The 57,671-nt window shown below is 60.3% G+C and carries 39 protein-coding genes (2 of these 39 only partly in view); 15 read left to right on the top strand and 24 right to left on the bottom strand.

Annotated features, from left to right (window positions below):
- The 11 genes from FYK55_RS11670 to FYK55_RS11625 form a co-directional block, all read right to left on the bottom strand.
- On the bottom strand, positions 1 to 894 hold the 5' portion of the coding sequence (locus FYK55_RS11670) for a glycosyltransferase (protein ID WP_161604449.1). 384 nt of this gene lie to the left of the window's left edge; 894 of the gene's 1,278 nt are visible here — the first part of the coding sequence; its start codon is at positions 892 to 894; its stop codon lies off the left edge, out of view.
- Positions 895 to 905: 11 nt separating this feature from the next.
- Positions 906 to 2,177: a glycosyltransferase family 4 protein gene (locus tag FYK55_RS29005; RefSeq protein WP_161604448.1), complete on the bottom strand. Its 1,272-nt coding sequence runs from the start codon at positions 2,175 to 2,177 to the stop codon at positions 906 to 908.
- Entirely contained in the window at positions 2,174 to 2,971 is a 798-nt protein-coding gene (locus FYK55_RS11665) for an FkbM family methyltransferase (RefSeq protein WP_150076566.1), read from the bottom strand. The genes FYK55_RS29005 and FYK55_RS11665 overlap by 4 nt, the downstream gene beginning before the upstream one ends.
- 122 nt (positions 2,972 to 3,093) lie before the next feature.
- Positions 3,094 to 4,080 carry a class I SAM-dependent methyltransferase gene (locus tag FYK55_RS11660; RefSeq protein WP_150076565.1) on the bottom strand — a complete coding sequence of 329 codons (987 nt, stop codon included), beginning with the start codon at positions 4,078 to 4,080 and terminating at the stop codon, positions 3,094 to 3,096.
- Positions 4,081 to 4,212: 132 nt separating this feature from the next.
- On the bottom strand, positions 4,213 to 5,469 hold the full coding sequence (locus FYK55_RS11655) for an ABC transporter ATP-binding protein (protein ID WP_201743690.1): 1,257 nt from the start codon (positions 5,467 to 5,469) through the stop codon (positions 4,213 to 4,215).
- A gap of 61 nt (positions 5,470 to 5,530) precedes the next feature.
- Positions 5,531 to 6,355, bottom strand: a complete 825-nt coding sequence (locus tag FYK55_RS11650) for an ABC transporter permease (RefSeq protein WP_235908624.1) — start codon at positions 6,353 to 6,355, stop codon at positions 5,531 to 5,533.
- A gap of 82 nt (positions 6,356 to 6,437) precedes the next feature.
- Positions 6,438 to 7,517 carry a non-hydrolyzing UDP-N-acetylglucosamine 2-epimerase gene (gene wecB / locus FYK55_RS11645; RefSeq protein WP_201743689.1) on the bottom strand — a complete coding sequence of 360 codons (1,080 nt, stop codon included), beginning with the start codon at positions 7,515 to 7,517 and terminating at the stop codon, positions 6,438 to 6,440.
- Between the two features lie 26 nt (positions 7,518 to 7,543).
- Positions 7,544 to 10,018: an O-antigen ligase family protein gene (locus FYK55_RS11640; RefSeq protein WP_150076563.1), complete on the bottom strand. Its 2,475-nt coding sequence runs from the start codon at positions 10,016 to 10,018 to the stop codon at positions 7,544 to 7,546.
- 59 nt (positions 10,019 to 10,077) lie between these two features.
- Positions 10,078 to 11,073, bottom strand: a complete 996-nt coding sequence (locus FYK55_RS11635) for a GDP-mannose 4,6-dehydratase (RefSeq protein ID WP_150076562.1) — start codon at positions 11,071 to 11,073, stop codon at positions 10,078 to 10,080.
- 38 nt (positions 11,074 to 11,111) lie between these two features.
- A complete protein-coding gene (locus tag FYK55_RS11630) occupies positions 11,112 to 12,464 on the bottom strand; it encodes a glycosyltransferase family 4 protein (protein WP_150076561.1) in 1,353 nt (450 codons plus the stop codon).
- Between the two features lie 35 nt (positions 12,465 to 12,499).
- A complete protein-coding gene (locus FYK55_RS11625; protein ID WP_150076560.1) occupies positions 12,500 to 13,492 on the bottom strand; it encodes an NAD-dependent epimerase/dehydratase family protein in 993 nt (330 codons plus the stop codon).
- Positions 13,493 to 14,256: 764 nt separating this feature from the next.
- On the opposite strand from FYK55_RS11625, the gene FYK55_RS11620 reads away from it, so the two are divergent.
- Positions 14,257 to 14,982 (top strand): Bax inhibitor-1/YccA family protein, encoded by a 726-nt coding sequence (locus tag FYK55_RS11620; RefSeq protein WP_150076559.1) that lies wholly within the window; start codon positions 14,257 to 14,259, stop codon positions 14,980 to 14,982.
- A 15-nt stretch (positions 14,983 to 14,997) separates the two neighbouring features.
- The gene (locus FYK55_RS11615; RefSeq protein WP_150076558.1) at positions 14,998 to 15,738 is read left to right on the top strand and encodes an LON peptidase substrate-binding domain-containing protein; all 741 of its coding nucleotides are present in this window, start codon (positions 14,998 to 15,000) and stop codon (positions 15,736 to 15,738) included.
- A 79-nt stretch (positions 15,739 to 15,817) separates the two neighbouring features.
- Here the strand turns inward: FYK55_RS11615 and FYK55_RS30095 are convergent, their stop codons facing one another.
- The 3 genes from FYK55_RS30095 to FYK55_RS11595 all read right to left on the bottom strand — a co-directional run bounded on the left by FYK55_RS30095 (position 15,818) and on the right by FYK55_RS11595 (position 22,276).
- Positions 15,818 to 17,962, bottom strand: coding sequence for an ABC transporter permease (locus FYK55_RS30095; protein WP_390621722.1), 2,145 nt, complete (start codon positions 17,960 to 17,962; stop codon positions 15,818 to 15,820).
- A gap of 63 nt (positions 17,963 to 18,025) precedes the next feature.
- Entirely contained in the window at positions 18,026 to 19,522 is a 1,497-nt protein-coding gene (locus FYK55_RS11600) for an efflux RND transporter periplasmic adaptor subunit (protein ID WP_161604447.1), read from the bottom strand.
- Positions 19,523 to 19,696: 174 nt separating this feature from the next.
- Positions 19,697 to 22,276, bottom strand: coding sequence for a TolC family protein (locus tag FYK55_RS11595; RefSeq protein ID WP_150076556.1), 2,580 nt, complete (start codon positions 22,274 to 22,276; stop codon positions 19,697 to 19,699).
- A 945-nt stretch (positions 22,277 to 23,221) separates the two neighbouring features.
- Between FYK55_RS11595 and FYK55_RS11590 the strand changes: the two genes are divergently transcribed.
- The 6 genes from FYK55_RS11590 (at position 23,222) to FYK55_RS11565 (ending at position 30,412) form a co-directional block, all read left to right on the top strand.
- Positions 23,222 to 24,028: a hypothetical protein gene (locus FYK55_RS11590; protein WP_150076555.1), complete on the top strand. Its 807-nt coding sequence runs from the start codon at positions 23,222 to 23,224 to the stop codon at positions 24,026 to 24,028.
- Between the two features lie 123 nt (positions 24,029 to 24,151).
- Positions 24,152 to 24,784, top strand: coding sequence for a hypothetical protein (locus FYK55_RS11585; protein WP_150076554.1), 633 nt, complete (start codon positions 24,152 to 24,154; stop codon positions 24,782 to 24,784).
- A complete protein-coding gene (locus FYK55_RS11580) occupies positions 24,781 to 27,144 on the top strand; it encodes a serine/threonine-protein kinase (RefSeq protein ID WP_235908622.1) in 2,364 nt (787 codons plus the stop codon). Before FYK55_RS11585 ends, FYK55_RS11580 begins: the two co-directional genes overlap by 4 nt.
- Complete coding sequence (locus FYK55_RS11575; RefSeq protein ID WP_150076553.1) at positions 27,141 to 27,773, top strand: hypothetical protein; 633 nt, start codon at positions 27,141 to 27,143, stop codon at positions 27,771 to 27,773. The genes FYK55_RS11580 and FYK55_RS11575 overlap by 4 nt, the downstream gene beginning before the upstream one ends.
- Before the next feature lie 162 nt (positions 27,774 to 27,935).
- Positions 27,936 to 29,501, top strand: coding sequence for a cryptochrome/photolyase family protein (locus FYK55_RS11570; RefSeq protein ID WP_150076552.1), 1,566 nt, complete (start codon positions 27,936 to 27,938; stop codon positions 29,499 to 29,501).
- Positions 29,502 to 29,794: 293 nt separating this feature from the next.
- Positions 29,795 to 30,412 carry a response regulator transcription factor gene (locus FYK55_RS11565; protein WP_150076551.1) on the top strand — a complete coding sequence of 206 codons (618 nt, stop codon included), beginning with the start codon at positions 29,795 to 29,797 and terminating at the stop codon, positions 30,410 to 30,412.
- 31 nt (positions 30,413 to 30,443) lie between these two features.
- Here the strand turns inward: FYK55_RS11565 and FYK55_RS11560 are convergent, their stop codons facing one another.
- The 5 genes from FYK55_RS11560 to FYK55_RS11540 form a co-directional block, all read right to left on the bottom strand.
- On the bottom strand, positions 30,444 to 33,548 hold the full coding sequence (locus FYK55_RS11560) for a hypothetical protein (protein ID WP_150076550.1): 3,105 nt from the start codon (positions 33,546 to 33,548) through the stop codon (positions 30,444 to 30,446).
- A gap of 9 nt (positions 33,549 to 33,557) precedes the next feature.
- Positions 33,558 to 34,082, bottom strand: coding sequence for a KdsC family phosphatase (locus FYK55_RS11555; protein ID WP_150076549.1), 525 nt, complete (start codon positions 34,080 to 34,082; stop codon positions 33,558 to 33,560).
- Positions 34,083 to 34,108: 26 nt separating this feature from the next.
- Positions 34,109 to 35,203 (bottom strand): KpsF/GutQ family sugar-phosphate isomerase, encoded by a 1,095-nt coding sequence (locus tag FYK55_RS11550; RefSeq protein ID WP_235908620.1) that lies wholly within the window; start codon positions 35,201 to 35,203, stop codon positions 34,109 to 34,111.
- 806 nt (positions 35,204 to 36,009) lie between these two features.
- On the bottom strand, positions 36,010 to 37,122 hold the full coding sequence (locus FYK55_RS11545) for a redoxin domain-containing protein (RefSeq protein WP_150076548.1): 1,113 nt from the start codon (positions 37,120 to 37,122) through the stop codon (positions 36,010 to 36,012).
- 174 nt (positions 37,123 to 37,296) lie between these two features.
- Positions 37,297 to 38,538: an NAD(P)/FAD-dependent oxidoreductase gene (locus FYK55_RS11540; protein ID WP_150076547.1), complete on the bottom strand. Its 1,242-nt coding sequence runs from the start codon at positions 38,536 to 38,538 to the stop codon at positions 37,297 to 37,299.
- Positions 38,539 to 39,087: 549 nt separating this feature from the next.
- On the opposite strand from FYK55_RS11540, the gene FYK55_RS11535 reads away from it, so the two are divergent.
- The 5 genes from FYK55_RS11535 (at position 39,088) to FYK55_RS11515 (ending at position 46,972) form a co-directional block, all read left to right on the top strand.
- On the top strand, positions 39,088 to 41,520 hold the full coding sequence (locus FYK55_RS11535) for an efflux RND transporter permease subunit (protein WP_150076546.1): 2,433 nt from the start codon (positions 39,088 to 39,090) through the stop codon (positions 41,518 to 41,520).
- Positions 41,521 to 41,830: 310 nt separating this feature from the next.
- Positions 41,831 to 43,147, top strand: a complete 1,317-nt coding sequence (locus tag FYK55_RS11530) for a coproporphyrinogen-III oxidase family protein (RefSeq protein WP_150076545.1) — start codon at positions 41,831 to 41,833, stop codon at positions 43,145 to 43,147.
- A 30-nt stretch (positions 43,148 to 43,177) separates the two neighbouring features.
- Complete coding sequence (locus FYK55_RS11525; protein WP_150076544.1) at positions 43,178 to 43,708, top strand: glycine cleavage system protein H; 531 nt, start codon at positions 43,178 to 43,180, stop codon at positions 43,706 to 43,708.
- 70 nt (positions 43,709 to 43,778) lie between these two features.
- Entirely contained in the window at positions 43,779 to 45,962 is a 2,184-nt protein-coding gene (gene recG, locus FYK55_RS11520) for an ATP-dependent DNA helicase RecG (RefSeq protein ID WP_150076543.1), read from the top strand.
- Between the two features lie 83 nt (positions 45,963 to 46,045).
- The gene (locus FYK55_RS11515) at positions 46,046 to 46,972 is read left to right on the top strand and encodes a putative 2-dehydropantoate 2-reductase (protein ID WP_150076542.1); all 927 of its coding nucleotides are present in this window, start codon (positions 46,046 to 46,048) and stop codon (positions 46,970 to 46,972) included.
- A 291-nt stretch (positions 46,973 to 47,263) separates the two neighbouring features.
- Here the strand turns inward: FYK55_RS11515 and FYK55_RS11510 are convergent, their stop codons facing one another.
- Both FYK55_RS11510 and FYK55_RS11505 read right to left on the bottom strand, forming a co-directional pair.
- Positions 47,264 to 51,457, bottom strand: a complete 4,194-nt coding sequence (locus tag FYK55_RS11510; RefSeq protein WP_150076541.1) for a COG1361 S-layer family protein — start codon at positions 51,455 to 51,457, stop codon at positions 47,264 to 47,266.
- A gap of 163 nt (positions 51,458 to 51,620) precedes the next feature.
- On the bottom strand, positions 51,621 to 53,321 hold the full coding sequence (locus FYK55_RS11505; protein WP_150076540.1) for a BBP7 family outer membrane beta-barrel protein: 1,701 nt from the start codon (positions 53,319 to 53,321) through the stop codon (positions 51,621 to 51,623).
- An 867-nt stretch (positions 53,322 to 54,188) separates the two neighbouring features.
- Between FYK55_RS11505 and FYK55_RS11500 the strand changes: the two genes are divergently transcribed.
- Positions 54,189 to 55,397 (top strand): hypothetical protein, encoded by a 1,209-nt coding sequence (locus FYK55_RS11500; protein WP_161604446.1) that lies wholly within the window; start codon positions 54,189 to 54,191, stop codon positions 55,395 to 55,397.
- A gap of 12 nt (positions 55,398 to 55,409) precedes the next feature.
- On the opposite strand, the gene FYK55_RS11495 is transcribed toward FYK55_RS11500, so the two are convergent.
- Positions 55,410 to 55,805, bottom strand: coding sequence for an acyl-CoA thioesterase (locus FYK55_RS11495; protein ID WP_150076538.1), 396 nt, complete (start codon positions 55,803 to 55,805; stop codon positions 55,410 to 55,412).
- A gap of 89 nt (positions 55,806 to 55,894) precedes the next feature.
- Here FYK55_RS11495 and FYK55_RS11490 point away from each other — a divergent pair, with 89 nt between their 5' ends.
- Positions 55,895 to 56,893, top strand: coding sequence for a SelL-related redox protein (locus tag FYK55_RS11490; protein ID WP_150076537.1), 999 nt, complete (start codon positions 55,895 to 55,897; stop codon positions 56,891 to 56,893).
- A 12-nt stretch (positions 56,894 to 56,905) separates the two neighbouring features.
- On the opposite strand, the gene FYK55_RS29000 is transcribed toward FYK55_RS11490, so the two are convergent.
- Complete coding sequence (locus tag FYK55_RS29000) at positions 56,906 to 57,115, bottom strand: hypothetical protein (protein ID WP_161604445.1); 210 nt, start codon at positions 57,113 to 57,115, stop codon at positions 56,906 to 56,908.
- Between the two features lie 432 nt (positions 57,116 to 57,547).
- A protein-coding gene (rnpA, locus tag FYK55_RS11485; protein WP_150076536.1) for a ribonuclease P protein component crosses the window boundary here: on the bottom strand, positions 57,548 to 57,671 show its 3' portion. The gene runs 251 nt beyond the window's last position; only the last 124 of its 375 coding nucleotides appear in the window; the start codon falls outside the window, past its right edge; the stop codon is at positions 57,548 to 57,550.

Raw genomic sequence — 57,671 nt, 5'->3', positions numbered from 1 at the left:
CAGGTCGGTTGTCGAAGTGGTGTAGGGAAGGGCGACCGAGGGAACTTTCAGCCGTTTGGACACCTCGTCGGCCGAGTTGCCGACGATGACGACCTTGATCTTGGTGTCGGAAACCCGGTTGAGCGCTGCGATGCCATCATCCATTCCCTTGTAGGGATTGTTCAGATGGTTGGCGATCAGCATCACCGCGGTTTCGTCTTCTCCGATTCCGAACCGGGCACGATCTGGATTCTGCACTGCCGGCGAGAACGTATCGACGTCGACCGGGTTGGTAACGACGGAGATCGGGCAGTCGCGAAGAATGGGGCTGCGCCGTGCTTGGTTCAACAGCCAAGCCGAGGGAACGACCAGCTGGATGTCACGATTTTTGAATAGCTTGCGTTTTCTCGCAAAATTCCAACGCGTGGCATCGTGTTCGATGGCCGGGTACCGGGTCAGGTCCGGGCATTTTCCGCACCCGGTCAACCATCGTGGACATTCCAGCGGGTATCCGCAGTGACCGGTCATCAACCAAAAATCGTGCAGGGTGACGACCGTCGGATACCGCCGACTTAAACGTCGTACGACCGCCAATTCCGCGTAGCTGTCGGCTCCGTGGAGGGAATGAAAGTGCAACACGTCGGGTTCGAAGGCGAAGGATTGCTCAATCGCTCGAAATCCCGGTGCGTACAGATTTTGGAGGCCGGTGTTGCGCTGGATCCATCGCGCCGTCCGCAGCGCGCCCTTGGGACCGGTTCGCAGCGGGATGACGGTTGTGTTTCGCTCGCCACCCTTTTTCCGACCCACCAGAAGCTGTGTCTGATGTCCCTGGCGGGATAGCTCCCGGTGGTGTTGTCGAACCACCGTTTCGACTCCCCCGCCAAAATCCGCGGCACTGATTTGAATGATCTTCAATGCGGTTTCTCTCAGGTGAGCACTGCGGCGGGCGATTCGACAACGGTGGCGGTTGGGGCGGGACCGGGAACCTGCAGGCCCTCGGCAACCGCAATCGCGCCGGGTTGGGAGCCGAATGCGGTTCGCGCGCATTCAGTCGCTCGTTCACAACCTTCACCGTAGAACGTTGCATCGGATGCGATTCTTGCGATCAGCTTGGCGATCGCCTTTGAATCATCCGAAGTACATTCGAATCCCAACCGACCGGTTCCATCATCGGTCGAATCGTTGTCAGAAAACCTGGGAAGCGATGCCCACGCGGGCGCATTGACCAGGATCGGCGCACCGGAAGCAAGGTACGTACTCGTTTTGGTCGGGAACGAGTATTCCGCGAACCAGCGTCGGTCCGACCCGAATGGTTGTGGCAAAAAGCACAACTGGCAGTGGGAAAGTTTTTCGATCACGTCTCGCTGCGAGGGAAGGAAGCCGTGATAGCGCACATTTCTGCCCGTGCTGGAAACCAGCTTGTAACGCTTTCCGAACAAGCTGAGCTCGATCTCGCAACCGTTGACCCTCCAGCTAAGCCGATCGAGCGCAGCTTGCAGACGTTCAAGTTCATCGGGGGCGGTGACGCTACCCGCAAATCCGATCTCGAATTTGGAGCCGGAAGGTAAACGTCGTGGTGTTTCGTGATAGCCCAACGTGACCGGACTGCGGAACAGGCGAACGGTCAGTCCGGGATTGATTTCCTGCAGCCATTCACCCAGCGACGGAGCCACCGTGATGGCACCGCGTGAGGCGAGTACCGATCGATGAAACGCCTTCATCAGGAACGACCGATTCAAACCGTCTTGGCCGTACAGGGAAAGCACATGTTCCGGATGATCCCAAACCAGGATCGAAAGACGATCACGGAAGATCTCGCCGAGTGCTTCGGCTAGCAGGATCATCTGAGGCGATTCCATCACGACCAGGATCCGATCGATCCCTCGGTCGCGGAATTCGTCAATCAATTGGGCGGCGACTTCCTTGGCGTGGGGAACGGCCACGCCGCGAAAGGTCAGGTGTCCGCTCCAATTGGCAATCGGTCCTCGCCCGAATCGTCGGGGGGATTCAAATTGCTGTTTCAGGATCAATCGCCGAGCTTCATCGGGCCGGTCGCCGGTTCTCCAGTCCGCGTCGTTGCGCAGAAACGCGGCGACAAAAACCTCGTGTCCCGGGAGGGCCGAGACGAGGGCGCTCAAATAGTTCTGCCCCACCCCGTTCTCACCCGGAGGCGAGGTTGTGACGATGGCAATTTTCATGGACAGGAACTCCGATTTCGTGACGCGGAGACGTTGGCCGGTTGGTCGACAAGAGCCGAATTCTCGAACAGGGCGTCAAACTGCAGGATGCGGCCATCGCGCGGGCTGTGCATTTGGTCGACCACGCCGCGGAAGACAAAGCCAAATGCCGCCATCTGGTTTTGAACGCTTTCGAACGTCGACTGATCTCGGTACAGGGGATACGACGTCAATTCGATCACCGCTGCTGTGGTCCGCTGCAGCGTTTGAGGAGCACCCGCGATGACGTCGTTCTCAAATCCCTGGACATCGACTTTCATCACCAATGGAGACGTCAATGGCAGCTTCTCCACGGCGTCATCCAAACGTTTGATCTGGATCGTTTGTTCGTAAGTCTTCGCGGTTGCCGGAAACTCCGCCGCGTGAAGCTCTCCCATTTCCAACAGCGAACTGCTGGGCGAAAACTCCGATCGATGAATGGTTGCCTGACCGTTCTCCGCGCCCAGTGCGAACGGAAATGCTTGACCCGGTCCCGATGATTGCAGAAACGATTCCAGTTTTTGGAAACAGTCATCTAGCGGTTCAAACGAATAGATCGGTACGCCGGGTAGAATCTCTCGGACGATCTTGGCGAATTGCCCTTCGTTCGCGCCCAGGTCCAGCACGCATTTCGGATCGTAGCGTTGAAGCAGCTTCCATCGGTCGATGACGGCCTGGCGTTTCGCGGCGACATGAGCCGCATTCACGTTGCGTGTCAGACGAAGCTCCAGTCCGCAGGTTGCCAGCAGGCTTCGCAGAGCGGTTTTTAACACCATCGGTTCAGGGTTCCTGGGGAGACGGCTGGTTGTGATTGAGACGTGCAGGACGAACGCGGCGTTGTAGGAAGTCGCGCCGCGTCAACGCGTGGCTGCGGCTATCAGTTTTCGGCTGAACGCAGTCACGCGGGAACTTCGAAAACGATCAGCAAGTGATCGCGAAGGCTGCGTGTGTAGGGAGGGTGAGCTTTGTGTTTCAACCGGCCGATCGGCGGGATCGCGTGCAGCAATCGACGTGAGACTCTTGCGCCCAACGTGTTCCGTTGCCGGCCGGCGAAGTACAGCGTCGACAGGGACTGGATCAAGACTTGCTTCGCTGAGCGCTGACCGTGGGGGATCGTTTCCAAGTGCGTCACGCGAAGCCCATTTCGTTGGGCCCAGTCGCGAAAAAAGGATTCACTCCCGAAGCAAAGATGCTGGGCGGGGTCCAGGTACCAGTGCTCGCCCCGCAGCATGTGCCACGTCCAGTGATCCATGTTTCCGGTGCTGAGAATCAAACGTCCGCCGGGACGGACCATTTCCTGCAGCCAGCGCATCGATTCGATCGGGGCATGGAGATGTTCGAAGACGTCAAACAGGGTGACGATGTCGAACGCGGCACGCAGTTCCGGGGACGGGGACGCGAGCAACTCACCGACCACATCGATGCCGTGTTTTCGAAGGATTTGTCTTGCCTGGCTGGACGGTTCGATGGCGGCGCGGTCCCAGGAGCGAGGGATTTGCTCTAGAAACCCGCCCGTGAAGGCACCGACGTCCAGAATCCTTCCGCGAGAAGATCGGCCGTCGGCGAGAAGTTTCCAGACGCGATTCCAGGCGTGGCTTTGTGTCACGTCGTCGACCCAACGCTCGCTATCCATTGAACCGTACAGCGAAGCAAGTGCCTCCGGTGATGGCTGCGGGAACCGGAATCCCAGCGAACAGCTGCGGCACCGATAAAGTGTCCCGGAATCGATTCCGCCCAGTTGATCCCGTTCCTCTCGGCTGATCGTTCGTTGGGCCGTGTCGCGACACGATCCGACGACATCCAGGGTTTCACTACCGCACGGGCAGGCGATGGTCGATGCCTCCGGTGCGATTGCCATCGGGGGCGACTCCAGTAGAACGCTCACGAATAAGTTCCCGGATCGCGTTGCCTGATCGGCTGAGAGAGTCGAGCCATGAATTTAGAGGTTCCAAGGAGTTGGCGCGACGGATTGCGGCGCGCGCAGAGGGTGAATCGTGACGTCAATGTCCGTGTCGGATTAACAGGATGTCGGTGAAGGGGCCAGCCATTCGTGTTCGCCAAACACCACGCCGTAGTCTCCACCTCCGGAAAGAATGGGATCGTCACCGACATTCTCGATCCGGAACGGACAGACATGGTGGTGTTGATCGAGGATGGCGCCCCGCGAATCCAGCAGGCCGGCGACGATTGAGTAGTTCCCCGGCATCAGGAACCTGCCTCGCACGTTTAGGGTGCGAACGGGCCGCGGATCAAAGGCATCGTTCCGGCTTCCCGCCAGATCAGTGATTGCGGTGAAGATCTTCTTCTGAAAGCGATCGCAAACGGCGATGCTAAGTTTCGTCGGGCCAATTTCCGGCGGCAGTTGCAGTGAGAACTCCACGTCGAAATTTTGGTCGTGGCGGATGACGCCGGTGTTGGCACCGGACTGCTGAACCGAAATCTCGCGAATGATGGATCCTGCTTCATCGCGATCGATCAGGAACAGCCCGTCTTTTTGACTGACCGACGACTGTCTGATGTAGGTGTCGATCGCTTCGGAGATGGGCATCACGCCGTCCGTCGTTCCGCCGCTGAGCACGACGCCGGTTTTGCACAACTGAGATACGGCCGCCATGTTGTGGCTGACAAAGATGATGGTCCGTCCGCTTTTGGCCACGTCATCCATCTTTCCGAGACACTTGCGTTGGAAATCCAGGTCGCCGACGGCCAGTACTTCGTCGACGATCAAAATTTCCGGATCAAGGTGGGCCGCGACGGCGAAACCCAGACGGACCTTCATCCCGCTGCTGTATCGCTTTACCGGTGTGTCGATGAATTTCTCCACCCCGGCAAACGACACGATCGCGTCAAACTGGCGATTGACCTCGGCACGCGTCATGCCCAGGATGGTCCCGTTGAGGTACAGGTTTTCGCGGCCGGTCAGTTCCGGATGAAAACCCGTTCCCACCTCCAACAGGCTCGCGACGCGGCCATTCAATTCGACGCGTCCCGTGGTCGGACTGGTGATGCGGCTCAGGATTTTCAGCAGGGTACTTTTCCCGGCCCCGTTGCGGCCGATGATGCCCACCGTGTCGCCTTCCCGGATCGAGAAGTTGATGTCTTTGAGCGCCCAGAAGTGATCTCCCTTCCGCTCGGACGGTTGATGATCGGTATCCGGCTTTCGGCGGATCAATCGGCCGGCGAACCCGTTTGCCAGGTCGCGGACGCTGGTCGTGTGGGTCAAACCCAATCGATAGCGTTTCGACAGGTTTTCGATTTGGACGGAGGTGGTCATATCAGTCAGATGCGTGGCAATGCCTGGGCGGAACCGGATCGCGGGTTGCGGGGGTCGGCTACTAGATGATGTCGGCGAAGGTCGTTTCGACCTTGCGGAAATAGAACATTCCCCCGAGCAAGATGACGATCATCGCGACCATGGAAATCGTCATCATCGTCCAATCGGGAGGGTTGGATCCGATCAGACACCAGCGAAAGCCTTCGATCACGCCGACCATCGGATTAAGCGCATAAATGGCTCGGAACCGCTCCGGCACCACCGAGGAGGGATAGATGATCGGACACAGGTACATCCACGTTTGGATCAGAAACGGGACCGCCATGGCGACATCGCGATACTTGACGTTCAGAGCCGTCAGCCAGATCCCAAACGCCAACGTTGTCAGCAGTGTCACGCCAACAAACAGCGGCAAACACAAAATGGCGATTCCGGGGACGTACTGGTACCAAACCATCAACAATCCCAGCACACCCAATTGCAACGTGACTTCAATCAATCCGACCGCGACGGTGGAAAGCGGCAGCACCAGGCGGGGGAAGTAGACTTTGGTCAACATCCCGCCACCGCCGACCACGCTGCCGGTGACCAGCGACAGCGAATTGGAAAAGTACATCCAGGGGATCAGGCCGGCGAACGCAAAAATCGTGTACGGGATCGGTGCCGTGTCGATACGCACGAAGAAGTGGAACACGAGGGTGTAAATGATCGCCGTCAGCAGCGGGCGGGCGATGGCCCATCCGTACCCGATGATCGACTGACGGAATTTCGCGGAGATGTCGCGCCAGGCCAGCAGCATCAACAGGTCCCGGTAACGCCACACCTCGCGAAGGTCCGGCAGCATCGTGCCCATCGGTGGCTCGATGATGGTTCGTTGTCGTTGCACTTTCGTTCAGCCGTTTCCGGAACAAGGTATGAAAAGGGACATGGCGCGCAGCATTCTGCCGATCCGCAGGGGGCGGATCATTTCACTTGGTGGCCAGCAAGACTTCCGCAATTCGCTCGGCCGCTTTGCCGTCCCACAGGGTCGGGCATTGTTTCAATGGCGGGTGAGCCTCCACGTCGCTGTAGGCCGCCAGCAGCGTGCCCTTGCCGGGACGCACCAATCGGTTGGTGCCTTCCTCGATCGTGATCGGCCGTTCGGTGTTGGGGCGAACCGTCAGACAGCTGACCCCCAGGTACGTTGTTTCTTCTTGCACGCCACCGGAATCGGTGATCACGATCTTTGCCGAACGCATCAAGGACATGAAATCGAAGTATCCCAACGGGTCGATCAAGCGGATGCCTTCGTTGATCGGTACTTGCTCGGACTCCAACCGGGCCCGCGTTCGCGGATGCACCGGAAAGACCACCGGTGTTCGCGAAGCGATCTCATTCAAAGCTGAGACGAGTTCCGAAAGCATCGCGGGATCGTCAACATTGCTCGGACGATGGAGCGTCGCCAGCACGTAGCTCTGGTCCGTCAGCCCAAGCGAACGGTAATACTCGGTCGCTTCGATTTTTGGCAGGGCACGTATCAAGGAGTCGATCATCACGTTGCCGACCCGGGCGATTCTCTCCAACGGGACGCCCTCGGCGGTCAGGTTGGCATCGGCGTCTGGCGATGGGGTCAACAGCAGGTCGGAAACCGCATCGGTCACCTTGCGGTTGATTTCCTCGGGCATCGTGTTGTCGCGTGAACGCAGCCCGGCTTCAACGTGCGCGATCTTGACACCCGATTTCGAAGCGACCAGAGCACACGCCAGCGTCGAATTGACGTCGCCGACGACCACCAGCCAATCCGGTCGATGACGATCCAAAACCGGTTCAAACCCCAACATGATTCGCGCCGTCTGGCTGGCATGTGACCCGCCGGAGACGCCCAAATGCTCATCCGGTTTGGGGAGGCCCAAGTCGCGGAAGAAAACGTCGGACATTCGCTCATCGAAATGCTGTCCCGTGTGGACCAGCGTTTGTTGCGCGTCCGGTGCCTGCTTTGCGATCGCACGCATGATCGGCGCGATCTTCATGAAATTGGGGCGGGCGCCAACGATCAGGAGAAACTTCACGGATTCGGAGGGGGAAACGAGGGAGTTCAGTGGGAGGAATTCCAACGAGTCGGATTGACCGAATGTTCGGTATCCGACTTGGCGGCTCGGGCATTCGGGTCTGATCGCTGATTCGAATGTCCGTCGACCAGATAACGGTCCACGGTAGCCTTGGGGGCCGCCGAACCGGGGATCACTTTCTGGATCGGAAATACGTCGTAGCGAGCGGCGCGAGCCAGCACGCGTCGGACCATGGTGGCATCGATCGTCGCGGCGCGCCGCCACATCTCTGTCGCCAGAACGTATCCACCGTGATCGGCAGCCTGCGTTCCCAAGCGGAACTGCAGTTCGGCGTTGTTGCGAAAGAGTTGTGCTGACTGCTGCAAGGCTTCATCGGTCACCGATGGCGTCTGGTGAACGAATTCTGTGAAGACCAAATTCATTCGGGGTGACAGGCCCATCGGTCTGGCAAAAAGCGATTCTTTGGACCGCGCCAACGATCGTGCGTAGGGAGACGTTGCCTGATGCGCGCCGTCATCGAATCCTTTGGCGACAACCTCGACCGGTGAGCGTTCAGCCTCGCCGGCAAGCTCCGGAACGGATCGTCGCCACGCGAGGCGGCGCAGGTTGCGAGAGCTTTCCGCATACTGCCGCGCTAACGATGCAGTGTTCGTGGCGTTTTGATGTGCGATCAATTCCTGCAAACGGCCTCGCTGGAATTCGCAGCGGGCCAAGAGATCCAAAAGTTCGGGGCGTGACTGTTCTTTGGCGAGCGTCTGCAATTCTTCGATTTGGCCGTTCAATTGCTCCGGAGCCGACTTGATCGCGTCGAACCGTAGCTCGGTGGACTTGACCGCGAAATCGATCCTGCTGTTCAGCCGGAGTCGAGTGAGGGCGATCAGGGAAGCGGCAAGCAGACACACGCCGATAGCCGAGGGCACCATTCCCTGCCGCCAGAATGTGGTGCTCTTCCAGGCTTGCTCGTCCGCATGACGGAGTTTCAGTTTTCCACCCCGGGAAGTTGAAGTGGAAACGACGACCTGCGCTGCCCGCGTGAATCCGCCGGTGAAAAGCAACGCCGCACCGAGAAAATTGGCCGGCATTGCCAAACCAAAGTCGAAGCATTGACTGACGCCGATCACCGTCAACGCGTAGAGCACCGACAGGCTCAGCCCGTAATCGAACGGATCCGGCGAACGCGAGAGTCGGCGGATCATTTGGACCGATTGCCACAGCAGGAATGCCAGCAGCAACGCTGCCACCACGCCGCCTTCGACCAACCATTCCAGCCACAGATTGTCGGCGTGAACACACCACCGCCACGGGCTGGTCTGCTGCCAAGGCAGGTAGGCGAATCGGTAGGTGGAGTATCCGCTTCCGGCGGGAAAATGCTTGGCGGCCGTTCGCAATCCGTCCGGCCAGTGGGCCAGACGATAGTCGGCGGACAACCGCTGCGTGCCCGCCTGAAACGCCGATTCGATCGTTCCGGCCGTGGGCGGCGGTTGGGACGGATCGCCGGAACCGGGCCGCAGCAGAATGACCGCTGCCAAGACGATGGATCCGGCGACGGCTGCCGCCTTTGCACGGGCGACGACGTTCGGCGCGATTACGTCGCGGAGCCGTGATCGTTTTGCAAAAGTCAGACCGACGACGGTGCCCGCGACTACGGCGGATAACAAACCACCCCGCGAGCCGCAGATGGCCACGCCGGCTAGCCCCGTCAGCACCGCGGCCGTCGCGATCGCGGACATCGGATCGCTGAACCATCGTTTCGCCAGTCGGGACGGAGCGCCCATCGGTCTGCCCGGGCCGACAACGGTCGACCGGAAGATTTCCCATCGCCAGGCCGACAGTCCGATGGCAGCCGCCAGACCGAGGTTGATTCCCAACGCCGCGTTGTTTCGGTTCAGGAACGTTCCAAAGGGAGCCCCCTCGCCACCTGCTTGAAAGCTCCACAGCGTGAAATCCGGGATCCATTTTCGGAAGATGCCGATCAGCGCGATGGAGGTTCCCCCGGCCAGGATCATCCACAGCAGTCCCGCCGCTCGGTGTCGATCGCGATACAGCACGGTCGCGAACGTGGACGCAACCGCAACGATGGCCAACCAGGCCACCGAATCCAGTGAGTCCGCCGGAGAGATCGATATCGGAATCGATGAATCCGCGGTAATGCCGATCAGCGATCCGGCCCATTGCACGTACGCCAAGTAGCTGGCGGGACTGAACAGGCCCACCCAACTTGCCGGGACCGCACAGGTTTGGAGCCACCCGTAGCCAGCTGCCACCGCCAGAACTCCGCCGACGATGTAGGCGAACCGGGAGGGGGTCGCCGTCGGAGTCGTGCCGACCGACACGCCGATTCCCAGCAGCGTTAGCAGGCAGGCAAACACCAAGGCTAGCGAGCCGACGTACTGGGACCAGGGAAGGATGCCGCCGAAGTCCGTTGCCAGCACGCCTGGGGTCAGACCGATCGTGACGGCAGCGCACCACAGCAGCGTCTGGCCAACGATTGCGCGGTTCAAGTTCGATCCGGAACGGGCGGGGAATAACAACGGGCACCGATGACGTCGTTGGAACGGAGTCAATCTTGGTTGGATTCGGAACTCAGGGCGGCGATGTCGTCGCGGACCATGATTTGTGCCAGTTCCGGCAATTTGACAGCCGCCTGCCAGCCCAATACGCGGGTGGCCTTGGAGGAATCCCCGACCAGCCGAATTCCCTCGCTGGGTCGCAAGAACCGCGGATCCTGCGTCACGTAGTCCTCCCAGCGGAGTCCCACGGTTTCGAATGCCGCCTGCAAGAAGTCTTTGACGCTGTGGTCGGTTCCCGTAGCGATCACAAAATCATCGGCTGCCGGTTGCTGCAACATTCGCCACATGGCCTGGACGTATTCAGGGGCGTAACCCCAATCGCGTCGCCCGTCGAGGGATCCGAGCGAGAGCGAGTCCTGGCGACCGAGCGAAATGGCCGCGGCGGCGCGGGTGATCTTGCGGGTGACAAATGATTCACCCCGTCGCGGCGATTCGTGGTTGTAGCAAATCGCATTGCAAGCGAATAAGCCGAAAGAATCACGGTACAACGCGACCATCTGCGTGGCGAAGGCTTTGGCAATTCCGTACGGCGTCACCGGACGCATGGGCGTCGTTTCACATTGCGGACATTCCTCTGCGCGGCCGAAGATCTCGCTGCTACTGATGTGCAGAAACCTCGGCGGCTTTTCCAGGTCCCGCACGATCTCCAGCATGCGGAGCGTGCCCATCGCTGTGAAGTCACAGGTTGTTTCCGGGATCTCAAAGCTGGCACCGACGTGGCTCTGACCCGCCAGATGGTACAGTTCGTCGGGCTGGCACTTGATCAAGATCCTGCGGATCGTGGTCGAATCACCCAGATCGGCGTAGTGCAGAAACAGTCGCTTGTCATACACATCGGGTCGATGAAACAGTTGATCCAGACGCTGTCTGGCCGTGATACTGCTGCGCCGAACGATGCCGTGAACGGTGTAACCTTTCTCGAGCAACAATTCGGTCAGGTACGATCCGTCCTGTCCGGTGATTCCGGTGATCAATGCGGTTGGCATGTCAATTCTGTTGCGGTGTCCGTGAACTTGCTACACCGCTACGGCGTCAAGATGGCTTCGGTGCTGATCGGATCCAGCGTCACAATCGGAGCCGGTTTTTGGACGTCCAACGATTCATCCGACAGGATGCTGCACAGGACCTGTTCGAATTTTTGGACCACGACCGGGCGATCAAAGTAACACAGCGCCTGGTCGCGGGCGCGCCGTTGGCGATCAAGCAGCGCTGGTGCGAACGTCGCCAGGCTCTCGGCACGAGTTTCCTTGGATGCGCGGGCGACCGCCTGGGCGATCGCTCCTGGTGAACCCGGTGGGACGCACCAACCGAGGTCTCCCTCGTCAATCGTCTGCCACAGGTCGGTCTCCGGATCGGCAACCGCGATGACGGGACGTCCGGCGGCCAGGATTCCGTACAGCTTGCTGGGGCACAGGCATCCGGTGATCCGTTGGTGCATGGAAACCACATGAACATCGGCCGCCGAAAGACTTTCGGCCAGGGCACTGCGGGGCTGGTAATCCAGAAATTGAATCCGGTTTCCCAACAACCGCAATCGTTCCGCCTGTCGGATCAAACGGTCGCGTGAGGCACCGTTGCCGACCAGCAGCAACCTGGCTTGTTGGGGCCACTGGGGATCCGCGGCGGCATCGATCAGGACGTCCAGACGCTGCGTCAATCCCATGTTGCCGCTGTGCATGACGACGAACGCATCCTCCAGCCCCAGCCGCCGTCGAAACGCATTGCTTGCCGGATCCACCGGCCGGACGGTTTCGCAGTCGGCCCAATTGGGAATGGTTTCGATTTTGTCTTCCGGCAACTCCCACGGGGCCCGCACCAATCGCTGTCGCATGCAGCGTCCCAGCACAATAATCCGATCCGCGTCGCGGTAGGCTTGCTGCAACTTCGGACGCAGGCGCGAGGCGATCAGCGGAAGTTTCAGTTTTCCTACGGCTTCGGCGACATCCGGGTAAATGTCTTGCAGGTACACACAATGTTTCGCGCCGATTTGGCGGGAATACTTCGCGCCGGCAAGCGGCAGCAGGAAGGGATCGGTTTCGCTGATCACCAACGCCGGAGACAGCCTGGTTCTGGCCAGGTAACGCTGTGCGGCGTGATAGAACGACACCAGGTTCAGGATGCGTCCGAACGGATTCTTTTTTCGAAATTGTTGATGCCGCAGCCGATGAATGGTGACTCCATCGTGAACCGAGGTTCCTTGCTTGCGGTAGTGGCAATTCCGTTCGGGGCTGTTGGGTTGACCGCAGACGACGTGAACGTCAAATCGGCCGGTCAGGCCGCGGCACAGATCGGTCAACAACTGGCCGGTGGCTTCGATGTCCGGCCAGTAGGATCGATTCAGGAACAGAATCTGGCGGCGTGGTTGCGACAACTTCATTGAGGTGGGAGCGGGGGTGGTGGCGGGGTGGTTGGCTAGGGCAGCACGATTTTTTGCGACCAGGGCTCGTTGGCGCGATACCAGCGGACCGACTCATCCAACCCCTGTTCCAGCGACACTTGCGGTTTCCATCCCAGCAGCTTGCCCGCTTTGCTGATGTCGGCGCTGGTCGTGTGCATGTCCGCCTTGTGGAACGGGTGGTGCTCGATCACCGCCTTTTTGCCCAACCGCTCTTCCAACATGCCGATCAGCTGATTCAAGGACACGGGAGTGCCGCCACCACCCAAGTTGATGATCTCGTACCCGAGTGGCTTCGCGGCGGCGATGGTTCCGCGGGCGATGTCGTCGACGTAGGTGAAATCTCGCGATTGCTCACCATCGCCAAACAATTGGATCGGAACCCCGTCATCGATCCAGCGGATGAAGCGAAAGATCGACATGTCCGGACGCCCCGCCGGACCATAGACCGTGAAGTAGCGGACGATGGAGACGTCGATCCCATACAAGTGGTGATAGCTGTACGCCATCACTTCGGCCGCTTTCTTGCTGGCCGCGTACGGTGAAATCGGTGTGTTGACCGGTAGGGTTTCCACGAACGGCGTGGGCTGTCCGGCGTACAACGATGACGTGGACGCCAACACGTACTGTTTCACTCCGGTCCGCCGCATCTGGTCCAGCAAATTCAAGCTGCCGATCGAATTGGTCGTCAGGTAGATGTGCGGGTTTTCCATGCTGTACCGGACCCCGGCACGTGCCGCCAAGTTGAAGACGGCATCAAACTGGTTGGCGTCGAACAGGGGGGCCAACGCCGCGGCACTTTCGATGTCGACCGGATGGAACTCGAATCGCTCGGACGTGAGCGAGTCCACCCGGTGTTGCTTCAGCGAAACGTCGTAGTAGTCGTTCAAGTTGTCGACGCCGACGACACGGTGTCCACTTTCCAGCAACAGTGCCGCGACCCGCGACGCGATGAAACCGGCGCACCCGGTGACGAAGTAAGTGCGTTTCGAATCGGAAGTTTGAGTCATCAATGGTTGGGGGGCGGGAGGATTGCGGAGGATTCCACGGGTGGACGCGCGGACTTCGTCCACGTGGGTGACACCGGAAGCTCGGTGCCACCGCCGGGGCCGATCGGCGCTCGGGCGGTCGGTTCTGTTTCGGACCGGACGTTCGACGGAACCCGCAGCGGTCCGCCAGCGGCACGCAGGGTCCTGCGACGTCAAAGCTGGCGTTCGCCATGGCGACGACGGTTCGACAACCGCGTGGCCGTCCACCCTGGCGACGACGCGAGACGGCTGCCCTTGGGCGGCGATGCACACCGACTTCGACCTGGCGAGATTCAGCGTCCGGCTTGTTTCATCGCCATATGAATTGCCCGGCGACAACGATCTCGGGCGATCTCGAACGCTTCGATGTGAATCCACGTCGGTCGCGGCGAGATTGATTGTTGGGCGCTTCGTTCGTTTGGTGCCGTTCGGTCCGTTCGTTCCGGATGCTCCGAAACTGTCGCGCTGGAACTCCCAAAAGCGGACAAGGACGACGCCAGCCGTGCTGCGGAACTGGGGGTGGATTGGCAGCTGGAGTGCCGCACCGGAAGTCACCGCGCGGTGAACGTCTCCGCCACTGCGACGTCTGAAACGCGGGCGGGAAGGACGCGGCCTGGCGGTTGCGAATTGACTTCAATCGCCGAGGGAACGGTCTCCGGTTGGCCGGCGAGATGGTATAGTTGGAGCGATCAATCGGTCAGCGGATGATCCGCCCTCCTTTCAAGCACTCCTGAGGCTTTTGTGCCGTGAGCAACGTCAATCCCTACTCGCCGGCGGAAGCCGGGATGCCCGCCGCCTTCGCGGACGAATCAGCCCGGGCCAGCTTCATCCGTCGCACCTACACGCATTTGTTCGGGGCGATCGTCGCGTTGGTCGCGATTGAGGCGGTGATTTTTGCCGTGGTGCCGCAAGCCAAAATGGTTCAGCTGGTCCAGAGCGTCACGCCTTGGACCTGGTTGATCGCCTTGGGGGCCTTCATGGTGGTCAGCTGGATCGCGCGTTCGTGGGCGACCACGGGGGCCTCGCCGGGCAAGCAATATGCCGGACTGGGGCTGTACGTCGTCGCCGAAGCGCTGCTTCTGTGTCCGTTGCTGTTTGTCGCCATTGTGTATGTCGACCCGCGGACGCCGTTGCTGGCCGCGATGATCACGTTGATCGTTTTCGCCGGATTGACCGCCTTCGTTTTCTTCACCGGCGCAGACTTTGCCGGGTGGGGACGCTACTTGGCGCTGGGTGGCATCGCGGCATTGGGCGCCATTGTCGTCGGGGCGATCATGGGCTTCTCGTTAGGCTTGTGGTTCAGCGTCGCCATGGTGGCCTTGGCATCGGGCTACATTCTTTACGACACCTCCAACGTGTTGCATCACTACCGGACCGACCAGCACGTGGCCGCGGCACTCGCGCTGTTCGCATCCGTGGTGCTGCTGTTCTGGTATGTGCTGCGGATTTTGATGGCGTTCGCCGACGAATGAGAAGCGATTTTCGCGATGGGTGATCTTGATAATTTGACGCGGCTGCCAGAGGACTTCGACGGCCAAGTGCGATTGTTCCCGCTGCCGTCGCTGGTCTTGTTTCCGCACGCGATGCAGCCGTTGCATATCTTCGAGCCTCGGTACTGCGAAATGCTCGCTGAGGCATTGGAGAGCGACGAGTTGATCGCAATGGCGACGTTGACCAGCAACGATGACGCCACGGTGGGCGAACCGCCGATCGCCCAAACCATTTGCGTGGGACGCATCGTGTCCCACGTCGAACTGGAAGACGAGCGGCACAATATTCTGTTGGTCGGGATTCGTCGTGGAGTCGTGACGGAGGAGATTGATGCGGGGCGTTGTTTCCGCATCGCGCGCGTTGACGTCAAGGATGATCTTTATCCCCCCAGCGGATCGGCGACGCGATCCAAGTTGCGCGGGGATCTGCTGCAGGCCTTTGGAGAAGTCATTCCATCGACCGATTCGGTCCAACAGGGCTTGGACGAATTGATGTCAAGCACGATGGGATTGGGGCCGATCACGGACATCATCGCCCACACGTTGCCGCTGGCCGTGTCGGCGAAGTTGAAGTTGCTGGCCGAGCCGGATGTGGATCGACGGGCGAAACGGTTGATCGAGAACCTTTCCGGGGGGGCACTGCAACTGAATGCAAAGCTGCCCGGAACCGAACAAGAATCGACCGGGTCTGGGGACGACGGTCAGCGGCCCTTTCCCCCGCCTTTCAGCATCAATTGAGTGTCGATGCTTCCCGGCGCCGTCACGGCTTCTCGGCGCCGTCACGCTGCCGGTGGTGAAGAACTTTCCCGGAACTGGTTCACCCGACGTGACGCAATGCTTCGATCGGGTTCATCGCCGCGGCGCGAATCGCTGGATAGATTCCGAACACGATTCCGACGGTGACGCTGATCCCGAACGCGATCGGGATCGAGAGGGGAATGATCACCGGTTCCATCGACTGGACGGTTTCGGGCAGCGAAGCCATCAGCTCCGGGAAGGACGTTTCCGCCACCCAGCGGAGTCCGGCGAGCAAACGCTTGCAGGTCAATCCGCCCACGATTCCGGTCAGACCCCCACACACCGATAGCAAGACGGTTTCGATCAGGAATTGGCGTGTGATGTCCTTGCGCCGAGCACCCAAGGCGCGACGGATGCCGATCTCCCGCGTGCGTTCGGTCACCGTGGCCAACATGATGTTCATGATGCCGATGCCACCGACCAGCAGAGAAATACTAGCCAGCAACGCCATCATGGCCATGAACATCAACCGCGTGTTCCGAGCCTGTTGCAACAGTTCCAACGGAATCCCGATCTCGAAGTCCTCGAACAGGTGCGTTCGCCGCAGGGCTCGTTCGACCGCCTGGCCGGTCGCAACGGCCTCGTCCTGATCTTTCAGGCGTAGCGTGATTTGTGAAACCGCTCGCCCGCCGTTGTTGCCGGTCGAATAGGCTTCCCCGAATCGTGTCCAATAGGTCTGTAGCGGGATGTAAACGTTGTCGGAGAAATCTTGCCCGGCGGTCGTTCCCTTGACGCGTTCAATCTCACCCCGCGCCTTGGTCACGCCCACAACCTGAAAGTAATCGTCAATAACGTGAATCGATCGGCCGATGGGATCTTCATGGCGAAACAGTTGATGGGCCACCTCCTGGTCCAGCACGCAAACGTTGGCACGCGTTTCACCGTCCTTGGGAAGCAAGAATCGACCGCGGCTCAATTCCAACTGGTACAGTTCGCGGTATTGCGGCGTGCAAGCGTTGATTTCGCCCGTCACGAGACGATCCCGATATCGGAATTCACGTCCGCTGCGGCGATAGAAAGGAATGACCATCGAGACCGATGGGATCGATTCCTTTAAATGATGGCAGTCCTCTTCGGTCAGCCCATAGAAGTAGATCTTCTTGCCCTGGACCTGATCTCCGGACGGCCGCGAGGTCGTGACGATAATGTTGTTGGCCCCCAGCTCTTCGATCTGTTGGTTGGCCTTCGCGGCAATCCCCTCGCTGATCGCCAGCAACCAGATCACGCTGGCCACACCGATGAAGATTCCCAGCACGGTCAGCATCGATCGCAGGGGATGCATCAACAAGGTTTTCATCCCGACGCGGACATCACGCATCCGCAGCGACAGCTGGCTGGGGCGGCGGGATTCCGATTCGCCAGCTTCCGGTCCGCTGCTGAAGAGGATATCGGTTTCGGCGGACGGATCTGGTTCCGCCGGGGGACGCAACCGCTCGTCCGCTTCGATCACGCCATCGCGGAGCCGAACAATGCGCCGGGCCCGCGCAGCGACTTCCTCTTCGTGAGTGACCATCACGATGGTGCAACCGCTGCCGTTCAATCGGTCGAACAGCTCCAAGATCTCTTCGGTGGTGGCCGTGTCTAAATTCCCGGTGGCTTCATCGGCCAGGATGAACTCGGGACGGTTGACCAGGCTGCGGGCGATTCCGGCACGTTGTTGCTGGCCACCCGAAAGCTGCGTGGGGCGGTGGTCGCTTCGTTGCCCCAATCCGACAAGGTCGATCAACTGTTGAGTTCGAATCCGGTCCGAACGGGACATCCCACCGTGGTAGGCCAATGGCACCTCGATGTTCTCGACGACGTCCAGCTGCGGAAGCAAGTTGTAGGCTTGAAAGACGAACCCGATTCGGCTGGCCCGAATCGCCGACAGTTCGTCGTCGCTCAGTTTCGAGACGTCTTGATCGCCGATCCGGTACTCGCCGGACGTCGGCGTGTCCAATCCGCCCAGCAGATTCAACAGCGTGCTCTTGCCGCTACCGCTGGGGCCCATGATGGCAACGTAGTCGCCGTGCGGGACATCCAGGTCGATCCCTTTGAGCACGTGCAGGGTTTCGTTGCCCAGCGGATAGTCCTTGCGAAGATCCCGGATACGGAGCGCCGTCGTCAGCGCGTGGGCGGAGTGCAGCGATTCCGGAGGATCCGACAACTCGACGGCGGTGGACATGGCATTGCCGCGACGGGGCAAGGAAGCGAGGTCGGAGGAACGGGACCTCGGTCCCGAAACATGCTACAGATTGGCGATCGCCGCACTGAGTTCTTCGGCGACGTCCGGATCGGTGACGTTCAGCACGACGGGGGCGCCTTCACGCAGCCCCTCCTTGACGATCACGGCCGTTTCGTTGGCTTGGCCGACTTGAATCTCCAGGGCCGACAAGCCGCCGTCGGCGGTCGGAATTCCACAGAAGAATCGACCCTCGTCCTCGGTCACCGCTTCGATCGGCAATTGCAGCGCCCGGTCGATCTCGTCGACCAGGACCCGCACTTCGGCGGTCATGCCCGGCCGCAACCCCTTGGGCGGCGAATCGATTTCGATCGCCACTTCGTATTCTTTGACGTGATCCATGTAGGCGCTGACGGCTGGCAACGGGTACTCGCTGACCTGCGTGACGTGTCCCGACAGTTCCGTTTCGGGCATGGCATCCAACAGCAGTTTGGCGGGCAAGCCGGGGCGAACATGGCCGATTCGCGATTCGTGCACCTTGGCGATCACACGCATCTTGGTCGGGTCGGGCAAATTGATGATGACCTGACGCTCGCGGACGGGTAGACCTTCTTCGATCAACACGGTGCTGCTGCTGCGGCTCTGCTTGTTCTGATAGACCACCTGACCGCTGCAGGGGGCGGTGATGGTGCACTTGGCAATTTGGTCTTCAATCTGACGAAGCTGAATCTTGTCCAGCTCCCAAGTCTTTTCTTTGGACTGCAGCCGGGCTTTTGCGGTCTCGATGTCCGCGTTCAATTGCGTCAACATTTTTTGACGCGTGTAGGTCTGCATCACCTCCAGTTTGGTTTCTGCAACCTTCAGCTCCTTGCGAGCCTTCTCGACTGCGAACGCATCGGCCTCCAATTGCGCTTCCGGAACGTACCCGCGACTGGCCAGGCGTTTGCTGTAGACCAGGTACTCTTCCGCTCGCCGCATGTTCTCGCGGGCGACGAAGACGTCACTCTGCTGCTTTTCCAATTGTTCCTTGAAGGTTCCCTTGTCGTATTCGTCCAGAGCCAGCTTGGCAGAATCGTAATTCGCCTTGGCCTCGATCACGGCCGACTGGCTATTGCTGCAAACGATCTGCTGTTGAATCAGCTGCGTTTGCAGGGCGGCATCATCCAGCCGGACCAGGAAATCGCCTTCGTCGACCCAGGTGCCTTCAGGCACGATTTGCAAGATGTTGGTCCCGGAAGATCCTCGCGAGCTGACTTCGCATCGGACTTCGACATTGCTGCTGCTTTCAATCTCGCCGCGTTCCAAAACGATGTGGGAAAACGGTCCCACGGTGGGCCGCGTCGTCAGCAGTTCCAGCGTCGGACGGTCCTCGAAAAAGTTCGAAATCAAAGCGGTGACGTTTCCGAACAGCAGCTGACTGGCTAGCCCCGAAAGAAACAGGAAGGCGGTGGCCAACACCAGGGTCGACTCGATGGTCGCAGCCCGGCGGTCGGCTCGCGCGTCTTGTTTGACTTCGGCGGTTCGATGCTCGCACGCGTCGGCGGGGTGGTGACGGTCTTTCATCACGACGGCACAGCGGTTACGCGGAAAGCCCTGATCGGCCGCGCAAAAACGGACCTGCGGCGGCGGATCCTGTCCGTTTCCGAAAGTCAGACCGGAAACGCAACTGGTCGGGTGGGCAATGGGTGGGTGGGGGGAGCCCAAAATTTGGGCTCCGGAGGGACTCGCAACTATAGCTTACGGACGTGCCGGTGTCAGCTCGGGTCCCAAAAGTGGTACAGATTTCGGCTCGGGAAGTGCCTGGCCCTCTGACGGACCGGCCGGAATCAGTTCCGCCTCGATTCCGGGTGCCGACAACATCTCCGGCAATCCGTCCTCGACCGGTTCGACCGGCATCTCCAAATCGTCCGAGAAACCGCTGTCGATCCAGACGCCCGACGGGTCCAGCCGCATCGTTCCCATCTCGAAATCCAGCAGAATCCGCAGCACCTCGTTGGCGACCCAAACGTTCAGAAAGTCATTCTGCGCGTCCAGCAAATCAGAAAGTGCGGAAACGAGGTCACGCGCCGCGGTGGGAGAGGTCCGGCTGGGTTGATCGGGACGAACCGGAGGATTCAGCTTCAAGCGGGCGATGTCGACCTGGGCAATTGCGACCTGCACGGCCGCCCGCCGGACCTCCAGATTGATCTCGCTCAGGGTGATCGTGCGCAACGTGTTTCGCAGACTCTGTTTGATCCGGTCCTCAAACAGCATGTAATCGCGTCGGGCGCGTTGGTAGCTGATCAATGCGGCGCGGTAACGGTTCCGTTCGGCCAGCCGCGCCGTCGGCGTGTCAAACTGGGCCCCGAAACGGATGCGGCTGCGGTCCCCGTCAAACTCGAACACGTTGTCCGGTCGCGTGCTCAGCTGGCCGTCGACGACAATGTTCAGATCGCTTTTCAGCCCGTTGGCAAAGAACTCAATCTTGCGCCAGCTGTCGACCAGATTCGCGCGGGCGTTCATCCAATCCAGACGATTCATGCGCGCGTACTGAACCGCTTCGGGTGGCGGGATGTCGGTGGGACGGAGGGTGATGCCCTGCAGTCGGATTTCCGCATGGACCAGCGAGAGTTCCAGCAGCAGGTCAGACAGCTCGGTGGCGTTCGCCAAATACAGATTCCAGGTCTGCTCCACGGATTGCGTGTCGTCGCCTGCGGGGGCGGGTTCCGGTCCGTTCTGGTCGGCAGCGGTGGCCGCAAACAGCAAGGCCAGTTTGTTTTCAATCTCTGGAACGCGCCGTTGCAACGACGCGACGCGTTGCTGCATCGCATCGACGTCGTAGACCCGCGGATCGACGTCGGCGTTCAATTCCAGGATGGTGTTCTCAACCCGCAACAATTGCTCCCGCCGTTGCGGCAGGATCGCGTCCAATCGCCGCATGTCTTCCCTGGCGTCGTCGACCTGCTCTGCGATGGGCTCGGCCAGCGACACCAAATCGTTTCGAATCGATTTCAATCGATCCGCATCGGGCTGGTCACGCATCATCCGCAGCGCTGTGAGAGACTGTTCGACGGTGTTTTGCAAATCGGTCAGCGCCGGGTCGATCAGGATGAAACGTTCCAGCAGCGGGTCTTGAATCTCCAGCGGCAGGTCCGGCGGTAAACCCATTTGAACCTTGAACGCATCCAGCCGCGTTTGATAGGCCGCTTGGGCGATCAGCAAGCTGCTTTGCGCGTTCAGCAACGCCTGACGCGCCTGATCCACCTGCAGCCGGCTGCTGATCCGGTTGGCGTCGAAGGCGGCTTCCAATTGCGCCAGGCTGTCGCGAAGAGCGGCGATGTTGGAGGCTCGGTTGCGGATCTCCTGCTGAGCCTCCAGCAGCCCCAGATACCCGCCGGCGCTGGGCGCGCCGCTGCGACCTCCCGGCGTGCCGGCAATCACGCCCAGCCCCGGTGAGCCGACGTTGTTGCCCAGCGATGGACCCGGGCCGCTATTGCGACCCGTGATGATCTCGACAAAGAATCCCTGTTGGTACTGTTCCAGTTGGCGGACATTGGCCAGCAGGTTTCGTTCGCTTTGCGTCAAGCTTTCCAACACACGAGCCCTGCCGCCGAACCGCAACAGTGGTTGCAGCAAACTGAAATCGATCGCCGACGAAAACACATCGGTGTCGTCGCCCCAAAAGTCCCACAACAAGGAGTTGGCGAAACCGACGACGATTTCGCCTCCGGTTGCAGTCAGCTTCCGTGTTCCGACGAACGAGTCCAACGTGTAGGGGCTTTGCGCTCCGACGCGACGACCACGGGACGTCGCGAAAGTGTCCACACCGGCGAACAGTTGATAGTCGAAACGGAACCGCTCGAAGGAGACGTCCAGGGCGGAGAGATAAAGCGTTTCGATATTGGTTTGGAAGTCGCGTGAATGCAGGCGGGAAAGTCGCACGGCTTCCCGCAGGTCCACGACCGCGACTCCCTCATCATCGAGCACCAGAGAATCTTTCCAATAGGGCGATTCGACTTCCGCAAGCCTCCCAAAGCGGTCCCATCCCTTGAACCCTTTCTTACCGTCCACTCGGTGCATCAGCGTGTGGGACGTGGGGTCATCCGGAGGCATCGGCGGGTGATCGATCGACGATGGGTCTGCCAGACGGCTGTAGGGATCCGCATACACACCGGTGCTGCCGAACGTTCCCCCCTTCTCACGTACAAGGCAGGCGGCTTCCCGGTCGGCGGTGCGGCGATTCCAGGTCCTGGAACAACCCGCCAGGATGACTCCGACGGTGAGGGTCCAGACCAGGAATGCCAGCGGATGTGGCCGGAGAAGCGGAATGCTTGGCATCGATCACGGGGGTGAGTTCGTCGGTGGCAGGAAGTTCGTCGGAGGCGACTGGGATGCGCACCGATTGCTTCCTGAATCGTCCGCCCCCGAACCGGTCGTAACTTTCTTTCCTGCTGTTCGGTCTGGGCAAACTACGACGTCCCTCTGATAGACAACGGCCATCGCAAGGCGACCGAAATCCCCCCGATGTGACTAATTTGCTAGCGGGGAAGAATCCGCCGCGTTGCCAAATGTCGCCACGGATCCAATTTCACTGGATTCGTCCTGACATGCTGGTGCGTTAAGATGGTGAGAGCGGACGGGCCTGACGGTTGTCCGCCACGGATTTGTTTGTTGATTCACCGGAACCACGGACTTCCATTGCGGAATATCGCAATTCCCGAACTTATTTATTGATCCGTCCGTGGTTCTCTCCTCTCCACCTTTAATCCAAGGCTTCCCATGGTGATTGCAGAGAGCAAGAGACCGCCTGTCGTCGCGCATCCTCGAGGGGATATCGCCGGCGACGGCACGATCGCGGAGCAGAAAGCGGCTGTCTCGGACAGCGGTTTTGCCCCAAAGACTGTTCAGCCGAACACCTCGCCCGATTTGTCGGTGTTGGTTGATCACTTACGCACGGATAGTCAACGAGATCCGCTCCACTACCTGCTTCGCAGCAACCGGTCCCACGACGGCGAGTGACCGGACGTCGGATCCAAACTTTCCAGGACGTGCCCGTGGACCTGTTCCGCGGGCATTTTTTTTTGCTCCCGGTCCGTGATTTAGCTTCCGGTCTGTCCGTCCACGCCCAGATGCCGTTTCCGGGGCGATGAAAAAAACGGAAGCGACGAAAAAATCACGGTGACCGCCCCAAGATCCCGGATTCTGTGCCGAACAGATGGGCGAAAACCGAGCCGGCCCCGCGTTTCGGCTCTCGTCAACCGTCACTTTTGGGGATTTAGATCCATGTTACGAAAAGCAATCTTGGCCGGGGGCGCCGTCGCCCTGATGTCCAGCCTGGCCGTCGGCGTGCCCGTGGTGAGCTACCTCCGTTGCGGGGTGAGTTCGCTCCGCGACTCCGCCAGCAACTCGGTTCCCCTGGAATGGGAACTGAAGCGTGCCCGCCAGATGATCACCGATCTGAAGCCGGAGATCTCTGACAACGCGAAACGAATCGCCCGCGAGAAAATTGAGGTCGTCCACCTGGAAAAGCAATTGGACGAAACCGAAACGCGGTTGGCCAAAGCTCAAGGCGATATTCAGCGTTTGAGCGGTGACCTGGAAGGCGGCAACGAGTACTTCACCTACGCCGGAAGGTCTTACACCTCGACCCAGGTCCAGGAAGATCTGAAGAATCGCTTCAAGCGTTACAAGACCCGTCGGGCCACCGCGGATAAACTGCAGCAAATGCTGTCGGCCCGCCAAGCTTCGCTGAACGCAGCGGAGGAACGCATGGAAGCCATGTTGAGCGCCCGACGACAACTGGAGGTCGAAGTCGAGAACTTGCAGGCGCGATTGGGCGCGTTGCGGGTTGCCCAGACATCCAGCCAGTTGAATCTGGACGACAGTCAACTCTCGCAGACGCGCAGCTTGTTGGACGAGATTGCGACTCGAATCGACGTCGAAGAAGAGACGATGCAGGTTGATGCGGAGTACTTCGGCGAAATTGATCTGGATGAGCCCCAGGACGAGAACCTGTTGGACGACATTGCCAGCTACTTCGAGAAGGAGCAAAGCAACGGCAAAGAATTGGTTTCCATCCAGTTGGACTGATTCGCGCTTGGCTGGAGAACCGGCGACCGACGCGGTTCCGGTTCTTGGTTTGATGGTTCACTCCGGTATTGATTCTCACTGTTTGTTTCGATTCCCACCGTCCTTGACCCGCATGACGATTCGATGAACGGCCTTTTCGCGAGCACAACCGATCGTCCCCGCCGCACGATGTGGCGTTTGTGGGTCGACGGATGCGGCGGCTTTTTGCTGGTGACCCGGCAGCGGGTGAGTGTCGGTGGAATGCGGCCGGACAGTGACGCTGCGGTGCAAGTTCGGTCGGATTGGCGTCGCCACGAGGGCGAACTGATTCGTCAGGGTAGCGACTACTTCTGGGTGCCGGCGACGGATTCGCCGGCAGACGTCGCGTCATCGCTGGAGCGGCGATTGTTGCGGACCGGAGAACACCTGCCGATCACCGGTGTGACGAAGCTGTCTCTGGAGCAACCTTCACCGTTGTCCGGTTCGGCGGTTCTGTCGCTCGCGCCGCCACACCGATTTAGCGGCCACGTGGACCGGGTTTTGTTGGTGGACCAGACCGTGTTGATCGGCCGGGCGTCGAACAACCACATCCGCTTGAGCGGCAGGGATTCGGCGGCGGTCTTGCTGTTCCGCGATGGTCGCTGGCACGCGAAGCACCGTCAGAGCCAAAGTTCTCCGATGTCGCGCGGTGCCAACGTTTGGTCCGAGTTTGTCGAACTGGTGCCAGGACAGCGTGTTTCGGTTGATGAACTGGATATGACGTTGGAACAAGTATGAAACTGATCACCCCCGCAACCCCTTCTCGCGTTGACGCAACCATGACCCTTCACGGCAACGACACGCAAGAGACGCGACCGTCCGAAACCGCGAGTTCTGCCCGGGTGGAGCAGGAGGCGACCGGTGGGGCAAAGAGCTGCCGGAACGGACGCGGCGGCGCGGCGCGATGGCTGCAGCCGTGGAAGTGCAAAGCACGGGGCAAAAGCGACAATCCGGTCGCATCGGAAAGCGAGATTCCGGATGACGCCGTCCGGGAGCGCGATAAAATGGCGGGTACGATTGATGAAACAATTCTCGGCTCGCCACCCGACCAGCCTCGCCCCATGTCCTTCACATTTCCCCCCGGTAGTCGTCCACTGCCGCCGTACACGATCCGGCGTGGCGTCGGTATCGGGGGATTCGGCGAGGTCTACTTCGCCGTAAGTGATGCGGGGAAGGAAGTCGCGTTGAAGCGGATCCAGCGCAATCTGGAAATCGAACTGCGCGGCGTTTCGCAGTGTTTGAATCTGAAGCATCCCAATCTGGTGGCCCTGTACGACATCTGTCGTGACGCCGACGGCGGGTCGTGGGTCGTGATGGAATATGTCGCCGGTGAGAGCCTGCGCGACGTGCTGGACAAGCATCCTGACGGTCTTCCCGAGACTCAGGCCCGGCGTTGGTTCGCCGGCATCGCCTCCGGGGTGGATCACCTGCATTCGGCCGGTCTGGTCCACCGAGACCTGAAGCCGGGCAACGTCTTTGACGATTTGGGAATCGTTAAAGTTGGTGACTATGGGTTAAGCAAATTCATTTCGTCATCGCAGCGTGGTGGTCATACCGAGAGCGTCGGCACGTTTCACTACATGGCCCCTGAGATCGGCCGTGGACACTACGGACGTGAGATCGACGTTTACGCCTTGGGCGTGATGCTGTTCGAGCTCTTGACCGGACGCGTGCCGTTTGACGGAGAAAGCTGTCACGAAATCATCGTCAAACATTTGACGTCCATTCCGGATTTGAGCGACATTCCATCACCGTACCGTGAAACGATCGCTGCGGCACTCGAGAAGGACCCGGGAAAGCGTCCCGCGACCGTCTCGGAGATGCTTGCCAACTTGGGACTGGCGTCCGATGCGGTCGCCATTGCGACGTTGGCCGGAGCACCCGCCTCCGCATCGATGTCGGCCGTCGGGACCCAGTCTTTCACGAGCTCGGGCAACCCGACGTCGCGCACCCCGCACGCCGCCCCCCTTCACGGCGCCCCTCTGCACGGTGCCGGTGTCGTCCAGGGTCACGGGGGAATTGGCACCGCGGGAGTCGTTCACGCCGGCGCGGCATCTGACTCGGGCCCGGCCATGGCACACGGCGCGGGGTCGTTGGCATCGCCACCGGATGAGCCGCTGTTGCGTGCCGTGCGAAAATCAATGGCGGATCTGAGGGTGTGGTGGAAGTCGTTGGAGCAATCCCCACGCTCCCGGTTTTGGATCGGCGTCTTGGTGGCGTTCGTGCTGTTCGTCAATACCCACTGGTTGCTCCCGGTGTTGTCGATTTTGGGGGCGATTTATGTTCCCTACTACATCATCCGTCAGATGGTGTTGCATTCCAGTGAACAGCCCAGCTACGCCCGTGCACACCAGATCGCATCGCAATCCGGTCCCCCCAGCTACCCGCGTTCGCGGAACCAGTGGCGGAGCGAGGTCCGGCATTCTTTGCGAGCGAAACACAACCTGGTGCGACTGGCGGAGCTGAACACCTCCTGGATCGCATCGGCGCTGACGGTCTTGGCCATGACGGTCGCGGCCGGTGTGATCGGATTGCGTAGCGGCAACATCTCCGCGGTCGAATTGGCTCCTTATTTCTGGATCGCTCTGGTGATCTTGTTGGGCGCTCAGGGCATCTTGGGATTGGGGAAGCTGTGGGAACGCGATGAAGGCGAGGGGCTTCCCAGGCGGCTGGTGTTGGCCGGTGTCGGCGCCGGCGTGGGGCTGGCTGCGTACGGATTGAACGAGTTCTTGATGTTGCCGATGCAGGTTTCCGATAGCGGACTGCTAGGACGGGACCTGCCGCAAGCGTTGTATCGTGATGACGGAACCATTCGGGCGGCGGGGATGATGGCCCACTTTGCCGTGCTGCTTGGTGCGATCCGCTGGTGGAAGCCGGTGGACCCCTTGCGTCGCACTCGCTTGAGTCTGTGGAGTGTTGCGGTCGTGTGCGTCGCGGCCTGGGGGATCCATCAATTCCTGCCGATGCCGCAGCCGGCCGGAATCTTGATTGCCGGTGGCTTGGCAATCGCCACGCAGATGTCCGCACCGTGGATCAACCCGCGGCTGGTTCAAACTCGTCAACCCAATTCAAAACCTAACGTCGAGGTGCACGCATGAAATCGCTGGGCCCTGCCTTTGCCGCTTGCCTGCTTGTCGGGTTCATTTCATCGGTCGCCTTCGCCGAGTCCAAGATCGAGTCGGTCAGCGAACCGGAAGCGACGGTTGACGCGAACGCTGCTGCATCGGAATCAAAATCGTCGAGATCGGAGTTGTCGGTCGCGCCGTTGGACCATGTGGTCTATCCCGACGACCGACCTGCCTGGGTCGATCAGGAACCTGATCTCAAATCTCCCGTGCACACTTGGGTCGTGGTGACCAGCGGCTGTGAAACGATGCAGCAGTGCGAAGCCGAGTTGGATGTGTTGCAGAGGGCGGCCGTGGCGCTGTACGTCAAGGAACGCACCGGCTGGGTTTGCGACGATGCGATGTTGGATGGTCAGTGGATCGACGACGAACTGGTCGGACGCCGTTACGTCGGTGATTTGGTGCGCGGCGATCAAGCGTTGAAAGAGATCGCCGTGGAACTGCAATTCGGACCAGAACAGCAGCAGAAGATTCTTCGGGCGTGGAAGAATGCCGAGGTGGGAGACCGTCTGCGGGCGACCGGGGCCGTCTTTGCAATGGCTCTGGTCGGGTTGTGCTGCACGGGCGGACTGCTGGGGGTTTTCAGCCGCCGCTTTTCTTGACGGTCGCCAACGTAGCCACCGTCGCCAGACGGTGGCCGTACCCGATTGCCACTCCCTGGCAGCCGCAGTCAGGGACGTGGGTCGAACCGAAGTTGGGTTGAACGCTGGACACGCCGGTACACTTCCCGGCTCACGTCTCGCCCCCGATTTCTGAACCGCCTGATGTCCCGCCGCTCGCGCAACTTGGTACTTGTCTTGGGGGATCAGCTGAATCACGATTCAGCGGCTCTGCAGGATTTCGACGCGTCGGTGGACCGCATCTGGATGGCGGAGAATCAAGAGGAGGCGAGCCATGTGTGGTGTCACAAGTACCGGCTGGTCAGCTTCTTCGCTCCGATGCGCCATTTTCGCGAGGAGTTGCGTGCCAACGGGTTTCAGGTCGATTACCACGAGTTGCCATCCGATGGTCGCAAAGCCCGTAAGTCAAGTTTTTCACGCTTGCTGCGTGAGACTTTTTCGCAGGGCGAACCGCAGAAGGTCGTGGTCGTGCACCCGGGCGACGATCGCGTGCTGCGTTCGCTCCAGCAGACGACCGCCGACTGTGGTGTTCCGATGGAAGTTCGTGAGGACGAACATTTCTATTGCAGCATCGACCGTTTTCGAGAATGGGCAGCCGACCGAAAATCCATGGTGTTGGAATCGTTCTATCGCACCATGCGCAAAGAGCACGATGTGTTGATCGATTCGGAAGGCGAGCCGATTGGAGGCAGCTGGAATTTTGACAAGGAGAATCGATCCAGCTTCAAACGCGGTGGGCCGGGTGAGATACCCGAACCGCCGCGATTCGCACCCGATGCGATCACCCGCGACGTGATGGAGATGGTGTCATCACGCTTCTCAGATCATCCCGGCGAACTGGACGATTTCGATTTGCCCGTCACGCGGGACCAGGCGGTCGAGTCGCTGGAGGACTTTGTCAGGCATCGGTTGCCGGACTTTGGGACGTATCAGGACGCGATGTGGGGTGACCAGAGGTTTCTTTATCACTCGCGATTGTCTCACGCCATCAACCTGCACCTGCTCAGCCCCCGTGAGGTCGTCGAGGCTGCGGTGGGAGCATTTCAAGACGACATCGCACCGATCAATGCGGTGGAAGGTTTCGTCCGCCAAATCCTTGGCTGGCGGGAATACGTTCGCGGGGTCTACTGGACGCAAATGCCGGAGTACGCCGAGCTGAACGCGTTGCAATGTGATCCTTCGCAAGGGGTTCCGGACTTTTTCTGGGACGGCCAAACGGAGATGGCCTGCGTCGCCGACAGCATGCGTCTGGTGATGGAAACCGCCTACGCCCACCACATCCAACGGCTGATGGTGCTGGGGTTGTATGCCCAACTGCTGGGGGTGCATCCCAGACGATTTCATGAGTGGCATCTGGCGATGTATGCCGACGCGATCGATTGGGTCAGTCTGCCCAACGCCCTGGGAATGAGCCAGTACGGTGACGGCGGTTTGATGGCGACCAAGCCTTACTGCGCCAGCGGAGCGTACATCAATCGGATGAGCAATCATTGTCGCTCGTGTCGTTATTCTCCCAAGGAAGCCGTGGGCGAAGACGCCTGTCCATTCACGACGTTGTACTGGGATTTTTTGCAACGCCACCGATCGGCCTTCGCCCAGAATCCCAGAATGAAAATGCAGTTGATGAATCTGGATCGCAAGGATGCTGCGTTTCTGTCCAAGGTCCGTGAGCGGGCCGGGGCGATTCAGTCTGGAGAGCTGCCGGTTTGAGCCCATCGATTGGCCGGCTGTTCGGAATCTTCCGGTCACGTCTTCCCGGCCGCTTTTTCCGGGCCGTAGGACCACGGCGGGGATGTTCGAATTTTGGGGCCCGTCTACACTGAACAAGTGGGATCGCCTGAATCAGATCGATTTGATCGGATCGATTATCAGCGTGCGGGCAAAGACTTCGTCGGTTCTCGCGGAAAAGCGAAGGATGAAGTGGGACAATTTGATAGAGTTGGAAGCCGGGCGGGTACGGACAAGCCTTCGCCGCGTTCGGCCGTATTGACGAGCAGCACTAGATGATCATGACAGAAGAAAACTCACCGGTACACAGTTCGATGACCTTGGGAGCCGAAAGCATCCTGTTGGTCGATGACACCGTGATTCTGCGGGATCGTCTGGCGATGGCGATGCGACAGCGCGGGTTCCGTGTGCAAACAGCCGGCAGCTATGACGAGGCGGTGGAAGTGTTTCACCATTCGCCCACGGATCTGGCCGTTCTGGATCTGCGGATGCCGGGAAAAACCGGCTTGGATCTGCTTCGAAAGTTGTTGCAAATGAAACCGGACACTCGGGTCATTATGCTGTCCGGTTTCGGAAGCATCCCGGCGTCGATCGACGCGGTGCGTGCGGGGGCGGTGAATTTTCTTAGCAAACCCGCCGACGCCGACGACATTCTGGCGGCGTTTGCACGTGGCGATGAACCGACGGTCCCCACCGGCGATGTCAGCTTTCCCGCCCCGTCGTTGGCCCGCAACGAATGGGAGCACATCCATCGGGTGCTTTCCGATTGTGGCGGGAACATCTCCGAGGCGGCGCGGCGATTGGGGATTCACCGACGCTCCCTGCAGCGAAAACTTCGCAAGCGAGCTCCGGAGGATCCGGCCAGTCCGGAAGTGATCGACGAAGATTCTTGAGGAGCATGGATGCGGCGAACAACGGCCAGCGCTACCGGCGCGGCGGCTGAGGCAGATTGCCGATCTTCGCGTCTTCCATCAAGAATTCCAGTTCGTAGGTCTTCAGGTTCAGTGCCATTTGCGGGTAACGCATTTGGAATCCGGGTTTGCCTTCCGGGGTGGTCTGTTTGAACGACGCGCTCTGCGCAGGCGATCCCTCAATCAGCAGCCAGGATTTGCGTGAAGCGTAGGATGCGCGAGAAGCATCGCCTTCAATCAGACCCCGATCGGTGCGCGCCCGTACCAAGACGCCGCCACTGGCTTCCATTTCCCACGGCGTTGGCATTCCGGGAATGTTGCGGACGTCTTCCGGGATGCCGGGTGTGATTCCGAACTGCAGCCGTTCACATTGCAGGGTGGATTCGTCCATTGCCAGGCGTTGCATCTGGTCGACATCGACGTGTTCGTCCCAGCCGTTCAGTTTTCGGACTCCTGCGCGAACCCCGCCGGTGAAGGCGAGTGTTCGGTTGGTCAGGTCGCCCTCGAGGGCGTTGCGAAACTTTAGGTGGACGCCCTGCAGCACTTGGTTGCCGAGGTGTTCGGTTTCCGATGCCCGCGGCGACAGGATGGAGCTGTTGCGATCGGTCATCATCCAGCCGCGATAAGACCCCGGTCCGGTGCCGAGTAGCTTGCCGCCATCGGCCGGCATGAAGCTCAGCCGGTCTGCGGTAAGTAGATGAATCGCTTCGGGGGCCTGGTCGGCGGCACGCTGTTCACTTCGAACCGTGACGGGTTGCTGGTCCGATCGAAACAGGCTGATCTGCGCCACCGTAGCCGCTTTCATGCTGGCCTGGTCCAGCAGCTCAATCGACCGGTCCAAGGCGATCTCCATGGCTTGGCCGGCCATCGTCGTGATCCATGGACTTTCTCCGCTGGCGATCGTCGCATCGATTTTGACGCCGCCATCCAGGAGGGCCGTTTGCCCGTCAAATTGCATGCTGCCCAGCCACTGGCAGTGTGGCGGAACCTGCCATTGAATCGAAGGTTTTTTAGTGACGTCTTCAGAGCGCGGTTTGCCGGCCGACGCCAAAACTTGGCGCGGCACTTGAAGTTCGCCCGCCCCGTCGACCTGGACGACATTGTCGTGCGGCCAGACCTTGATCGTCGGGCCGACAAAGTAGCCGTCTCCCATCAGGAATCTCGCCGGCGACTCGGGGCCGCTGCCCAACTGCAGATAGTCGCGGCCGCCCCCTTGTTGTGTTGCACTGCGTTGCAATCGAAGCGTGTCGCCAACCAATTCAATTGGCATCATCGATTCTCCGGTCCGGACTTGGTGTCGGACCACGACGTTTCCGCGAATGCTCAAATCCCTGGCGTCCAATCCGTCAGGCGTGACGAGCAGTTTGGCGGTGATCAGGTCACCTTTCAGCGAGGGGCGAGGGCGGGCCACGGGGGCGCGTCGGCCGTCGCTCGGTGTCGGCTGAATCACCCAATCGGATACGCCTGAAGCCGAGTCAGGTGATCTCGCGCGGGTGCCGCTGCCGACTGGTGCCGCGGCCTGCTCGAAATACAGACTCAACTGATTCGTCTGCATTGCAATCGCACTGGATTCGATGTCCACCGAATCGGTGGCATGAAACACTTCCGGCCGGAACGTGAATCGCGGACGTGATCGGTCAGCCGGTTGTTGAAGCGCGGGGCGCGATGTGAGGGACGTGGCCGGAGGTTTTTCGTCGGACAGGGGGCGGGAGTCGGCGACCAACACGCCTTCGATCGCCCCGGCTTTGAACTCGCCTCCATCAGCAAGCGTCGCTTGCACCTGCCCATCGACTCGCAGTCCAAGGCGACTGCTCTGTTGTTTGCCCTGAATCGATTTCAGTGTGGTGTCGTCAAGCGGTTGCAGTCGGAATCCGTCACGCCACTTGAATCTTCGGATCGCCACGCCGGGGTCTGCCACGGAAACCTCACCCAGACCGCGTGCGTCGACGGTGCCGATTTGTTCCGGGAGCTTGGGGTCAAACTGATAGGCTAACTGCGTTAGCGATGCGGTGATGACGCCCCGTTTGATCGCGACCGGCTGATTTCCGCCGGCACGTAGCAGTCCACCCAGGGCATCGAAATCGATTTCCTCGGCGGCCAGGCGGAATTGTTGGGACGGCAGATCGACAATCGCCGGCAGACCGGTGGCGTTGACTCGGTCGATCCAATCCAAGGGCCCGTTCCGCTTCATCGAACGGTCGGCCGGATCGCGTAGCACCAGATCCAACGTTTCGCACCGAAACGTGTCGGGCTTTGGGCCTCCGCCGGTTCGGACCATGCGGATGGCTTTTCGCAGCGACAACTGGTCCAACGCAAAGTCGTACACCAGGCCGTTGTCGCAGTGGATGGTCACCACGCCGTTGCGCCGTGGTGATTTCGACGGGCCAATCCGCCTGGGCTGCGTTGCCGCACGTTCCGGCGGATCCAGCGGGATCTTCAATTCGTCCAGGTACACCAATTCCATCCGGTCCAGGATCGATGAGGGTGCCGAATTGCTGGCGGCCCGGTTGGCGGATGCCGCCAAATGGATGGTCAGATCGCGCCCACGCATGGAAGCACCGCCAACCTGCATGATGATCTGTTCGGTCGTCCAGACTTTCCGGTTGTCGATGCGAACGTTGCCGGTCGTGACGTCCAGGTTTTCCCCCGGTTTGGCGTCGCCAAAGCGTTTGATCCGCACTTCGCCGATCATCCGCCCCATCTTGATCGGTGGAGCACTGCCGCCCATGACGTCCAGTGATTCGGCAAATTGGACCTCGGCGCCTTCTTCGGCGGTCAGCACGATGGGGGCATCAGAACCGTCGGATTCCAAGCCGCGACCGACGACGATCGTGATTGGTTCCAGCTTCCAATGATCTTCGGACGTCTGGTGCCAGTTCTGAAAAAGTAACGCCCCGTTGCCGGTTAGCAGCCGTTTGCAGTCACCCAGTTGCCAAGCCCCGGCGGGGAACAGGTCGGCCAAGGAATCCTTCAGCCCCGCCTTGGAAGTTGGCGGGCGCGGGATCACGATGGCGACCTCGGGCGCACGCAAAAGGCGATTGGCGGCTTCGCGGTACACCGTCGCGCAGGCCGAAAGCACCAGAAGCGCCGTCAGGTAATGAATCAGTTTCCGTTTCACTCGGCACCGTCACGCCAGAATGGGGTTCCATTGCTCCTTGGCCCGCAGCAGTCGCTCCACGACTTCGCGGACCGCACCCTGACCGCCACCGGACCGCAGCACCCAGTGGGCTGCATCCCGGGCGTCGGCCGCCGCATCGGCCGGCGCGGCCGCCAAGGCAACCGACTTCATCAGTTCAAGATCGGGAAGGTCGTCACCGATGTAACAGACGTTTTCGACCGTCAGCCCCAGTTCCGCGATCACGGTTTGGGCACGCGAGAGTTTGTCGCCGATCCCCTGGGAGACGTGCTGGATTCCAAGCTCCTCGGCCCGGCGATCAACCATCACGCTGCGCCGTCCGGTGATGATTCCGAAGCTGTAGCCGGATCGGATCCAGATTTTGATTCCCGATCCGTCCCGCACATGAAATCTTTTGGTCTCTTCGCCGTTGGAGCCATAGATGATGCCTCCATCGGTCATCACCCCGTCCACATCCGAAAGGATGCAGGTGATGGGGCCGGATAAATCGGAATCGGATCGGAAGGTGGCGGGCATCGTTGGGCAGGCTGTCGGTGGGGAATTCAGGGAGCAAAGGGAAGAGTCGAGCGGCCGTCGCGGTCGTCACCTTCATCCAATTCGCCCACGGCGATCAAATCGGTAATGTCGACCATGCCCATCGGCTTGCCATCGACGCCGACGACGGGAAGTTCGCTGATTTGCAGCTGACCGAACAAGGCGACGACATCGCTCAGCAAGGCGTCCGGACCCGTGCGATGTGGTTCGGTGGTCATCTTTCCTTCGATCGGTTGGTCCAGGGCGTCTTCGCAACGGGATTCCAACAGCCGGGCCAAGTCGCTATCGGTAAAGATTCCGGTCAACACGCCTTGGTCGTTGGTCAGCATCACCGCGCCACTGCGTCGACCGGTCATCGAACAGGAGATCATGCATTCCCGAATCGTGACGCGCTCGTTGGCGATTCGGCAGGCCGCCAGCGGACGCATCATCTGGCCGACCTTGCAAAGCTTCCTTCCCAACGCGCCACCGGGGTGGAATCGGGCAAAATCGCGAGGTGTGAATCGACGGAGTCGGCTGGCCAGCAGAGCCACCGCATCGCCCACCGCCATCATCACGGCCGTGCTGGCAGTCGGCGCCAAGCCATGCGGGCAAGCTTCGCTGTGCCGCCCGAAAACCACCTTGCAGTCGGCGACTTCCGCCAACGGGTTGTCGACATCGGCGGTGAATGAGATCAGTCCGGCGCCTTGGCGGCGCAGTTGGGATGCGATCCGCGTGACTTCTTCGCTTCGCCCGGAATTCGAGAGGGCCCAGACGAGGTCGTCGCTCTTGACGCGGCCAAAATCTCCATGGACCGCTTCGGTCGGATGCAAAAAATGGGCCGGTGTCCCTGTGCTGGCCAGCGTGGCGACAAGTTTCTGGCCGACCAGTCCCGCCTTGCCGACGCCGGTGATGACCACGTTGCCGGCACACTCCGCCGACAATTCTGCTGCCCGGACCGCCGGGGGGCCGAGCATTTCGGCGGCCCGCCCGATGGCTTCCGCTTCGGCGCTGACCGTTTCGCGGATGCATCGGAGCCGATCCAGCAACGTCGCCGGAACATCCGACGCGGGATCCGGTGGGTGGGGACGGTCATCCGGTGGAAGTGGGAGTGCGGCAGACACGAGGATCCTTCCTGCGTGGTGATTGGGCAGAGCCAAACGATCCTACCCAAGCAGACGCCTCGCCCGAAAGATCAGCCTCACACCGAATTCCCACCCAAGCTCGGGGACGCGATCCCAATTGGTGCCAGGCATCATTTGAATTGCAAGCATAGAGTTCAATTGGTGGGTGGCACCAAATCTGAGCGGACGTAGCCACCGTCGCCAGACGGTGGTCCCCTGGCCGTCTCACATTGTCACTCTCTCAGTTGGTGCCTGGCACCAAATCCGTACCAGGCACCATTTGAATTGCAAGCATGGCGTTCAATTGGTGGGTGGCACCAAATCCATGAATCGCAGCTGCGACTCGCTCGACGGACCGTTCGGCCGACGTTTCGGGTGTCTGGATTCCGATCACCCTCTCAATTGGTGCCAGGCATCATTTGGATTGCAAGCATCGAGTTCAGTTGGTGGGTGGCACCAAATACGAGTGGCTGGCGGTTCCGGGGGGCGCTACTTTCGCAGGAGCGAAAGGCGACGCTCGGGACGGTGGCACCCGAGGTGTCTGCCGCCGCGCAAACTCAGTCGCCTTCTGCTCACCCTCTCAATTGGTGCCAGGCATCATTTGGATTGCAAGCATCGAGTTCAGTTGGTGGGTGGCACCAAATCTGAGACCGGCAGATTGCCTATTTTGACACCGGCGGGAGAGTTGGTGGGTGGCACCAAATCTGAAATACGAGTGGCTGGCGGCCTCGGGGGGGCGCTACTTTCGCAGGAGTGAAAGGCGACGTTGGGGCGGTGGCACCCGGGGAGTCTGCCGCGGCGAAGTCTCAGTCGCCTTCTGCTAGCAATGTCTCGATCGTTTCCCGCATTTGTTTTTCGCCAGGCGTTTCTTTCCAGTTCAGTTCGCCTTGCCACCAGCGTCGCAGGAATCCCTGTTTGTCAATCAGGTAGACCGTCGGCCACATCGTGTTGGACCACCGCTTCCAATTACTTGACTCGGCATCCATCAGCACCGGGTATTCGATGCCCTCACTTTGAATCGCAGCTGCGACTCGCTCGACGGACCGTTCGGCCGACGTTTCGGGTGTCTGGATTCCAATGACGACCAGGCCTTGGTCGGCATAGTCGGTGTGCCAGCCGTTGTAGTGGGGAAGGTTCCGGCGGCAATTGATGCACTGGAAGGCGTAGAAGTGCAGGGCAACCACTTTTCCTCGCAGCTGCTCAAGCGTCAGCGGACCGCCCTGCAACCATTCAGCCCCTTCCAGCGTCAGTTCCGGCGCCCGCGGATACATCCGTTTGACCTGCTGGAAATCAAATGACTTCCCCGTCAGATCGTACAGCGTCCTTTTCTGGGCATTGGTCAACGAATCGACAAAGTGCTGCCGTTCGTCGTTCTGACGCTGTTGAATCTTGCTGGCGATGGCTCTTTCATCCCCTTCGCCCCCACGAAGCTGCTCCTGCCATGTGGCAACCATTCGGTCGGTTTCGGCAAAGTACTCGAAAAGCTCACCGCGCTTCTGCGAAGCCAGGTCCAACTGGGACACCGCGGCATCGCGAACGATCATTCGCGTTCCAAGAGCCTGGTTGCGCAATTGGTTCAGACGATCGAGTTGATCCGGCTTCAGAATCTCAGCCAACGCCTGTTCCAACTGCAGGGTCAGCTTTCCCATGACCACTTTCCGCTCCGGCTGCGGACGGATGCGGACTCGAAACCAGGGGCCGTCCACTTCTTCCAACACGTGCATCACCGCATCAATCTGTTCCGCCGACAAATCCAGTTCGCGATGGATCGCCGAATCACGGATCATCTGCAGCAGGACCGGATTGACTTCCGGTGGCTCGGGGGCCAGCTGGGCGATGGCGCGATCCGGCGCGACACCGGCGTAAAACGTGGCGACACTGAAGAGAAATAGGAAAAACGCACGATGCTTGGAGGCCATGACTGACTCCGGAAAACGGTGGGCGGCGACAAGCTGTCATTGGCAATGATCAACGCCGCGGTCATTCCGCCAGCGGTTGGACGTGCGGGGGCGGACGCGCCACAGCGATTTCGCCGGTTCATTGGACAGACCAAATACCCGCATCGGGGGTGGCGTTTCGACCGTCCCCACGGGTCAGCTTGCCATCGACATCTTCGCCTTTTCGATGGACTTCTCCATGTCATCGAACATCTGGCCGGCTCGCTCGTGAAAGATCCGTCCGATCAGCAGGTCGGTCAGGTTGCTACGATGTTCGGGATGTTCCTTCATGAATCGTCCGATGCTGAATTCCTTGGTGTAGAAAGCATGCACCAGCTTGCGAACCCATTTCGCCCCCTGCTTGAACTCCTCTGACCAGGCTCCCAGCCGTTCGGCCGACAGGTCATTGGCGGCGAAGCCCTGCACGACCGCATCGCCGGCACGAACTCCCATCTCCAGAGCAAAGTAGACGCCCGAGGAGTAGACCGGGTCAATGAAGCCAAAAGCATCGCCGACCAGAACCCACCCATCGCCGGCGTGCTGCTTGGTCATGTAGGAAAATTCCTTGGCCGTCCGCAAACTGCCCAGACGCGTCGCGTTCTCAAGCCTCGGTTTCAGCCCCGGGCATTTGTCCAATTCTTCTTGAAAGGTTTGCTCGGGCGTGCCCCGGCCCTTGAGCAAGTAATCGTTGTCGCCGACGCAGCCGATGCTGGTGATTCCGCGCGATTGTGGGATGAACCAGAACCAAGCATCTTTGGATTCGGTTTGCAGAATGATGGTCGCGCCCTCGTTGTCGCCTTCTCCCCGAACCGCGTCCCGGTAATAGCCCCAGATGGCGGCTTTCTTGAGGTCAGGATTGACCTCTTTCAGACCCAGCTTGTTGGCAAGAAATGACTGTTGTCCGGTGGCATCGATCACCACCTTGCAATCGATTTCGCGCGTCTGGCCGTCGGCGCACTTCAGCACGACGCCCGTCGTTCGCCCGTCGGCGTCAAATTGCACGTCCGACAAACGCGTTTGGTCGACGCAATCCGCCCCCAGCTCGGCCGCGCGGTCGAACAACATCTTGTCGAACTCGCTGCGTTCGACCTGCCAGGTGTCACTGCATTCGCGTTGATCGTGCTGGCGGAAAAAGAAGGGAGCCGATTCGGTGCCTCGGTGGGTGACAAATTGGACACTCTTCTTGACCTGCCAGCCGGCGTTCTTGACCCGATCGGTCAAACCCAGCCGCTGCAGCGGCCAGTAAGTTTCCGGCATCAGAGACTCTCCGACGTGAAAACGTGGGACCTGCTCCCGCTCGACCAAAAGCGTCTCAAGGCCGCCCTCGGCCGTGATAGCTGCGGCAGCCCCGCCGGCCGGACCGGCGCCAATCACCACGCAATCGTACGCTGATTTCATTTTTCGTCTCAATCAATTCGGATCGTCGGTCGGCAGGCCAGCGCCTGCAACAGGTTTTGTAATGCAACCGGCGGATCGTTGGAAAGGTTTCGGTAGGTCGAAAGGGAGTGGAATGCTGCAAGGTATTGGGCGGCAGTCTGTCGCCGTCTGCTACCGACACAGCACTGGGCAGGGTCTTGGTCGCAAGTGGACTTTTGGTCGCAGGTGGAACTCGATCGTATGTGAGTACCCTTTGGCCCGCTTCCATTGAACCCGCCTCGAATCCCGCCGCCCGTCGGTGTGGGAACCGCAGCGGGACCGCGGGGAGCAACCGGAATCACTCCGTTGCTGCCCCGTTCGGATGTCGGTTCGACGGCTGCGAACGGACATCCACCATTCATTCTACCCGGCCGGCCAGCGTCCGACGGCGGACAGAAGAATTTGGCCTGTGGGAGGTGTCGGCGCCCCTCACGTTGTGCGAGGCCTTTCGCTATAACCAGTCCAAAACTTGACTTCCGAGACCTGGAGATTCACCGAGTGGGGGAAGAACGATCGCTAAGAACGCGGTACATGCGCCGAATGGCCGTTGGAGCGGTGATATTGGCGATTTTGGCGGTCCCCGCGATCGTGCATTCTCGGGCCGCGATTGACGGATTGCTCAACCGCCCGATCGATTGGGTTCCGGACTCGCTCCCGGAAAAGGCAGCTTTTAACGATCTGGCACGTCGGTTCGTCGTCTCGGAAGTCGTGTTGATTTCGTGGCCGGGGGCGACCGTGGATTCGGAATCGCTGCGGCAAGTGACTGACGCCTTTGATTCGCTCGCACGCCACGCCGGGGACACGATTGACGCTCAGGCACCGCCGCGTGAGTTGAATGTCGATCCTTCGATGCCGGGGGCGACTCAGCTCCAAGCAATCCGTGAACTCTGTGGCAACGCCCACCCGTTCTTGAACGTCAAATCGGGGCCGACCGTCGTGGCCCAGATGACCGAGGCGCCGTCTTCGCTTTCGGAGGTCAGCGCGATCGCTCGATTGAAAGGGTTCCTGATCGGTCCCAACGGCGAACAGACTTGCGTGGTGGTTTCGTTGGACGACGCCGCCCAGTCGCATCGTCGCGATTTGTTTCCACTGATGCGAAGCTTGATCGCGGATGTCGCGCAAGTGGATCAATCGCAGGTGGCGATGGTGGGGGGGCCGCGTGACGGCGCGGATGTCGATGCGGCCAGCATTCGCAGCATCAACGTGTTTGCGCCTCCGTCGGCGGTCTTGGCGGCCGTGATCTGCTTCATCTGTCTGCGTTCTATCCCGCTGACCCTGGCCATCACGGTCATCGCTGTAATCGGCGAGGGGCTGGTGTTGGCGCTGGTGTATTACACCGGCACTCCGATGAATGCCGTGCTGATTGTGCTGCCGCCTCTGATCTTCGTGTTGACGATCTCGGCGGGAATTCACCTCAGCAACTATTTCATCGACGCGTCGCACGAATTCCCGGAACTCTCTCCCAGCCAAGCGGCGCGACGTGCGTTGCGTGCCGGAATCGTGCCCTGCTTTTTGGCGACCGGCACGACGGTTGTCGGTCTGGGATCCCTGATGCTCGTTCGCATCGAGCCGATTCGCGTGTTCGGTTTCGTTTCGTCCATCGGAGTCTTGTCGACATTGTTTCTGTTGCTGATCGTGCTTCCGGGGGCAATGATCCTTAGCCGTGAGTGGAGTGAGCGAAAGCTTTCCAAGCGGTTGAAGTACCGTGAAAGCGATCAGGAACCGGAACCTGGGCCGCCGCACACGCGGGGACCGGTGTTCAACTGGGTCCGCACCCGGCTGTCGCGTCCGTGGCCGATCATCATCTTTTTCCTGCTGCTGGCAGGATCGCTTGCAAGCGGACTCTTCTCCCTGGAAACGTCGGTCAACCTGTTGAGGATGTTTCAACCGGGAAGTCCGATCCGCAATGAGTACGCGTGGTTCGAGGAGAATGTGGGTGCGACCTCGACGGCCGAGCTGCTGATCCGCTTTCCTCCTTTGCAAGAGCAAGACAACCCGTTGGATCGCTTGGAAGTTGTCCGCAATGTGCACTTGGCTTCGATCCAAAGTGAACCGGTCGGGGGCGTCATCTCCGCGATCAGTTTTATCCGGACGTTGCCCAGCGGCCGTTCTCTGTCGGCCAGCGCGACGCGTGCGGCGGTGGCCAAAATGATCCGCGATGAAGAAAGCGGTTTGGGCCAGCTGGGCATGATCTCCCGAGACGAGGACTCGGAGGTCTGGCGCGTCACGCTGCGATTGTGGGAGCCACACGATGTCGATTACTCCGTGTCGTTGGAGCAGATTCGCGAAACCGTTCAGCAGGCGATCGAGGAAAGCACCCTCCATCCGACTTTCACGTTGACTGGACCGGCCGTGGTCGTGCACGAGGCCCAGATCGTGTTGCTGGGCGATTTGTTTCGCAGTTTTCTGACGGCGTTTGCGGTCGTCGGTGTGGTGATGGTGTTTGTCCTGCGCAGTCTTCGCGGCGGACTGATCGCGATGATCCCCAACCTGTTTCCCACCGTGGCACTGTTCGGCTGGATGGGGCTTCGGCAGGTGCCGCTGGACATCGGATCGGTGATGTCGGCAAGTGTGGCCTTGGGAATCGCGGTCGACGACACGGTGCACCTGCTTTCTCGGTTCGGTTCACGCCGGGCACAGGGGTTGGGGCAGATTCGCGCCGCTCATGGTGCCCTGGCACAGTGTGGATGGGCGATGCTGCAGACCACGATGGTTTGTGGTTTGTCGCTGATGGTGTACTGGTTCAGCGATTTTGTGCCGACGAGCCAATTTGCGCTGCTGATGTTCGGTCTGCTTTCGGCGGCCTTGTTCGGCGACGTCTTTCTGTTGCCCAGCCTGATGGCCAGTCCGTTGGGGCACTACCTGGCCAAAACGGTCGGGTCGGACCCCAAGGCCCGTTTGGAGCACGACGACGAATCCGAGCCTCCGGTCGATGCCCGTCGGATCACGCCCCACCAGGAGTGACCGATCCGGGCACGTGGTGCCGGGAGAGACATTGCGACCGTGAGAGACGGTAGCAAAGCCGTACGCCGCCGGCCCTGTCGTGGGGAATGCGTGTCCACATTCGCGGGTCTCCGGTCGCTCCGATCACGAACGGTTCGCGACGAGCAACGCACACCGATTCAGACGGCAAATCGCGGTGTCAACCGCCGCCGCGGCGGTCGCAAAGGGTCGGCCGAGCGGTCATCGGCAGGTTCCAGGATGACTCAACGCCTGACGACCGGCTACAATGATTGCGTTCAAATTGACACGCTACCCGCTTTCCCATAACGCCATGTCATCCGCCGCTAGTGAATCCAAAACCGAAGTCGGCAGCTATTTCATTTCCAACTACCCGCCTTACAGTCAGTGGAAAAAAGACTATCTGGATGACGTCCGTCAAGCACTCAGCAGTCCCCCGCAGGAGACGACACCGCTGGGGCTGTACTTGCACATTCCTTTCTGCCGCAAGCGTTGCAAGTTTTGTTACTTCAAGGTGTTCACCGACGTCAAAGCCCCGGAAGTGCAGCGTTACGTCGACGCGCTGTGCAACGAAATTTCGATGGTTTCCCAACAGGCGGTGATGAAGGATCGGCCATTCCGATTCGTGTACTTTGGCGGCGGGACGCCCAGTTTTCTTTCTCCGAAACAGCTGACCAAGTTGGCCGAACGCCTTCGACAGCACATCACCTGGGACGGCGCCGAAGAGGTGACGTTTGAGTGCGAGCCGGGCACGCTTAGCGAGACAAAGGTCAAGACGCTTCGCGAAGAACTGGGTGTGACGCGTTTGAGTCTGGGCGTGGAGAACTTTTCGGATCAATTGCTCGAGGAGAACGGGCGAGCCCACTTGTCCAAACAAGTCTTCCGAGCCTGGGAGTGGATCGCCGAAGCCGAGTTCCCCAACGTCAACATCGATTTGATTTCCGGAATGGTGGGCGAAACCTGGGACAACTGGAAGAACAATGTCCGCCAGACCATCGAGATGTCTCCGGAAAGCGTGACCATCTACCAGATGGAGTTGCCGTTCAACACCGTCTACAGCAAGGACATTCTGGAGAATTCTGGCAGCAGTCCGGTCGCGGATTGGGCCACCAAACGTGCCTGGGTCGATTACGCCTTCAATGAGTTTCTGGACGCCGGCTACAGCGTTAGCAGCGCCTACACCGTGGTCAAAGATCCGTCGAAGGTGAATTTTTCCTACCGCGACAACCTGTGGAAGGGAGCGGACCTGTTGGCCACCGGCATTGCCAGTTTTGGGCACGTCAGCGGCGTGCATTACCAAAACGTGGCGGAACTGGAGGACTACCTCAGCACGATTGAATCTGGATCCCTGCCGCTGGGCCGCGGGTATGTCCCCACGCCCGAGCAAAAATTGATCCGCGAGATGATCTTGCTGCTCAAACGAGGGTACCTTGACCGTAGCTACTTCCAGGAAAAGTTTGGAATCGATATCGTCAGCCACTGGCAGCAGCAGTGGGACCAATACGTCGAAGACGGCTGGGCCAAAGTCAACGACCAGCGGGTCGAGCTGACACGTTACGGTTTGCTGCGTGTGGACGCGATGCTACCGGCGTTTTTCGAACCGCAACACCGGAACGTCCGCTACACCTGATCCGTCCTCGTTCGCGAAAGCGTCATCCGTATGCAGTCCGATCCGGCAGCCGATTTCTTCTCGTTCGCAATGGGCGAGTTCACGGCCAAGTTTCCTCGCGATCGTTGTTACGCGACCAATCACATGTGGGCGCGGCCGATCGGGCTCGACGATCGTTTCTTGGACTGGACGCAACGCACGGCCGATGCGTCGTCGGAGATCCGCTGGCGGTTCGGGTTGTCGGCCTATGCTGTGCGGTTGCTGCAAGACGTCTACTTTTTGGACTGGGAACTGGATCCCGGCACCACGATCGGCAAGCGGCAAATGATTGGCGCGATTGAAAGCAAGAAAGCCGAAAGTGATTTGTACGCGCCGATCGCGGGCACGCTTTCCGCGATCAATCCCGCCGTCCTGGAGGATCCCGCCCTGATCAACGCGGATCCCTATGGCGTCGGCTGGTTGATTGAAATCACGGCGGCCGTTCCGGTCGAGGAACTGTTGTCGCCCGACCGCTATTCTGAACACTTGGAGAGCGCCTGGGAGGTTGCCCAGCGGACCATCAAAGGCCAGGCGAACGCGTAGCAGGATCTGCCCGCGAGACTCGGTGGAGGTGCCTGCTGGCCGTCGTGTTTCCGGATCAGCGAGTGAAGTGATGACAGACGCGTCCGCTCAAACCAGTTTGTCCACGCCGGTCCAGTACCTTCCCGGCGTCGGTCCGACGCGCGGAAACCGGTTGAAAAAGCTTGGATTGCGGACGGTGGGTGACCTGCTGTTCTGTTTCCCGCGTGACTACGAGTTCCCTGCGCCGCCGAAGTCCGTTGATCAACTTCGGGATGGCGAACCGGCGTCACTGGTTGGGACCATCACCGATGCGGAGTTGGTGTCGCGCAGTCCAGGAAAATCAATCTTCGGAGCGGTGGTCGAGAACGAATCGGGGGCGGTCCGGATTGTCTTTTTCAATCAACCCTTCCGCGCCGAACAGTTGGTCTTTGACCGACGGGTGATGATCAGCGGCCAGCCCAAACTGAACGGGTTGCGATGGGAGTTCGTTCATCCAAAGGTGACGTTCCTGGACGAGCAGTCGGAGATCGATCGGCCTGAAATCCTGCCGATTTATCCGCTGACCGAAGGCGTCAAGCAACACGAAATGCGGGCCTGGGTGACGGCCGCCGCGGACGCGTTGGTGGACTCGCTGAGCGAAGCGTTGCCGGAAACACTGCGTCAGGAAGCCACCGAGGCACTCCGCGCCGGCGGGATGAATCTGCGATCGCCCCTGCCCGATGTCCAAACGGCCCTGAGGGCGATTCACCGTCCCGAAGATCGCGACGCCCTGCTGGGGGCCCGGACCCGGTTCGTGTTTCAAGAATTGTTGGTCATGCAATTAGCGTTGGCCATGCGCCGGCGTCAATTGACCACCAGTTTGCAATCCAGCCCGTTGACAAGTTCCGCTCTGTTGGATGCACGCATCACCAACCGGTTCCCTTTCGAATTGACGGGAGATCAGCGAGCAGCGATGAGGGAAATCGCCGGCGACATGGGGCGACAATTCCCAATGAATCGACTGCTTCAGGGGGACGTCGGCAGCGGCAAGACGGTCGTCGCGATCTATGCGATGATGTTGGCCGTTGGCAATTCCCACCAGGCCGTCCTGATGGCACCGACCGAGGTTCTGGCGCGGCAACATTACCAGACCTTGTGCCGAATGTTGGCCGACAGCCGTGTCCGCATCGGCCTGATCTGCGGATCGCTGACTGCCGGCCAACGGCGGGACGTGATGGCAAAAACCGCGTCCGGCGAATTGGACCTGCTTGTTGGAACGCAGGCGTTGTTGCACGGAATTGAATTCAAAAGTCTGGGGCTGTGCGTGATCGACGAGCAGCACAAGTTCGGTGTCCGTCAACGGGTCGCGCTCCGCAGCGGAGGAATCGATCCTCACTACCTGGTCATGAGCGCCACACCAATTCCACGCAGTGTCGCGATGACCGTGTTTGGCGATGTCGAACTGACCACGTTGCGGGAGAAACCGCCGGGGCGCGGGAGTGTCAAGACTTACCTGGGCCGGCCGGAATGGCAACGCCGTTGGTGGGACTTTGTTCGCCAGCAATTAAACGAGGGACGCCAGGGGTTCGTGGTCGCGCCGCGTGTCAGTGCATCCGGGGCCAACACGCAACAGGGACCGGGAGAATTGCCGGATGACGCGGAGACCGAGCTCTCATCGGAAGAGGACGTTTCGTCGGTGGAGGCGGTGTTCCGGCAGCTGCAACGCGAAACCTTCCCTGACCGTCGCGTGGCTTTGCTGCACGGGCAATTGGGCAATGAGGAAAAGATTCGGTTGATGAACGAGTTTGCGGAGGGCGAGATCGATTTGCTGGTCACGACCACCGTCATTGAGGTTGGAATCGACGTCCCCAACGCGACCGTGATGACGATTTTGGGGGCGCAACAATTCGGCTTGGCACAGTTGCACCAATTGCGGGGGCGGGTGTCTCGGGGGACCCATACCGGGCACGTTTGCGTGTTTACCGACGGTCAGCAACCGCCGCAGGAGTATGAACGGTTGCAGGTTTTTGAAAGCACCGATGACGGATTTGAACTGGCCGAGGCCGACTTCCGGCTCCGCGGTCCAGGCGACGTTCTGGGGGCGCGTCAAAGCGGTTTGCCGCCTCTGCGGATCGCAAATGTGATCGAGGACCTGGACATTCTGCACGTCGCGCGGCAGATTGCTCAGCGTTTGATCGACGAAGATCCGAATCTGGACGACGCCCAATGGACCGCGCTCAAAGCGCAGGTGCTGCGTCGTTATGGGAAGCGGCTGGATCTTGGCGACGCGGCCTGACCGAGCAGCCCGGCTGAAACGTGTGATCGATCAGAACTCAATCGCGGCAGGTTGACGCGAATTCTCTTGCAGCACGGATCAACATGACAAAACACAGCTACGCGATCATCGGCTCCGGCGCCCTGGGGGCCCTGTACGGATCCATGCTGGCCCGCCAGGGGCACGACGTCCACTTTTTATTGCATTCGGACTACGACCACGTCAAAGCGAATGGATTCAAGATCGAAAGTCACTGGGGTGATTTCGAATTACCGGAAGTTCACGCGCACCAGTCCGTTGCTTCGATGCCGCCGTGTGACGTCACCATTTTGGCGTTGAAAACGGTCAATAATCATTTGCTGCCGCAATTGTTGCCGCCACCAACGTCCGGTGGCGGCGCGGTCCTTGTGCTGCAGAATGGTTTGGGCGTCGAGCAGGAAGTCGCGGAGTTTGTCGGCCGGCAGCGCGTTCTGGGCGGATGCTGTTTTCTGTGTAGCAACAAGGTGGGGCCCGGGCACATCAAGCATCTGGACTACGGGCGGATCGTTTTTGGCCCCTTGGAATGCAACTCGCAAACGATCGGTTTGGCCGAGTCCATTTGCCGGGACATGACGGAGGCCGGAATCGAAACTCTAACTTCCGAAGATCTCAATACCGTCCGCTGGCGCAAGCTGATGTGGAATATCCCTTTCAACGGTTTGTCGGTCGCATTGAATGCTTCGACGGATAAGTTGGTCGGAGATGAGGATGCGGTCCGGCTGGTACGTGACATCATCACGGAAGTCCATGCGGCGGGTTCAGCATGCGGAGCATCGATCGGAGACGAATGGATCGAGAAAACGATCGACCACACGCGTCAGATGGTTCCCTACGATAGCAGCATGCGGTTGGACTACCTGGCCGGCCGTCCGATGGAACTTCGAACGATTCTGCGAACGCCGATCGACACCGCGGCGGCGGCCGGCGTTGCCATGCCGAAGACGTCAATGCTGTATCAAGAGCTTTGCTTTCTGGAACGCAATCGAGATTGAATGGGCGTCTGGAAAAGGGGACGGCGTCTGGAAAAGGGGACGGGGGTCAATAGCCGGAACGGCCCTTCTGGTGCTTTGCACTATTGACCCCCGTCCCCTTTTCCTAGCACTATTGACCCCCGTCCCCTATTTCCTCGCATAAAAAAACGCACGGCCTTCCCCCCGAAAGGCCGTGCGTCTCGCAGTTCCTTGCTTGATCCAGACCGGTTTTTCCGAGGGCCGTCTGTCGGTCGCGTTTCAGTTCTTCACCGGCTCCCTGAGAAACGCGCCGCGGCCACTCGGTTGACCCGGTCAGGACGATGCAAGGAATCGTCGCTTCGATAGTCGCTCTTCTAGTTCGGCAAAATTGAAATCGATGGCATCGGTGTCCACGCCAAGTTCCAGATCCGTGAACGCGTTGTCGACCGCCGTGGCCGTGGCACCGGTGCCGACGGTTTCTTGTCCGCTGCGGAATCCGTCCGGCTGAACCTGATCGATGCGATAGGTCCCCGCGGGAAGTTGGTCGAATTCGTACACCCCGTCCGCATCGGTGGTGACGACACGGTTGATCTGATTGCCTTGGCTGTCGGTACCGCTGAGCCGAAGTTCGACTCCCTCGATGCCTTCTTCGCCGGAGTCCTGGACGCCGTTGTTGTTGCTGTCAACGTAGACGGTTCCGGAGATCGTGCTGGTGACGGGATCCACCGTGGTGGCGGCGGAGGCCGAGTTGTTGGCGGTACTGGATTCCGTCGTTGCGGTCGTCACGGCGACGTTATTCGTCAGCGTGCCGGTGGCGTCCGTGTCAATGGTGCCGGAGACCGTGAACGTGAAGCTTTCTCCCGGAGCCAGGTCTCCACCGTCGACGGTGATCGTCCCGTTGCTGACGGTCAGCGCTTCGTCGTTCGGGCCCGTGCCGCTGACGAAATTGAAGTCGGCGGGCAGGGTATCCACGGCTTCGGAGTCAATGGCGGTGGAGACGCCGTCATTGGTTACCGTGATTGTGTACGTCAGCGTCTCCCCGATTTGGGCTGCCGTTTCATCGACGGTTTTCGTGACGGTCAGGTCCGCAATCGGAGACGCGGTGATCGCCGCCTGGTCGGAATTGTTTTCGGTGTCGGTTTCGCCGTCGTCGGCGGTCACCGATGCCGTGTTGGTGATGGTACCGTCGGCGTCGATGCCGACGGTGAACACCAGGGTTGCGGTCAGGGTTTCGCCATCTTCCAGCGTGATCTCCGGGAAGGTGACCGTGGAGCCGGATAGCGTTGCGGACTGACCATCCAGCGTCCCGCTGACGAACGTCAAGCCGGTCGGCACGTCATCGGTCAGAATCACTCCGGTGGCCGTGCTGGGACCATCGTTGGTCAGGTCAATCGTGTAGGTAACGTTGCTGCCGGGGTCCGGCGTGCTGTCATCGACCGTCTTGTCGATCGTCACATCGAATTCTGGCGTGGCGTCGGTGGTCGCCGTGGCCGAATTGTTTGCGGTGTCCATGTCACCGCCGTCGACGGTGATGCTGCCGGTGTTCTCGATGGTGCCGGTCGCATCCTCATTCACGCTTGCGGTGACGGTGAAAGTGCGGGTTTGACCAATCGGGATCGGATCGAACACGATCGTCACGGTTTGCATGTCCGTATCAAACCCGGACGACGTTGCCTCGGGGGCGTCGATCGTCACGCCGGTCACCCCGGCGGGCAACGCATCGGTGAAGGTGACTTCGCCGGAATCGCTGGCGCTATCGGTGTCGTGGGAGATCGTGAAGGTGTACGTCAGCGTGTCTTCGCCGGGAACGGCGGTCGCTGCGTCCACTTCCTTGGTCAAGACCAAATCGGTTGCGGTCCCGACGGCCAGGTCCAGGGTGTCGCTGTCGTTGGTGTTGTCGGTGTCGTTGTCAGTGGTGGTGACATCCACCGTGTTGCTCAGCGTTCCCGTTGCCGACGAAGCCAGGTCCACCGTGATCGTGAACGTCTTGGTCTCCCCGCTGGCAAGCGTTCCGACGTCGAAGGTCAGATCCTGGCCGGTCTGGTCGATGGTGACGTCGGTGGTGCCGGCGTCGAAGCTGACGAAAGTCAACGCGGCGGCCAAGGTGTCCGTGACCTCCACGTCGCGGGCGTCGCTCGGTCCGGCATTGGACACATCGATCGTGTAGGTCAGCTGGCCTCCGGCTGTCGCGGTGTCGGTGGTCGTCTTCGTGATCTCCACATCGACGTTGCGTTCGACATCGGTCATTTCCTGGACCGTGTCGTTGCTGGGGTTGTTGTCGTTGTTCGGCGTGGAGGTGACGGAAGCCTGATTGGTCAGCATGTCGGCGGCGTCGCTGTTGACCAGCACGACGATGTCGACCGTGACTTCGCCGTTGGCCGCAAGGTCGCCGATCTCGATGGTCAAATCGCCGCTGCCCGTCGGATCTTCCGTGACGGTGCCGCTGCCGGTGACAAACGTCGCGTTGACGAACGTGACGTCGTCGGGAAGGTTGTCGGTGGCGATGACACCGGTTGCATCGTCCGGACCGACGTTGCTTACCTTAATCGTGTAGGTGAACTGCTCACCGGCGACGACCGGCCCATCCGTATTGTCACTTTTGGTGATCTCCAGGTCCGTGTTGACCAGATCCAACACCGCGTCGTCGGTATTGTTGTCCGGGTCAACGTCCACCTCGTCACCGTCGATGGAAACCGTATTGGTCAGGTCTGCGGTTTGTCCGGTCGCGATGTCCGCCGCGATCCGAATCGAACCGGTGGCGCCAGACGCGAGCGAACCGACATTGATGCTGACGTTTTGGCCGTCGATGGTGGGCGTGAAGCTACCGAAGTCGGAATTGGTCGGGTCCAGCGTCAAACCTGCCGGCAGGACATCGGTCAGGACCACATTGGTTGCGTCGGCCGGACCGCCATTCTGGAACGTGATGTCGAAGAATGCCGTTCCACCTTCCTGCAGGTCCGAAGCGGTTTCGTCCAGGGTCTTGGTGACCTGCAGATCGATCGTTGGGACGACGCCGAAGCCGACGGTCAGATTGGTGTTGCTGTCGGTATCGCCGTCGTCAACGGATTCTCCACCGACGGTCAGCTCCACCACGCCGGTGACCAGGCCCACACCTTCGACGAACTCCCCGTTGTCGTCCCCGACCACGTCGTCGTTTGGATCGGGCACCGGATCGTTGCCGGTGCTGGTGACGAACCCGAACAGCGGTTCCGTCTCAGCGAATTCCGATTGAGGAATCACGACCACGTAGTCGCCGGGGGCCAATTCATCGAACCGGTAGTTGCCGTCGGCATCGCTGGTCGTCGACTGGATCGGAGTTTGGTTGCTCGGGTCGATCGCTCCGCCGCCTTCCGGTTCGGCGTACAGATCGACGACCACACCTTCGATTCCGGGTTCACCGGCGTCGAGCATGCCATTGTTTGTGTCCGTACCGCCTCCGGCATCTCGGAAGACGTTGCCGCCCAAGGACATCAGCTGGGTGTTGGCCAGGTTGACCGTCTGGACGTTGGAACCAAGTGAATTGAAGTTGACGAAGGTTCCGTCATTGTTGGCCGAGACGGTGATCTCGAATTCAATGGCGCCGACGTCATTGAAGTTCGGTGTGCCGGTGGCGGTGAAGTCGGCGAACGGAATGAAGATCTGTTCCTGCTCTCCAACGACGCCGGTGTCCTCGGGGATGTCGGCGGTTGCGGTCGCAAAATTGTCGGCGTCGGTGTAAATGCGGACGGTGATCTGGTCGCCAGCGTTCTGGTAGGATCCATCGATCAGGATGCCGGTGCCGGGGTCGACCGGGTCGGTCGATGCGCCTCCCGCCAAGGCGATTCCACCCAGCCCCGTCGGATCCAGGGTCAGCGAATTGTCGTCGCCGTCGTATTGCAACAGCACGACACCTTCGGATTCCGTTTGCGAACCGACCGACAAGAGGTCTGGCGGCGGATCGGTGACCACGTTGATCACGCCGATGTCGCTGGTCCGGGTGACGCTCATGTCCCGGAAGCCGCCCAGTGTTTCGGTTGCCTCCAAGGAACTGCTGTCGGTGGCGACCGTGGTGGTTGCCATCACGTCCTGGGCCGTGGTGGTGAAGTCGTCGATTGTCACCAGCAAGGCGCCGCTGTCGTCAGCGATGGTGACCGCGACCGGTCCGGGTTCCAGGATGTCACCCGCCGCGTTTTGTTGGACCACGAAAAACGTGTCCGCGTTCAGGCCCGCAAATCGATACTGACCGTCGGCGTCGGTGACCTGCGAATCGATGGCCGCCCCGTCGGCCGCGTCCAATACTCCGTTGGCGTCGACGTCGCGGAACAGTTCGACCGTGACGCCTTCCAGGCGGGTGTCGTCCGCCGTCAAGCCGTCACCGGTCAGATCGATGTAGGAGACACCGGTGATCACGCCCAAGTCGCTGGCCAGCAACTCACGTTTCGCAAGTGATTCAAGTCGGAGTGAACGTCGCGGATTCGTCTCGTGGCACGTGTTGTTGGATCGACGATTGCGACGGCGAAGTCGCTGAATCATTCGCTGCCAGACCATGGGGGTGTTCCTGTGCTGGGGTGTCGCGACCGTCGATGTTTCACGGGGAGACGTGAAACACGCATGGTGAGATGGCAACGATCGCGGGTGCGGGGGGAATAGTCTCAGTCGCTGCTATCGGCCCGCTCCCGCGAAGAATTTACCCCTGATCACGTTGTAACGATTACCAGCGATATTCCAGGCCGTAGGTGATCCCGTGGACCCAGTAGTCGGTGGTGTCCAAAGCGAACAGCGGACGGGCGTCCCCCATCGGATCTTCCAGATCCGGCGGCAACAGGTCGGGATTCAAGAGCGTCGGGATGTGTTGTCCCGGACGCACCACGTTGGACCAGTAGATGCCGGTGTAGCCGACATTCACCTTTAGGTGGTCGGTCAACTGGTAGCCCAACGTCAGATTCAATTCGGGCACGACGGTGAACTCGTCGTTCTCGTATTCCCCGATGTTCGAATTGACGGCCAGGAAGCCTTCGTTGAACGATTCCGCCGGCGGATTGTTCGGGTCGGTGATGGTCGTGTTGCCGTTGATCTTGACCGTTTGGTTGGTATTCCCCACCGCCAGTCGGATCAGCCCGTCGTAGGTCCAATAGCCGCGGGTCACACGATAATTCCAACCCAGGTCCAGACCGTTGAACTGGTTGAGCGTGGTGAATGAGTCCGTGATGTCGAAGCTGCCCGGACTGGTGCTGTCGCTGCTGACCAGTTCTTCGCGAATGCTCACGCCTTCGTCCAGTTCCAGGTAGCGGTAGCCGACGCGGATTTCCGAACGGCTGCAGAAATGGCCGTTGCAACCGCAGAACAACCAGGCCCGGCAGCCTTCATCACAATTGGTCAGCTTTCGCAGGTAGAAGCCTCCGCCGGAGAGTTGGCTGCGGACATCCACCGTCGCCGTGCCACCGATCACGCCGGGAAAGGCAATCAGTTCGGCGTCTTCATTGCCGGTCAAGGTGTTGAAGAAAGGTCGAGCCAAGATCGGCGTTCCGGTGCTGGTTCTCGAGAACCGTTCGTTTTCTTCATCCAGCTCCAGGTACTCGCCGCCCAGTCCCCAGGTGTGGCAGCGGTCCAGCCAGAATCCGAACCGCAGCCGTCCGCCGCTGAACGTGTCATCCAGGACTTCGCCATCGCCGTACAACGTCCGGGTGCCCGGCCGCGTCAGCACGCCCGCATTCGCACGCGATGTGCCCGATGGCGACGTGGTGATCAGCGGCGGCAAGTCCATGCCGTCTTGCCACATGTGCAATGCTTCGAACGAAACCCAACCGTCCTGCGGCAAGCTGAGTGTGATCGCCGGTCGCCAAGCGCGTCCGCTGGGGGCTTCGCCGCACAGGCTGCAGCCACAATCCGATTCGCAATAACCCATCGAGTCACATCCGGGTGAGTCGCAACCGCAGGGCGCACCCATCGGGGCGGCAAGCGTGGGGCCGTAACCGTCGACCACCGCACCCTCGTAGATCACGTCACCTTCGACGATGGTTTCACCTTCGATCGGGGGCGGTGCCGGCACGCTGTATTGGGCTTGGGCAATTGCACTGGTTCGCTTGGATCCGGTCGCGGTAGAACGTGCCGGGGCGCTGCGGTGCTGCGGGTTGGGGCGAAGCACGCGGGCGTTCTTGACGGCTTTCGTCTGCGGTGCACGCTGGTATCCCGCGTCGGCATCGCTGGTGCTCGTCGTGCCGGATCCCCGAGTCGGCGTCCAGCTCGCTCGGGCAGCTTGTTGGACAACGGAGCGCTGAGTGGTTCGGGAGTTCGGTCCGTCGGTGTAGCCTGACGCGGACTGCGCGGTTGCCGTCAAGGCGCCGCTCCAGCCAAACGTCAGGGCCGCGGAAAACGCGGCTGCGAGAGGGGAAAGCTTTCGAAGTGTAGGCACGGTCGTCACCAATTGAGACTCGGGGGGGATAAAACTCCTGAAAGGCCTCGGATCACGCCGGAAGCGTGTGACCTTTCGGCCGCTCCCGCAGGTCGGGGCAGCCTGAGTTTTCGGAGTGCCGCCGTGACCTCTTGGTACGGCTGGCACGACCAGTCAGATGCGATATCGACGAAGCACGAAACTGCCCTGCAGACAAAATCGGAAAAACCAGAAAAATCGTCAAAGCCGGCCCAGTCGGAATAAGTTGCCTGTTTTGTCTGGGCCGCCTGGGCGTGCGGTCGTTCAACGGCCCGGCGCTTCGCCCGGCGAAACAAACGGACGGGCCGTTGGCCCTTGTGGTTGATTGCGCCCGCAGGATCCCCGGCCCGATGGGCCCGATGGGCCGGGCTAAACAAACGATCGGGGCGTTGCCCCGAAACCGGGCAGGGATCATTCGCGGGGACAGCATTCGCGGGGACAGAGCACGTCGGACAGCACGGCGGTTTCGTTGGTCGTGCGCGTCGGATCGGGGACAGAGCACGTCAGACGATCATTCAGTCATTCGCGGGGACACGTCAGACCGGACAGGGGGGCACGTCAAACCGGGGACAGAGCATGTCAGGCAGCACACGCCTGATTCACGGGGACAGTGATTTACGGGGACAGAGCACGTCAGACAGCGCAGCCGTTTCGTTGGTCGGGCCGCAGGTTCGACGGTTTGTGCAGCCCAGCGTGTCAGGGCTGGGGCTCGCATCAATGCCATCAAAAGCCCGCAGGCGACGACTCTTGACCTCGTCCCACCGGTCTTGCTAATCGAAACGCTGAGGACGGCCTGTCGGCCGTGAATCCGAGTTTCTTGAGGCAAACGTTCCCGTTTCGGCGAAATTGGTGAATTCCTTCCCGCGTGATCTTGGTCGCTTGCTGCCAGGTCGGCTCGCTTCGGTGAACCGGCCGCGTGGCGTCGTTGCGCTGGGCGGATCCGGCGGAGCTTCGGTGCCCATTTGCGTGGCGTCCGGCTTCGTCGCAATCCTGCTGTTGACCAGCGGCTGTCGCGGGCGCGCACAGCAGGATTTGTATCACGCCAAGCTGACCCGTGAGATCCGGGTGTTGGAAGACAAGCTGTACGCGGCCGACTATCAGAACCGTGTGTTGCGAGACGAACTCCAGCGGGCGCAGCAAACCGGCGACGGCATCCAGCTGCATCCGACCGACGAGATCATTTTGGACCCGCCAGAAGATCGGACACGGAACTCGGCCGGTCAGGCCGACAAAGAGGAACTCGGGGATCCGTTCCTGGATGACGGATCCGGCGCCGCGCCAGATCGCGAATTTGGTGAGCTTCCAGCACCCCCACCACCCGGTCAGACGATGGAGGCGCCCGGCGAAGAGCCTTTGAAGGATCCCGGCGCGAATTCTGACCAGGCGAGCGGACCCGCCAAATCATCCGGCGACGAATCGCAAGAGGAATCGATTCCGCTTCCAACCCCTGACGAGAAGTCCGGTGTGGAACCGACACCGGACCCCCAACCGCCGACCGCGGACGACCAACAGGTGCCGCCCGTGATCCCCGGCGAACTGCAACCGCCCGGTAACGACGACCAGCCGCCGGGAAAAATCGAATTGCCTCCCGGTACGAAGATGTTGCGGTATCAGTCGCCGACACTGGAACCACCACCGGAACCGGATCACCTGGAGTTACACGACGGGCTGTCGGGCGGGCACCAGTTCGATGACGACAGCGACATCGACGGCCTGTACTTGATCCTGACCGTTGCGGATCCGGAAGGCAGCACGTTGTCCTTGGACGACTTCGAAGTGGACGCGGCACTGACCGTGGTGGTGCTCGATCCGAATGACACGTCGGACGACCCGCGCGTGGGACGCTGGGATTTTACCCCCGACCAGGTCCGTGAGTTGATTCGTTCGGCCCCGGTCAGCGGGATCCACATCCCGATCGCCTGGCAGGATCGATTGCCGACCGGCGATGACGTGATCGTTCACATCCGCATGGCCGCGGCCGAGGAAGAGATGCGGTGTCAGGGCCGTTTGAAGTTGGAGGAGTCCGTCGCGATGTCCAACTGGTTGCCGCGCGGTTGATTGTTCGGCAAATCATCCATTGCCGTACTGATCGAGCAGGCTTTGCGGCACCCGCTGCAGTTGGCCTTGACGGTCGATGACGCACAAGGTGACTTCGGCGGTGACCAGGGTGGTCTGATCACGCGTGATCGTGTACCCATGCAGAATCTTGCCCGCCGTGACCTTGTCGATCCGAGTGTGGATTTCAATCAGATCGTCGTAGCGGGCCGGCGATTTGTATCGGCAGTCGACGCGGGCCACGACGACCAGCATGCCTTCGTTTTCCATGTCGCGGTAACGGCCGCCGCTGGCACGCAACAACTCTGTTCGCCCCATTTCAAAGAACTGCAGATAGACGCTGTGGTGGACAAACCCCATCGGATCGCACTCGTCGTAGCGGACTCGATGGCTGATCGTGTGTTCTCGCATCGTGACTCTTTGAAATCGTTTGGCGGGCCTCGGCGACTTGACGCCGGGGCAACAGTATTCAGGGTGAAACACGTTTCCGGAACCCGAACATGCCATCTGCACCGTCCGATCAAACCGAATCGCTAGCCGCTCCACGCTGGATGTCTTGGGTACTGATTGTCGCGGGGATTTACAACCTGGGATGGGGATTGTGGGTAGTCGTGCGGCCGGACGACTTGTTCCATTGGACCGGGATCCCGGTTCCGCGGTACCCGTCGATCTGGCAGTGCGTCGGCATGGTGGTGGGAGTTTACGGCATCGGGTACGGTATTGCCGCGTCGCGACCGTATCGGCATTGGCCGATCGTCCTGGTCGGACTGCTGGGAAAAGTGCTGGGGCCGGTTGGGATGCTGTATCACCTGGTGACCGTTCCGGCCGATGCACCAGAACGTCTGCCGACGTCGTGGGTCTGGACCATCGTCGCCAATGACTTGATCTGGTGGGTGCCGTTCAGCGTGATTCTGTACCAAGCCGCTCGATCCTGGAGCGCAAGGCGGCGGAGTCAAGCGGAGGCTCAGCCGCCGGAGGTGATCAACCACCGGTTTCGATCACAACACGGCCAGACGATCGCCGAGCTCTCGCAACACTCGCCGACATTGGTTGTTTTCTTGCGACACAGCGGGTGCACGTTTTGCCGCGAAGCACTCTCGGACTTGGCGCGGCAGCGCGGCGAGATTGAGCGGGATGGCAAAACGATTGTGCTGGTGCACTTAGCCGACGATGACGCCGACAGCGATTCGGATGCGGTCTTCCGCAAGTACGGTCTGCAGGACCTGCATCGGATTGGTGATCCGGCTTGCGAACTGTACCGTGCGTACCAACTGCCACGCGGAACGTTACGCCAATTGTTTGGTCCGACGGTTTGGTGGCGTGGATTCTTGGCCGCGATTCTGGATCGCCATGGAATCGGAAAACTGGACGGCGACGGGTTTCAAATGCCGGGCGTGTTCTTGGTCCAAAACAATCAAATTGTCCGGTCGTATCGCCACCCGACGGCGGCCTCCCGCCCGGACTACTGTGCGTTGGCGTCGGCGTCCGCGGTGTCCTGATGGCTTCGTTCGTCAGTCCGACTGCGTCCGGTCCGGTTGGTGTTGCGAAGGAAACGCGTCGTTGGACGGTGGCGGCGCCCACATCCACGCGGTGAAGGTGACTCCGCAACGCATGCAACGCCAGCGAAAGCGGAGCCGCGGGATGGCCAGCAACTGGTTGAACCAGCGGGACCGAAAGCACTCATTCGGTCGATTCTGACAACGCGGACATTGAACCTTCATCACATCGTTCAGACATTGCGGAGGGGCTGAAAGACACGACGCGGCGTGTCAACGGCGTCCGCGCAGCGAGTCCAAATCGAGGCCATGGAAACCCAATCGATCTCGATCGCAACGCCGAGGCGTTCCCAGACGGTGTTGCCAATTCTAATTGGACCGCAGCGCTTTGCAGGTAGCCACACGCGATAGAGCTTGGAAAGTGCGGCACTGCCACGGTCTGGCGACGGTAGCCACATCCAATTCCTGACAAACAATGATTCTGCTTACGATGTGGCGCCGTCCAGAGAGGCGTTGTCGGAAGACCGTAGCTACGCTCGCCAGGGCGTGGCTTTCCGCCGCGATCGCAGTGCAATGAGCGGCAAGACGCTGGCCGCCGGTTCAGCCGAGAAAACCCGCGGCAGCGCCACGCGGCTCACCCAAAGTGGCGCTGTCCCGCTAACCTGCAGCGCGGCCGAGCGCCCGGCGGGTCAGACGCGGCAGCGAGCGACGAATCTTCGCCCACTGCGGCACGGCACCCTTCTTCGGGCGAACAACCAGTTCCACATTCGGCGGCAGTTCC

The organism is Roseiconus nitratireducens (genome assembly GCF_008629675.1).
Lineage (GTDB): Bacteria > Planctomycetota > Planctomycetia > Pirellulales > Pirellulaceae > Stieleria > Stieleria nitratireducens.
The sequence above is the reverse complement of the archived record's forward strand: the minus strand, read 5'-3'. Positions and strand labels throughout refer to the sequence as shown.

Bases quoted from the DNA above. Each gene is read 5' to 3' on its own strand.
- FYK55_RS29005 (WP_161604448.1), bottom strand. From the start codon at position 2,177: ATGAAAATTGCCATCGTCACAACCTCGCCTCCGGGTGAGAACGGGGTG.
- FYK55_RS11565 (WP_150076551.1), top strand. From the start codon at position 29,795: ATGATCATGACAGAAGAAAACTCACCGGTACACAGTTCGATGACCTTG.
- FYK55_RS11630 (WP_150076561.1), bottom strand. From the start codon at position 12,464: ATGAAGTTGTCGCAACCACGCCGCCAGATTCTGTTCCTGAATCGATCC.
- FYK55_RS11635 (WP_150076562.1), bottom strand. From the start codon at position 11,073: ATGCCAACCGCATTGATCACCGGAATCACCGGACAGGACGGATCGTAC.
- FYK55_RS11515 (WP_150076542.1), top strand. From the start codon at position 46,046: ATGACAAAACACAGCTACGCGATCATCGGCTCCGGCGCCCTGGGGGCC.
- FYK55_RS11540 (WP_150076547.1), bottom strand. From the start codon at position 38,538: ATGAAATCAGCGTACGATTGCGTGGTGATTGGCGCCGGTCCGGCCGGC.
- FYK55_RS11590 (WP_150076555.1), top strand. From the start codon at position 23,222: ATGTTACGAAAAGCAATCTTGGCCGGGGGCGCCGTCGCCCTGATGTCC.
- FYK55_RS11665 (WP_150076566.1), bottom strand. From the start codon at position 2,971: ATGGTGTTAAAAACCGCTCTGCGAAGCCTGCTGGCAACCTGCGGACTG.
- FYK55_RS11530 (WP_150076545.1), top strand. From the start codon at position 41,831: ATGTCATCCGCCGCTAGTGAATCCAAAACCGAAGTCGGCAGCTATTTC.
- FYK55_RS11655 (WP_201743690.1), bottom strand. From the start codon at position 5,469: ATGACCACCTCCGTCCAAATCGAAAACCTGTCGAAACGCTATCGATTG.
- recG (WP_150076543.1), top strand. From the start codon at position 43,779: ATGACAGACGCGTCCGCTCAAACCAGTTTGTCCACGCCGGTCCAGTAC.
- FYK55_RS11510 (WP_150076541.1), bottom strand. From the start codon at position 51,457: ATGGTCTGGCAGCGAATGATTCAGCGACTTCGCCGTCGCAATCGTCGA.
- FYK55_RS11545 (WP_150076548.1), bottom strand. From the start codon at position 37,122: ATGGCCTCCAAGCATCGTGCGTTTTTCCTATTTCTCTTCAGTGTCGCC.
- FYK55_RS11585 (WP_150076554.1), top strand. From the start codon at position 24,152: ATGAACGGCCTTTTCGCGAGCACAACCGATCGTCCCCGCCGCACGATG.
- FYK55_RS11555 (WP_150076549.1), bottom strand. From the start codon at position 34,082: ATGCCCGCCACCTTCCGATCCGATTCCGATTTATCCGGCCCCATCACC.
- FYK55_RS11615 (WP_150076558.1), top strand. From the start codon at position 14,998: ATGGGTGATCTTGATAATTTGACGCGGCTGCCAGAGGACTTCGACGGC.
- FYK55_RS11600 (WP_161604447.1), bottom strand. From the start codon at position 19,522: ATGAAAGACCGTCACCACCCCGCCGACGCGTGCGAGCATCGAACCGCC.
- FYK55_RS11625 (WP_150076560.1), bottom strand. From the start codon at position 13,492: ATGACTCAAACTTCCGATTCGAAACGCACTTACTTCGTCACCGGGTGC.
- FYK55_RS11570 (WP_150076552.1), top strand. From the start codon at position 27,936: ATGTCCCGCCGCTCGCGCAACTTGGTACTTGTCTTGGGGGATCAGCTG.
- FYK55_RS11490 (WP_150076537.1), top strand. From the start codon at position 55,895: ATGCCATCTGCACCGTCCGATCAAACCGAATCGCTAGCCGCTCCACGC.
- FYK55_RS11495 (WP_150076538.1), bottom strand. From the start codon at position 55,805: ATGCGAGAACACACGATCAGCCATCGAGTCCGCTACGACGAGTGCGAT.
- FYK55_RS11580 (WP_235908622.1), top strand. From the start codon at position 24,781: ATGAAACTGATCACCCCCGCAACCCCTTCTCGCGTTGACGCAACCATG.
- FYK55_RS11535 (WP_150076546.1), top strand. From the start codon at position 39,088: ATGCGCCGAATGGCCGTTGGAGCGGTGATATTGGCGATTTTGGCGGTC.
- FYK55_RS29000 (WP_161604445.1), bottom strand. From the start codon at position 57,115: ATGAAGGTTCAATGTCCGCGTTGTCAGAATCGACCGAATGAGTGCTTT.
- FYK55_RS11575 (WP_150076553.1), top strand. From the start codon at position 27,141: ATGAAATCGCTGGGCCCTGCCTTTGCCGCTTGCCTGCTTGTCGGGTTC.
- FYK55_RS11595 (WP_150076556.1), bottom strand. From the start codon at position 22,276: ATGCCAAGCATTCCGCTTCTCCGGCCACATCCGCTGGCATTCCTGGTC.
- FYK55_RS30095 (WP_390621722.1), bottom strand. From the start codon at position 17,962: ATGTCCACCGCCGTCGAGTTGTCGGATCCTCCGGAATCGCTGCACTCC.
- FYK55_RS11525 (WP_150076544.1), top strand. From the start codon at position 43,178: ATGCAGTCCGATCCGGCAGCCGATTTCTTCTCGTTCGCAATGGGCGAG.